50 protein-coding genes and 1 tRNA gene (1 of these 51 running past the window's edge) are annotated in these 57,671 nt (G+C 57.2%); 29 read left to right on the forward strand and 22 right to left on the reverse strand.

Features of this window, described 5'->3' with window-relative positions:
* Positions 1-61: 61 nt before the first annotated feature.
* From C7H09_RS04335 to C7H09_RS04350, 4 genes are all read left to right on the forward strand, one after another.
* Positions 62-826 carry an IS6-like element IS6100 family transposase gene (locus C7H09_RS04335; RefSeq protein ID WP_001389365.1) on the forward strand — a complete coding sequence of 255 codons (765 nt, stop codon included), beginning with the start codon at positions 62-64 and terminating at the stop codon, positions 824-826.
* Positions 827-892: 66 nt separating this feature from the next.
* A complete protein-coding gene (locus tag C7H09_RS04340; RefSeq protein WP_033990018.1) occupies positions 893-3,778 on the forward strand; it encodes a Tn3 family transposase in 2,886 nt (961 codons plus the stop codon).
* Positions 3,779-3,957: 179 nt separating this feature from the next.
* The gene (locus C7H09_RS04345; RefSeq protein WP_003055107.1) at positions 3,958-4,518 is read left to right on the forward strand and encodes a recombinase family protein; all 561 of its coding nucleotides are present in this window, start codon (positions 3,958-3,960) and stop codon (positions 4,516-4,518) included.
* A 2-nt stretch (positions 4,519-4,520) separates the two neighbouring features.
* Complete coding sequence (locus C7H09_RS04350) at positions 4,521-7,490, forward strand: Tn3 family transposase (protein WP_026383935.1); 2,970 nt, start codon at positions 4,521-4,523, stop codon at positions 7,488-7,490.
* Here the strand turns inward: C7H09_RS04350 and C7H09_RS04355 are convergent.
* Positions 7,487-8,569, reverse strand: a complete 1,083-nt coding sequence (locus tag C7H09_RS04355) for a molybdopterin-dependent oxidoreductase (protein WP_206074266.1) — start codon at positions 8,567-8,569, stop codon at positions 7,487-7,489. The two genes, C7H09_RS04350 and C7H09_RS04355, sit on opposite strands and share 4 nt — an antisense overlap.
* 213 nt (positions 8,570-8,782) lie before the next feature.
* Positions 8,783-10,435 carry an electron transfer flavoprotein-ubiquinone oxidoreductase gene (locus tag C7H09_RS04360; RefSeq protein ID WP_106761398.1) on the reverse strand — a complete coding sequence of 551 codons (1,653 nt, stop codon included), beginning with the start codon at positions 10,433-10,435 and terminating at the stop codon, positions 8,783-8,785.
* A 417-nt stretch (positions 10,436-10,852) separates the two neighbouring features.
* Between C7H09_RS04360 and C7H09_RS04365 the strand changes: the two genes are divergently transcribed.
* Positions 10,853-11,602 (forward strand): electron transfer flavoprotein subunit beta/FixA family protein, encoded by a 750-nt coding sequence (locus tag C7H09_RS04365; RefSeq protein ID WP_106761399.1) that lies wholly within the window; start codon positions 10,853-10,855, stop codon positions 11,600-11,602.
* Positions 11,603-12,544, forward strand: coding sequence for an electron transfer flavoprotein subunit alpha/FixB family protein (locus tag C7H09_RS04370; RefSeq protein ID WP_106761400.1), 942 nt, complete (start codon positions 11,603-11,605; stop codon positions 12,542-12,544). It begins immediately after the preceding gene.
* 80 nt (positions 12,545-12,624) lie between these two features.
* On the opposite strand, the gene C7H09_RS04375 is transcribed toward C7H09_RS04370, so the two are convergent.
* The gene (locus tag C7H09_RS04375; protein ID WP_106761401.1) at positions 12,625-12,951 is read right to left on the reverse strand and encodes a hypothetical protein; all 327 of its coding nucleotides are present in this window, start codon (positions 12,949-12,951) and stop codon (positions 12,625-12,627) included.
* Between the two features lie 156 nt (positions 12,952-13,107).
* Between C7H09_RS04375 and C7H09_RS04380 the strand changes: the two genes are divergently transcribed.
* A complete protein-coding gene (locus C7H09_RS04380) occupies positions 13,108-14,349 on the forward strand; it encodes a saccharopine dehydrogenase family protein (protein WP_106761402.1) in 1,242 nt (413 codons plus the stop codon).
* Here the strand turns inward: C7H09_RS04380 and cydC are convergent.
* The 4 genes from cydC to C7H09_RS04400 are packed head-to-tail and all read right to left on the reverse strand — an operon-like array spanning position 14,346 to position 20,063.
* Positions 14,346-15,959: a thiol reductant ABC exporter subunit CydC gene (cydC, locus tag C7H09_RS04385; protein ID WP_106761403.1), complete on the reverse strand. Its 1,614-nt coding sequence runs from the start codon at positions 15,957-15,959 to the stop codon at positions 14,346-14,348. The two genes, C7H09_RS04380 and cydC, sit on opposite strands and share 4 nt — an antisense overlap.
* Positions 15,952-17,625 (reverse strand): thiol reductant ABC exporter subunit CydD, encoded by a 1,674-nt coding sequence (cydD, locus tag C7H09_RS04390; RefSeq protein ID WP_106761404.1) that lies wholly within the window; start codon positions 17,623-17,625, stop codon positions 15,952-15,954. Before cydD ends, cydC begins: the two co-directional genes overlap by 8 nt.
* Positions 17,626-18,627, reverse strand: a complete 1,002-nt coding sequence (gene cydB / locus C7H09_RS04395) for a cytochrome d ubiquinol oxidase subunit II (protein WP_106761405.1) — start codon at positions 18,625-18,627, stop codon at positions 17,626-17,628.
* Positions 18,628-18,629: 2 nt separating this feature from the next.
* Positions 18,630-20,063 (reverse strand): cytochrome ubiquinol oxidase subunit I, encoded by a 1,434-nt coding sequence (locus C7H09_RS04400; protein ID WP_106761406.1) that lies wholly within the window; start codon positions 20,061-20,063, stop codon positions 18,630-18,632.
* A gap of 218 nt (positions 20,064-20,281) precedes the next feature.
* Here C7H09_RS04400 and C7H09_RS04405 point away from each other — a divergent pair, with 218 nt between their 5' ends.
* Together C7H09_RS04405 and C7H09_RS04410 are read left to right on the forward strand one after the other, a co-directional pair.
* A complete protein-coding gene (locus C7H09_RS04405; RefSeq protein ID WP_106761407.1) occupies positions 20,282-20,935 on the forward strand; it encodes a class I SAM-dependent methyltransferase in 654 nt (217 codons plus the stop codon).
* 63 nt (positions 20,936-20,998) lie between these two features.
* Positions 20,999-21,085 (forward strand) — tRNA-Leu (locus tag C7H09_RS04410).
* 38 nt (positions 21,086-21,123) lie between these two features.
* On the opposite strand, the gene C7H09_RS19845 is transcribed toward C7H09_RS04410, so the two are convergent.
* On the reverse strand, positions 21,124-21,273 hold the full coding sequence (locus tag C7H09_RS19845; protein ID WP_165794780.1) for a hypothetical protein: 150 nt from the start codon (positions 21,271-21,273) through the stop codon (positions 21,124-21,126).
* Between the two features lie 152 nt (positions 21,274-21,425).
* Here C7H09_RS19845 and C7H09_RS04415 point away from each other — a divergent pair, with 152 nt between their 5' ends.
* Positions 21,426-22,217: an enoyl-CoA hydratase gene (locus C7H09_RS04415; RefSeq protein WP_106761408.1), complete on the forward strand. Its 792-nt coding sequence runs from the start codon at positions 21,426-21,428 to the stop codon at positions 22,215-22,217.
* Positions 22,218-22,256: 39 nt separating this feature from the next.
* Here C7H09_RS04415 and C7H09_RS04420 read toward each other — a convergent pair whose 3' ends face one another.
* Genes C7H09_RS04420 through C7H09_RS04430 form a run of 3 tightly spaced genes read right to left on the reverse strand, consistent with a single transcriptional unit; the run spans position 22,257 to position 24,450 of the window.
* Positions 22,257-22,748 (reverse strand): DUF192 domain-containing protein, encoded by a 492-nt coding sequence (locus C7H09_RS04420; RefSeq protein WP_106761409.1) that lies wholly within the window; start codon positions 22,746-22,748, stop codon positions 22,257-22,259.
* Positions 22,745-23,506, reverse strand: a complete 762-nt coding sequence (locus C7H09_RS04425; RefSeq protein WP_106761410.1) for an ABC transporter permease — start codon at positions 23,504-23,506, stop codon at positions 22,745-22,747. Before C7H09_RS04425 ends, C7H09_RS04420 begins: the two co-directional genes overlap by 4 nt.
* Entirely contained in the window at positions 23,503-24,450 is a 948-nt protein-coding gene (locus C7H09_RS04430; RefSeq protein WP_106761411.1) for an ABC transporter ATP-binding protein, read from the reverse strand. Before C7H09_RS04430 ends, C7H09_RS04425 begins: the two co-directional genes overlap by 4 nt.
* A gap of 130 nt (positions 24,451-24,580) precedes the next feature.
* Here C7H09_RS04430 and C7H09_RS04435 point away from each other — a divergent pair, with 130 nt between their 5' ends.
* Together C7H09_RS04435 and C7H09_RS04440 are read left to right on the forward strand one after the other, a co-directional pair.
* Positions 24,581-25,027 carry a hypothetical protein gene (locus C7H09_RS04435; protein WP_106761412.1) on the forward strand — a complete coding sequence of 149 codons (447 nt, stop codon included), beginning with the start codon at positions 24,581-24,583 and terminating at the stop codon, positions 25,025-25,027.
* A gap of 41 nt (positions 25,028-25,068) precedes the next feature.
* Positions 25,069-25,368: a hypothetical protein gene (locus C7H09_RS04440; protein ID WP_106761413.1), complete on the forward strand. Its 300-nt coding sequence runs from the start codon at positions 25,069-25,071 to the stop codon at positions 25,366-25,368.
* Positions 25,369-25,382: 14 nt separating this feature from the next.
* On the opposite strand, the gene C7H09_RS04445 is transcribed toward C7H09_RS04440, so the two are convergent.
* The 4 genes from C7H09_RS04445 to C7H09_RS04460 form a co-directional block, all read right to left on the reverse strand.
* Positions 25,383-25,964: a hypothetical protein gene (locus C7H09_RS04445; protein WP_106761414.1), complete on the reverse strand. Its 582-nt coding sequence runs from the start codon at positions 25,962-25,964 to the stop codon at positions 25,383-25,385.
* Between the two features lie 104 nt (positions 25,965-26,068).
* On the reverse strand, positions 26,069-27,535 hold the full coding sequence (locus C7H09_RS04450; protein ID WP_106761415.1) for a PhnE/PtxC family ABC transporter permease: 1,467 nt from the start codon (positions 27,533-27,535) through the stop codon (positions 26,069-26,071).
* A gap of 14 nt (positions 27,536-27,549) precedes the next feature.
* Positions 27,550-28,200, reverse strand: a complete 651-nt coding sequence (locus C7H09_RS04455; RefSeq protein WP_106761416.1) for an ATP-binding cassette domain-containing protein — start codon at positions 28,198-28,200, stop codon at positions 27,550-27,552.
* Positions 28,200-29,078: a putative selenate ABC transporter substrate-binding protein gene (locus tag C7H09_RS04460; RefSeq protein ID WP_106761417.1), complete on the reverse strand. Its 879-nt coding sequence runs from the start codon at positions 29,076-29,078 to the stop codon at positions 28,200-28,202. The genes C7H09_RS04455 and C7H09_RS04460 overlap by 1 nt, the downstream gene beginning before the upstream one ends.
* Before the next feature lie 171 nt (positions 29,079-29,249).
* On the opposite strand from C7H09_RS04460, the gene senB reads away from it, so the two are divergent.
* Positions 29,250-30,218, forward strand: a complete 969-nt coding sequence (gene senB, locus C7H09_RS04465) for a selenoneine biosynthesis selenosugar synthase SenB (RefSeq protein WP_106761479.1) — start codon at positions 29,250-29,252, stop codon at positions 30,216-30,218.
* Positions 30,219-30,245: 27 nt separating this feature from the next.
* Here the strand turns inward: senB and C7H09_RS04470 are convergent, their stop codons facing one another.
* The 3 genes from C7H09_RS04470 to C7H09_RS04480 form a co-directional block, all read right to left on the reverse strand.
* On the reverse strand, positions 30,246-30,818 hold the full coding sequence (locus C7H09_RS04470; RefSeq protein ID WP_106761418.1) for a helix-hairpin-helix domain-containing protein: 573 nt from the start codon (positions 30,816-30,818) through the stop codon (positions 30,246-30,248).
* 44 nt (positions 30,819-30,862) lie between these two features.
* Positions 30,863-31,267, reverse strand: a complete 405-nt coding sequence (locus C7H09_RS04475) for a hypothetical protein (protein ID WP_106761419.1) — start codon at positions 31,265-31,267, stop codon at positions 30,863-30,865.
* Between the two features lie 141 nt (positions 31,268-31,408).
* The gene (locus tag C7H09_RS04480) at positions 31,409-32,929 is read right to left on the reverse strand and encodes a bifunctional GNAT family N-acetyltransferase/carbon-nitrogen hydrolase family protein (protein WP_106761420.1); all 1,521 of its coding nucleotides are present in this window, start codon (positions 32,927-32,929) and stop codon (positions 31,409-31,411) included.
* A 180-nt stretch (positions 32,930-33,109) separates the two neighbouring features.
* Between C7H09_RS04480 and C7H09_RS04485 the strand changes: the two genes are divergently transcribed.
* Positions 33,110-34,996 (forward strand): methyl-accepting chemotaxis protein, encoded by a 1,887-nt coding sequence (locus C7H09_RS04485; protein ID WP_106761421.1) that lies wholly within the window; start codon positions 33,110-33,112, stop codon positions 34,994-34,996.
* A gap of 21 nt (positions 34,997-35,017) precedes the next feature.
* Here the strand turns inward: C7H09_RS04485 and recQ are convergent, their stop codons facing one another.
* Positions 35,018-36,895 carry a DNA helicase RecQ gene (recQ, locus tag C7H09_RS04490; RefSeq protein WP_106761422.1) on the reverse strand — a complete coding sequence of 626 codons (1,878 nt, stop codon included), beginning with the start codon at positions 36,893-36,895 and terminating at the stop codon, positions 35,018-35,020.
* Positions 36,896-37,064: 169 nt separating this feature from the next.
* Here recQ and C7H09_RS04495 point away from each other — a divergent pair, with 169 nt between their 5' ends.
* Positions 37,065-38,252: a 1-acyl-sn-glycerol-3-phosphate acyltransferase gene (locus C7H09_RS04495; RefSeq protein WP_106761423.1), complete on the forward strand. Its 1,188-nt coding sequence runs from the start codon at positions 37,065-37,067 to the stop codon at positions 38,250-38,252.
* Between the two features lie 13 nt (positions 38,253-38,265).
* Here the strand turns inward: C7H09_RS04495 and C7H09_RS04500 are convergent, their stop codons facing one another.
* Positions 38,266-39,684, reverse strand: coding sequence for a TrkH family potassium uptake protein (locus tag C7H09_RS04500; protein ID WP_106761480.1), 1,419 nt, complete (start codon positions 39,682-39,684; stop codon positions 38,266-38,268).
* Between the two features lie 251 nt (positions 39,685-39,935).
* Here C7H09_RS04500 and C7H09_RS04505 point away from each other — a divergent pair, with 251 nt between their 5' ends.
* A complete protein-coding gene (locus C7H09_RS04505) occupies positions 39,936-40,469 on the forward strand; it encodes a porin family protein (RefSeq protein ID WP_106761424.1) in 534 nt (177 codons plus the stop codon).
* 59 nt (positions 40,470-40,528) lie between these two features.
* Here C7H09_RS04505 and nhaD read toward each other — a convergent pair whose 3' ends face one another.
* Positions 40,529-41,782 (reverse strand): sodium:proton antiporter NhaD, encoded by a 1,254-nt coding sequence (nhaD, locus tag C7H09_RS04510; protein WP_106761425.1) that lies wholly within the window; start codon positions 41,780-41,782, stop codon positions 40,529-40,531.
* A 269-nt stretch (positions 41,783-42,051) separates the two neighbouring features.
* Between nhaD and C7H09_RS04515 the strand changes: the two genes are divergently transcribed.
* From C7H09_RS04515 to C7H09_RS04525, 3 genes are all read left to right on the forward strand, one after another.
* A complete protein-coding gene (locus tag C7H09_RS04515) occupies positions 42,052-42,504 on the forward strand; it encodes a DUF1499 domain-containing protein (RefSeq protein ID WP_106761426.1) in 453 nt (150 codons plus the stop codon).
* 113 nt (positions 42,505-42,617) lie between these two features.
* Positions 42,618-43,886: a tyrosine-type recombinase/integrase gene (locus tag C7H09_RS04520; RefSeq protein ID WP_106761427.1), complete on the forward strand. Its 1,269-nt coding sequence runs from the start codon at positions 42,618-42,620 to the stop codon at positions 43,884-43,886.
* Positions 43,887-44,181: 295 nt separating this feature from the next.
* A complete protein-coding gene (locus tag C7H09_RS04525) occupies positions 44,182-45,453 on the forward strand; it encodes an MFS transporter (RefSeq protein ID WP_106761428.1) in 1,272 nt (423 codons plus the stop codon).
* Positions 45,454-45,587: 134 nt separating this feature from the next.
* Here the strand turns inward: C7H09_RS04525 and C7H09_RS04530 are convergent, their stop codons facing one another.
* Positions 45,588-45,998 (reverse strand): PaaI family thioesterase, encoded by a 411-nt coding sequence (locus C7H09_RS04530; protein WP_106761429.1) that lies wholly within the window; start codon positions 45,996-45,998, stop codon positions 45,588-45,590.
* A 246-nt stretch (positions 45,999-46,244) separates the two neighbouring features.
* Between C7H09_RS04530 and C7H09_RS04535 the strand changes: the two genes are divergently transcribed.
* The 10 genes from C7H09_RS04535 to C7H09_RS04580 all read left to right on the forward strand — a co-directional run.
* Complete coding sequence (locus tag C7H09_RS04535) at positions 46,245-47,429, forward strand: thiamine pyrophosphate-dependent dehydrogenase E1 component subunit alpha (RefSeq protein ID WP_106761430.1); 1,185 nt, start codon at positions 46,245-46,247, stop codon at positions 47,427-47,429.
* Position 47,430: 1 nt separating this feature from the next.
* A complete protein-coding gene (locus C7H09_RS04540) occupies positions 47,431-48,408 on the forward strand; it encodes an alpha-ketoacid dehydrogenase subunit beta (protein WP_106761431.1) in 978 nt (325 codons plus the stop codon).
* 26 nt (positions 48,409-48,434) lie between these two features.
* Entirely contained in the window at positions 48,435-50,039 is a 1,605-nt protein-coding gene (locus C7H09_RS04545; protein ID WP_106761432.1) for a dihydrolipoyllysine-residue acetyltransferase, read from the forward strand.
* Between the two features lie 9 nt (positions 50,040-50,048).
* Positions 50,049-51,896 (forward strand): protein kinase domain-containing protein, encoded by a 1,848-nt coding sequence (locus C7H09_RS04550; RefSeq protein WP_106761433.1) that lies wholly within the window; start codon positions 50,049-50,051, stop codon positions 51,894-51,896.
* 90 nt (positions 51,897-51,986) lie between these two features.
* Complete coding sequence (locus C7H09_RS04555; protein ID WP_106761434.1) at positions 51,987-53,042, forward strand: NAD(P)-dependent alcohol dehydrogenase; 1,056 nt, start codon at positions 51,987-51,989, stop codon at positions 53,040-53,042.
* Between the two features lie 120 nt (positions 53,043-53,162).
* On the forward strand, positions 53,163-54,131 hold the full coding sequence (locus C7H09_RS04560; protein ID WP_106761435.1) for a beta-ketoacyl-ACP synthase III: 969 nt from the start codon (positions 53,163-53,165) through the stop codon (positions 54,129-54,131).
* Positions 54,132-54,248: 117 nt separating this feature from the next.
* Positions 54,249-55,253: a thiosulfate ABC transporter substrate-binding protein CysP gene (gene cysP, locus C7H09_RS04565; RefSeq protein WP_106761436.1), complete on the forward strand. Its 1,005-nt coding sequence runs from the start codon at positions 54,249-54,251 to the stop codon at positions 55,251-55,253.
* A 9-nt stretch (positions 55,254-55,262) separates the two neighbouring features.
* Positions 55,263-56,135 (forward strand): sulfate/thiosulfate ABC transporter permease CysT, encoded by an 873-nt coding sequence (gene cysT / locus C7H09_RS04570; protein ID WP_106761437.1) that lies wholly within the window; start codon positions 55,263-55,265, stop codon positions 56,133-56,135.
* On the forward strand, positions 56,136-56,993 hold the full coding sequence (cysW, locus tag C7H09_RS04575) for a sulfate ABC transporter permease subunit CysW (protein WP_106761438.1): 858 nt from the start codon (positions 56,136-56,138) through the stop codon (positions 56,991-56,993).
* Position 56,994: 1 nt separating this feature from the next.
* Positions 56,995-57,671, forward strand: the 5' portion of a protein-coding gene (locus C7H09_RS04580; RefSeq protein WP_106761439.1) for a sulfate/molybdate ABC transporter ATP-binding protein. It continues 445 nt past the right edge of the window; only the first 677 of its 1,122 coding nucleotides appear in the window; it begins with the start codon at positions 56,995-56,997; the stop codon falls past the right edge of the window.

Raw genomic sequence — 57,671 nt, forward strand, 5'->3', positions numbered from 1 at the left:
GGCTCTGTTGCAAAAATCGTGAAGCTTGAGCATGCTTGGCGGAGATTGGACGGACGGAACGATGACGGATTTCAAGTGGCGCCATTTCCAGGGTGATGTGATCCTGTGGGCGGTGCGCTGGTATTGTCGCTATCCGATCAGCTATCGCGACCTTGAGGAAATGCTGGCGGAACGCGGCATTTCGGTCGACCATACGACGATCTATCGCTGGGTCCAGTGCTACGCCCCGGAGATGGAGAAGCGGCTGCGCTGGTTCTGGCGGCGTGGCTTTGATCCGAGCTGGCGCCTGGATGAAACCTACGTCAAGGTGCGGGGCAAGTGGACCTACCTGTACCGGGCAGTCGACAAGCGGGGCGACACGATCGATTTCTACCTGTCGCCGACCCGCAGCGCCAAGGCAGCGAAGCGGTTCCTGGGCAAGGCCCTGCGAGGCCTGAAGCACTGGGAAAAGCCTGCCACGCTCAATACCGACAAAGCGCCGAGCTATGGTGCAGCGATCACCGAATTGAAGCGCGAAGGAAAGCTGGACCGGGAGACGGCCCACCGGCAGGTGAAGTATCTCAATAACGTGATCGAGGCCGATCACGGAAAGCTCAAGATACTGATCAAGCCGGTGCGCGGTTTCAAATCGATCCCCACGGCCTATGCCACGATCAAGGGATTCGAAGTCATGCGAGCCCTGCGCAAAGGACAGGCTCGCCCCTGGTGCCTGCAGCCCGGCATCAGGGGCGAGGTGCGCCTTGTGGAGAGAGCTTTTGGCATTGGGCCCTCGGCGCTGACGGAGGCCATGGGCATGCTCAACCACCATTTCGCAGCAGCCGCCTGATCGGCGCAGAGCGACAGCCTACCTCTGACTGCCGCCAATCTTTGCAACAGAGCCAAAGGAACATTGATGCCGCGTCGCGTCACTCTAACCGATCGGCAGAAGGACGCGCTGTTGCGCCTGCCGACCTCGCAGGCGGATTTGCTGAAGCATTATACGCTGAGCGATGAAGATCTCGGCCACATCAGGCAACGTCGGCGCGCTCACAACAGGTTCGGCTTCGCCCTGCAATTATGCGTCCTGCGCTATCCCGGCCGGGTGCTGGCTCCGGGCGAACTGATCCCGGCCGAGGTGGTCGAGTTCATCGGAGCGCAACTCGGCCTTGGCGCCGATGATCTCGTTGATTATGCCTCCCGCGAGGAGACGCGGCACGAGCATCTTGCCGAGTTGCGGGCGCTCTATGGGTTCCGCACCTTCTCCGGACGTGGAGCACGCGAGCTGAAGGACTGGCTGTTCCGGGAAGCCGAACTGGCGGTGTCGAACGAGGACATTGCCCGTAGCTTCGTGACCGAGTGCCGACGCACCCGCACGGTTCTTCCCGCGACATCCACGATCGAGCGGCTTTGCGCCACGGCTCTGGTCGATGCTGAGCGGCAAATCGAGACGCGGATTGCCGGTCGCTTGCCCATACCGATCCGGGAACAGTTACTGGCATTGCTTGAGGAAACGGCCGACGATCGGGTGACCCGCTTCGTGTGGCTGCGTCAGTTCGAGCCAGGCTCGAACTCTTCGTCGGCCAACCGGCTGCTCGACAGGTTGGAATATCTGCAACGTGTCGATCTTCCCGAGGATCTGCTGGCCGGTGTTCCTGCCCATAGGGTGACACGTCTGCGCAGGCAGGGCGAGCGGTATTATGCCGATGGTATGCGCGATCTCCCGGAGGACAGGCGGCTTGCAATTCTGGCCGTCTGCGCATCGGAGTGGCAGGCGATGCTTGCCGATGCCATGGTCGAAACCCACGACCGGATCGTGGGCAGGCTCTACCGGGCGTCGGAAAGGATTTGCCAGGCCAAGATCACCAACGAAGCGAACGCGGTGCGCGACACCCTGAAATCCTTCGCTGAAATCGGCGGAGCCTTGGTCGATGCCCAGGATGATGGCCAGCCATTGGGCGACGTTATCGCGAGCGGATCAGGCTGGGACGGCTTCAAAACCCTTGTCGCGATAGCAACCAGACTGACGGCCACCATGGCGGACGATCCGCTCAATCATGTACTCGATGGCTATCACCGTTTCCGCCGGTATGCTCCTCGCATGTTGCGCCTGCTCGATCTTCGGGCTGCCCCTGTCGCGCAGCAGCTTCTGGAAGCGGTGACAGCCCTGCGCACCGGTTTGAACAATGCTCCGCATACCGCCTTTCTGCGGCCGAGCTCGAAATGGCATCGTCATCTTCGTGGTCAGGCGGCCGGCGATACCCGCCTCTGGGAGATCGCGGTGTTGTTCCATCTGCGCGATGCGTTCCGCTCCGGAGATGTCTGGCTGGCGAGGTCCCGGCGCTACGGTGATCTGAAGCACGCACTCGTACCTGCTCAGGCCGTGGCGGAAAGCGGCCGCCTCGCCGTGCCATTGCGGCCGGAGGAATGGCTGGCAGACAGGCAAGCTCGCCTTGATATCAGGTTGCGCGAGCTTGGCCGCGCTACTCGCGCCGGCACGATCCCTGGCGGGTCCATCGAAAACGGGATCCTGCATATCGAGAAGCTCGAAGCTGCCGCGCCGCCCGGCGCCGAAGATATGGTTCTCGATCTCTACAAGGCGATTCCGCCGACACGTATCACCGATCTCTTATTGGAAGTGGATGCCGCGACCGGCTTTTGTGAAGCATTCACCCACCTGCGCACGGGAGCGCCCTGCGCGGACCGGATCGGGCTAATGAACGTCATCCTTGCGGAAGGGATCAATCTCGGCTTGCGCAAGATGGCGGACGCCACCAATACCCACACCTTCTGGGAGTTGATCCGCATTGGACGGTGGCATGTCGAGGGCGAAGCCTACGACCGGGCGCTGGCCATGGTGGTTGAGGCGCAGGCGGCACTACCTATGGCTCAATTCTGGGGCGCGGGTATCTCCGCATCAAGCGATGGACAATTCTTCGCGGCGACCGAGCAAGGCGAGGCCATGAACCTGGTCAATGCGAAATATGGCAATACACCGGGCTTGAAGGCTTATAGCCACGTCTCGGATCAATATGCGCCGTTCGCGACCCAGGTGATTCCCGCGACGGCGAGCGAAGCACCCTATATTCTCGACGGACTGCTTATGAACGATGCCGGCCGCCATATCCGCGAGCAGTTCGCCGACACGGGCGGCTTCACCGATCACGTCTTTGCCGCGTGCGCCATTCTCGGCTATCGGTTCGCCCCTCGTATCCGGGATCTGCCGTCCAAGCGCCTCTACGCGTTCAATCCTTCGTCCGCGCCGGCGCACTTGAGGGCCTTGATCGGCGGAAAGATCAACCAGGCCATGATCGAGCGCAACTGGCCCGACATCCTGCGCATCGCCGCCACCATCGCGGCCGGGAGCGTCGCGCCGAGCCAGATCCTGCGGAAACTCGCCTCCTATCCGCGGCAGAACGAACTCGCGACGGCCCTGCGGGAAGTCGGCCGCGTCGAGCGAACCCTGTTCATGATCGACTGGATTCTGGATGCCGAACTCCAACACCGGACCCAGATCGGTCTCAACAAGGGTGAAGCGCATCATGCGCTGAAACGGGCCATCAGCTTCCATCGCCGGGGAGAAATCCGCGACCGGTCCGCCGAAGGACAGCACTACCGGATCGCCGGCATGAACCTGCTGGCCGCGATCATTATCTTCTGGAACACCATGAAGCTCGGCGAAGTCGTCGCCAGCCAGAAACGAGACGGAAAGCTGCTATCGCCCGATATGCTGGCCCATGTCTCGCCGCTTGGATGGGAACACATCAATCTCACCGGAGAATATCGTTGGCCAAAGCCTTAGCGCAGGATTCCGCCCCCTCCCGCAAACGACCCCCTATAGTGCAGTCGGCTTCTGACGTTCAGTGCAGCCGTCTTCTGAAAACGACAGCAACGTCAGAATAGAGTTAACTTTTGTGTTTCTTGACACCTGCGGCGAAAGGTCATAGATTTCTTCCTGACACTTTCGTATTTGGAGGTATCTTGCAGGGTCAACGCATCGGCTACGTCCGGGTCAGCAGCTTCGACCAGAACCCGGAGCGGCAACTGGAGCATGTCGAAGTCGGCAGGGTGTTCACCGACAAGGCGTCGGGCAAGGACACCCAGCGGCCCGAGCTTGATTCGCTGCTGGCCTTCGTGCGCGAAGGCGACACCGTGGTGGTTCACAGCATGGATCGCTTGGCGCGCAACCTCGATGACTTGCGCCGCCTCGTACAAAAGCTGACCAAGCGCGGCGTGCGCATCGAGTTCGTCAAGGAAAGCCTGACCTTCACCGGCGAGGATTCACCGATGGCGAACCTGATGCTGTCGGTCATGGGGGCATTCGCCGAATTCGAGCGGGCCTTGATCCGTGAGCGGCAGCGCGAAGGCATCGCGCTCGCTAAGCAACGCGGAGCCTACCGAGGCCGAAAGAAGTCTCTGAGCGGTGAACAGATTGCTGAACTGAAACGGCGCGTCACGGCGGGCGAGCAAAAAGCGAAGCTGGCCCGTGAATTTGGTGTCAGCCGGGAGACCCTGTATCAATACTTGAAATTGGATCAATAAATATGCCTCGTCGTTCCATACTGTCCGCCGCCGAGCGGGAAAGCCTGTTGGCGTTGCCGGACACCAAGGACGACCTAATTCGACATTACACGTTCAGCGATACCGATCTCTCCATCATCCGCCAGCGGCGCGGGCCTGCGAATCGCTTGGGCTTTGCCGTGCAGCTCTGCTACCTGCGCTTTCCCGGAATCTTCCTTGGTGTCGATCAGGCGCCGTCTTTGCCCCTACTGAAACTGGTCGCCGACCAGCTCAAGGTCGGCGTCGAAAGCTGGGACGACTACGGGCAGCGGGAGCAGACCCGGCGCGAGCACCTGGTCGAGCTGCAAACGGTGTTTGGCTTCCAGCCGTTCACCATGAGCCACTACCGGCAGGCCGTGCACACGCTGACCGACCTGGCCATGCAAACCGACAAAGGCATCGTGCTGGCTAGCACCTTGGTTGAGCATCTGCGGCGACAGTCGATCATCCTGCCCGCGCTCAACGCCATCGAGCGCGCTAGCGCCGAGGCCATCACTCGCGCCAACCGGCGCATCTATGACGCCTTGGCCGAACCACTGTCGGACACGCATCGCCGCCGCCTCGACGATCTGCTCAGGCGCCGGGACAACGGCAAGACGACCTGGCTGGCCTGGCTGCGCCAGTCGCCGGTTAAACCGAACTCGCGGCACATGCTGGAACACATCGAACGCCTCAAGGCGTGGCAGGCGCTCGATCTGCCTTCCGGTATCGAGCGGTCGGTGCACCAGAACCGCCTGCTCAAGATCGCCCGTGAGGGTGGCCAGATGACGCCCGCCGACTTAGCCAAGTTCGAGCCGCAACGGCGCTACGCCACCCTCGTGGCGCTGGCCATCGAGGGCATGGCCACGGTCACCGACGAAATCATCGACTTGCACGACCGCATCCTGGGCAAGCTGTTCAACGCCGCCAAAAACAAGCATCAGCAGCAGTTTCAGGCATCCGGCAAGGCGATCAACGCCAAGGTGCGGCTGTTCGGGCGCATCGGCCAGGCGCTGATCGAGGCCAAGCAAGCTGGCCGCGATCCGTTCGCCGCCATCGAGGCCGTCATGTCCTGGGATGCCTTCGCCGAAAGCGTCACCGAGGCGCAGAAGCTCGCTCAGCCCGATGACTTCGATTTCCTGCACCGCATCGGCGAAAGTTACGCCACCTTGCGCCGCTACGCGCCGGAATTCCTTGCCGTGCTCAAGCTGCGGGCCGCACCCGCCGCCAAGAACGTGCTCGATGCCATCGAGGTACTGCGTGGCATGAACACCGACAACGCCCGCAAAGTGCCTGCCGATGCCCCGACCGACTTCATCAAGCCGCGCTGGCAGAAGCTGGTGATGACTGACGCGGGTATCGACCGGCGCTACTACGAGCTGTGCGCGCTGTCCGAGCTGAAGAACTCGCTGCGCTCGGGCGACATCTGGGTGCAGGGATCGCGCCAGTTCAAGGACTTCGAGGACTACCTGGTGCCGCCCGCGAAGTTCGCCAGCCTCAAGCAGTCCAGCGCATTGCCGCTGGCCGTGGCCACCGACTGCGACCAGTACCTGCACGACCGCCTGACGCTGCTTGAAGCGCAGCTTGCCACGGTCAACCGCATGGCAGCGGCCAACGACCTGCCGAATGCGATCATCACCGAGTCGGGCCTGAAGATCACGCCGCTGGATGCGGCGGTACCCGACACCGCGCAGGCGCTGATCGACCAGACAGCCATGATCCTGCCACACGTCAAGATCACCGAACTGCTGCTCGAAGTCGATGAGTGGACGGGCTTCACCCGCCACTTCACGCACCTGAAATCGGGCGATCTGGCCAAGGACAAAAATCTGCTGTTGACCACCATCCTGGCCGACGCGATCAACCTGGGCCTGACCAAGATGGCCGAGTCCTGCCCCGGCACGACCTACGCCAAGCTCGCCTGGCTACAAGCCTGGCATACCCGCGACGAAACCTATTCGACAGCGCTGGCCGAGTTGGTGAACGCCCAATTCCGGCATCCCTTCGCCGAACACTGGGGCGACGGCACCACGTCATCGTCGGACGGCCAGAACTTCCGAACCGGGAGCAAGGCCGAGAGTACCGGTCACATCAACCCGAAATATGGCAGCAGCCCTGGGCGAACCTTCTACACCCATATATCCGACCAGTACGCGCCGTTCCACACCAAGGTGGTCAATGTCGGCGTGCGCGACTCGACCTATGTACTTGACGGCCTGCTGTACCACGAGTCCGACCTGCGCATCGAGGAACACTACACCGACACGGCAGGCTTCACCGATCACGTCTTTGCCCTGATGCATCTCCTGGGCTTCCGCTTTGCGCCGCGCATCCGTGACCTGGGCGACACCAAGCTGTTCATCCCCAAGGGGGATACCGCCTATGACGCGCTCAAACCGATGATTAGCAGCGACAGGCTGAACATCAAGGCTATTCGTGCCCACTGGGATGAAATTCTGCGGCTGGCGACCTCGATCAAGCAGGGCACGGTGACAGCCTCGCTGATGCTTCGGAAACTCGGCAGCTATCCGCGCCAGAACGGCTTAGCCATCGCCCTGCGCGAGCTGGGGCGCATCGAACGCACGCTGTTCATCCTGGACTGGTTGCAAAGCGTGGAGCTGCGCCGCCGCGTCCACGCTGGACTGAACAAGGGCGAAGCGCGCAACGCGCTGGCCCGCGCCGTATTCTTCAACCGTCTGGGCGAAATCCGCGACCGCAGCTTCGAGCAGCAGCGCTACCGGGCCAGCGGCCTCAACCTGGTGACGGCGGCCGTCGTGTTGTGGAACACGGTCTATCTGGAGCGCGCAGCACATGCGTTGCGTGGCAACGGGCATGCTGTCGATGACGCGCTATTGCAATACCTGTCGCCGCTCGGCTGGGAACACATCAACCTGACCGGCGATTACCTCTGGCGCAGCAGCGCCAAGATCGGCGCGGGCAAGTTCAGGCCGCTACGACCGTTGCAACCGGCTTAGCGTGCTTTATTTTCCGTTTTCTGAGGCGACCCCTTGTTGTTCAGATCCCAGTGATAGAACACCTCTTCCGAGCCGCCGTCGACCAGATCGCTCTCCCGCAATAGCTTGCCATTGTCGGTGCGCACCAGCATGGGCAGGTCGGTTTGCTCTTTCATGAACTCCGGCCGGTACAATTGTTCTTCGATAATCACGTTCACGAAGGACATGCCCAGGAACGGGTCGGAGCCTTGTTTGATTGGCATCCAGAGATCGGTGTGAATGGAGCTGGGGTTGTAGTCCGGTGCGGTGCTGGCAATGCGGGCGCCGTTGTATTTGGCCTCCCACACGTAGTGGGCATCGGGAATGCGGGTGGCGTTGGGGTTGATCATGCCCAGCAGGATATAGTCTGCATCAAACCAGGCGTCGGAGGTGAAACTTTCCAGGGGGTTGCCGTAGGCTAGGTGGGCGCCGGTGATCAGATCGCCCACGGTAGTAAAGCCATCCAACTGGATGCCGCCCACCAGCGAGGCAAAGCGACTGGGGCCGGATTGGCGCACCATGGTCTGGTTGCCGGAGCCCTGGTGGGTTTTGAGCTTGCCCGGGCCGTATTTTTCAAAGATATCGATGATCTTGTCGGCAATTTCTTCCGTGGCCTGATCCCAGGATATTCGCTGCCACTTGCCTTCACCGCGCTCACCGGCACGCTTCAGGGGATAGCGCAGGCGATCGGCTTCATACATGGCGGTAGAGTGGATGGCGCCTTTCTGGCAGCCCCGGGGGTTGGCATCGGGAACGTTCGGGTTTACCTGAGGGTACTTTGCGATCTGCTCTTCGCGGATAACCAGGCCGTCTTTCACATAGACGTTCCAGCCGCAGTTGCCCATGCAGTTGATGCAGTGAGCCGCATGGCCGATGTGATCCCAGTCCCACTCGTTGCGATAGAGATCTTCCCAGCTTCTGTAGGGGTATTCGGTATTCAGGGTGTTGGCAATGGGCTCCAGCCGGTTCAGTGCCCAGCCATTACCGCTGACCACAGCACCCGTGGCTGTCGCCCCCAGCCCCTTGAGAAAATCCCGGCGCTTGAGTTTCCAAAGCTTCATATCACACCTCCTTCGGCCGAAACAGGTGTCGGCAGGAAGGGCTCCAAACCGACGAATTTAGATAGTTATAGCAGCTGTTTCTGGCGATGTTCGGAGAGCGCTCGACAATTTCCTCATAAAACGTGTGATTATTGATTTAACTCAATATTGCTCATTGTCTGACCAATCAGAACAAAAAACGGCCCGATTGGGCCGTTTTAAGAGAGCTTATATTTACATGTTCGGGTAGTTCGGCCCACCGCCGCCTTCCGGCGTTACCCAGGTAATGTTCTGGGCCGGGTCTTTGATGTCACAGGTCTTACAGTGCACGCAGTTCTGCGCGTTGATCTGGAACTTCTTGCCACTGCCGTCGTCCTTCTCAACCACCTCGTACACGCCCGCCGGGCAATAACGCTGTGCTGGCTCGTCGTACTTCGGCAGGTTATCCCGCAGCGGAATGTCCGGGTCGGTCAGCTTCAGGTGAACCGGCTGATCTTCCTCGTGGTTGGTGTTGGAAATAAACACCGACGACAGGCGATCGAAGGTCAGCTTGTTATCCGGTTTCGGATAGTTGATCGGCTTACACTCGGCAGCGGGCTTCAGTGTTGCGTGGTCCGGCGTGGTATCACGGAAGGTGATCGGCAGGCTGCCGCGCAGAATGTTCTGCTCGAAGAAGGCGATGGCGCCCCCCACGATGTTACCGAACTTGTGCATGGCCGGGCCGAAGTTACGCTCGGCGTAGAGCTCTTTGTACAGCCAGCTGTCTTCAAAGCGTTTCTGGAAGCTGGTGATTTCCTCGCCAGACTTGCCTTCCTTCAGCGCTTCAAACACGGCTTCGGCACCCAGCAGGCCAGACTTCATGGCGGTGTGCGAACCCTTGATCTTGGAGCTGTTAAGGGTGCCTGCGTCGCAACCCAGCAGCAGGCCGCCCGGGAAGCTCATTTTTGGCAGAGCGTTGTAGCCGCCTTTGGCAATGGCGCGGGCACCGTAGGCCACGCGTTTGCCGCCTTCGAGATACTTTTTCACCTCCGGGTGATGCTTCAGGCGTTGGAATTCCTCGAACGGGCTCAGGTGCGGGTTGCTGTAAGACAGGTCGGTAATCAGGCCGACATATACCTGGCCATTTTCCAGGTGATACAGGAAGGAACCGCCGGTGGAACCGGATTCATTCAGCGGCCAGCCGGTGGTGTGTACGACCAGACCGGGCTCGTGTTTGGCCGGGTCGATGTCCCACAGTTCCTTGATACCGATACCGTAGTGCTGAGGGTCTTTGCCTTCATCCAGCTTGAAATCGTTGATCAGGCGCTTGCCCAGGTGACCACGACAGCCCTCGGTGAACAGGGTGTATTTGGCGCGCAGCTCCATACCCGGCATATAGCCGTCTTTTTCGGAACCGTCGCGGGCCACACCCATATCGCCGGTGATAATGCCTTTTACCTGCCCATCTTCAACGATGGTTTCCGAGGCGGCAAAACCGGGGTACACCTCAACGCCGAGCTGCTCGGCCTGTTCGGCCAGCCAGCGGCACAGGTTACCCAGACTGATGATGTAATTGCCGTGGTTGTGCATGTTCTTGGGCACAAAGGCGTTAGGCACCTTGGTGGCTTTTTCCTGGTTTTTCAGCAGGAAAATGTCGTCCCGGGTAACCGGTGTGTTCAACGGCGCGCCTTTCTCTTTCCAGTCCGGGAATAGCTCGTTCAGCGCGGTGGGTTCAAACACCGTACCGGCGAGGATGTGCGCACCGATCTCGGAGCCTTTCTCCACGACACAAACGGTCAGTTCTTCGCCCGCGTCCTGTGCCAGTTGCATGACGCGGCAGGCAGCAGACAGTCCAGCAGGGCCGCCGCCGACGATCAGAACATCAAACTCCATCGATTCGCGTTCCACGTTGGTCTCCTCAAACAGCTTTTAATGAATTATGGTCGCCCGCAGGCTTTTATAAGTAACGCCATCGTACCGCCAAAACAGGGGATAGACGATGGCTCAAAACCGCGAATTACGGCTGTCTATGGCAAAATCATAACGCATTTCAAAAATCAAACAAACGTTTGTTTGAAATTGCCGCTATCCTTTGGCATTGTACGTAAACACCGAAATGTCGTGTGTTTTGAGTCGATTTTTAGTATCGTCTCATTGCCTGGCCGGGTCAACCCGGTCGTATTGGCTGTATAGGCAGTCCTGGCGCGTTGGATGGGGCTATTGACCCCGCAAATTTGAGCCTGCAGTATTATTTCGCTTTAGTTAGCGGGCTCTCCGTCAAGGATTGCGAGTCATTAAACCCATCGTAGAAAGAACGAGGAATCTATGAAGGTTCTGGTCGCTGTAAAACGAGTTATCGATTACAACGTGAAGGTACGCGTTAAGCCGGACAACACCGGTGTGGACCTCGCCAACGTCAAGATGGCAATGAACCCGTTCTGTGAAATCGCAGTCGAGGAAGCCGTTCGTCTGAAAGAGAAGGGCGTTGCCAGCGAAATCGTTGTGGTATCCATTGGCCCCAAGGCTTCCCAGGAGCAGATTCGCACCGCTCTGGCGCTGGGCGCAGACCGTGGCATTCACATCGAGACAGACGAAGAAGTACAGTCTCTCGAAGCTGCCAAGCTGCTGAAAGCGGTTGTTGAGAAGGAAGAGCCCAAGCTGGTTATTCTGGGCAAACAGTCCATCGATTCCGACAACAACCAGACCGGCCAGATGCTGGCGGCGCTGACTGGCATGGGCCAGGGCACCTTCGCTTCTGAAGTGGCGGTTGACGGTGACAAGGTTAACGTAACCCGCGAAGTCGACGGCGGCCTGATGACCGTTGCGCTGAACCTGCCTGCGGTTGTTACTACAGACCTGCGTCTGAACGAGCCTCGCTACGCGTCTCTGCCGAACATCATGAAAGCCAAGAAGAAGCCGCTGGAATCTGTATCTCCGGCTGATCTGGGCGTTGAAGTAGCCGCTCGCCTGTCCACCCTGAAAGTCGAAGCCCCGGCAGCACGCCAGGCGGGTATCAAGGTGGCAGACGTTGCTGAGCTGGTAGACAAACTGAAGAACGAAGCGAAGGTGATCTAAATGAGCATCCTGGTAATTGCTGAACACGACAACAGCAGCCTGAAACAGGCTACTCTGAACGTTGTAGCGGCTGCCAAGGCCATCGGTGGCGACATCGACGTGCTGGTTGCCGGTGAAAACGTAGGCGCCATCGCAGAAGCCGCTGCCAAGGCAGAAGGCGTCAACAAGGTTCTGGTCGCAGACAATGCGGTTTACGGCCACTTTCTGGCGGAAAACCTGTCTGAGCTGGTTGCCGAAGTTGGTAAAGGTTACAGCCATATCCTGACGTCTGCCGGTACTACCGGTAAGGACTTCATGCCGCGGGTTGCGGCGCTGCTGGACGTTGCCCAGGTATCGGACATCATCCGTGTTGAGTCTGAAGACACCTTCGTGCGCCCGATCTATGCCGGTAATGCTATCGCCACGGTTAAAGCCAGCGACAGCATCAAGGTTGTGACGGTGCGCCCGACAGGTTTCGACCCGGTCGCTGCGGAAGGTGGCTCTGCCTCCGTTGAGCAGCTTGACGTGGTAAAAGACGCTGGCTTGTCTGCCTTCGTAAGCGAAGAGAAGGCCGAGTCTGATCGCCCGGATCTGGCTTCGGCCGGTATCGTGATCTCCGGTGGTCGTGGCATGCAGAACGGCGACAACTTCAAAATGCTGGAGCAGGTTGCTGATCAGCTGGGCGCTGCCGTTGGTGCATCCCGTGCGGCGGTAGACGCTGGCTTTGTGCCGAACGACATGCAGGTTGGCCAGACCGGTAAAATCGTTGCTCCCCAGCTGTACATTGCTGTGGGCATCTCCGGTGCCATTCAGCACCTGGCCGGTATGTCTGACTCCAAAGTGATCGTTGCGATCAACAAGGACGAAGAAGCACCGATCTTCCAGGTGGCCGACTATGGCCTGGTTGCGGACTTGTTTGAAGCGGTACCGCAGCTGGAAGAGGAACTGAAGAAGGCTCTGTAACCTTCTGCAAGTTCTGCTAAAGAAGGCGCCTCAGGGCGCCTTCTTTGTTTTTGGTACAAGGGGTTTTTCGGCTTTGCCCGTTAGCGGTACTCAAGATTCATTTCTACTTCAATCTCCCGCTCCTTAAGCTCTTTTGCCAACTCTTTCATTACCTCCTTATAGACCATCTTCCGAATCATTCCCGGTAGTCGGTCTGCCAGCATGCGGCCAGCCCTGGATTCCCGTTTGGCGATCGCCAGAGGGTTCTGTACCTTCAGGGTTAGTACCAGTTCCGGTAACGGGTTGGTGTCGGTGTCCTGATCCCGCTGGATGCGCTCGATCAGCTTGCGTTGTTCGAGCAGTTGCCAACCGAGGAATGTAGAAGTTGCAAGAAGAAGCAAACTGACCAGCGTCAGAAAAAGCGTCATTGGCAAGTCCTCGCTTTGAAAGCCGCAGAGTGTGCCGCAGTTGGCAAGATAAACGATTGGCCGAGCGGACGGCTGGGCAGGTGCCATGAGGAAAGTCGCCCAATTGGCAAACCTGTTACCATCGGCTCATACATTTGTTTGAACAAGGATCAAAAGATGAGTGAAAACAATGCTGCCCGGTATGACCTTGTTGTGTTTGGCGCCACCAGTTTTGTCGGCCAGATACTGGCTGAGTATTTGCTGACCAACTATGGCGTTGACGGTGAAGTAAGCTGGGCCATTGCCGGACGTTCGGACAGCAAGCTCAAAGCCCTGAAAACAAAACTGGGCAGCAAAGCCCAGGCGTTGCCGGTCATTCTGGCGGATGCAGCCGATGAAACCGCACTGCGCAGCCTGTGCGACCAGACTCGCGTGGTAATTTCCACGGTTGGGCCTTACGCGCTGTATGGTGAACCCCTGGTGAAAGTCTGTGCTGAGACTGGCACCGATTACTGCGATCTGACCGGTGAGGTGCAGTGGATTCGCCGGATGATTGAGCGATACCAGGACCAGGCCCAGGCATCGGGTGCCCGGATTGTTCATTGTTGCGGGTTCGATTCCATACCCTCCGATATGGGTGTGTGGTTCCTGCAGCAGCAGGCGCAACAGACTTTTGGTGAACCCTGTCAGGATGTCCGGATGCGGGTGAAGGTGGCCAAGGGTGGCCTGTCGGGTGGCACCGTGGCCTCCATGATCAACATTGCCAAAGAGGTGGGCGCCAGCCCGGCGTTGCGTAAGGAACTGGCCAATCCATTTTCGATCTGCCCAACGGATCACCGATCCCAAAAGCGCCAGCCGAGCATCAAATCCGCGGAGTTCGACCGTACCTTCAACGCCTGGCTGGCGCCTTTTGTGATGGGGGCCATCAATACCCGGGTGGTTCACCGTTCCAATGCACTGCTGGGTGCCAGCTACGGGAAGGAGTTCACCTACGATGAAGCCATCATGACGGGTAAGGGTATCAAAGGCCGACTGACCGCCTATGGCATTGTTGGGGCGCTCGGGGCCTTTTTTACGGCGTCGGCCATCAAGCCAACCCGTTGGGTGGTGGAAAAACTGGTGCCAAAGCCGGGCGAGGGGCCAACCGAAGAGCAGCAAGAGAATGGCTTTTACGACATCCGCTTTGTCGGCCACACCCGGGATGGCAAGAGTATCATCACCAAAGTGACCGGTGACCGGGATCCCGGTTATGGCTCAACCTCCAAAATGCTGGGTGAAGCCGGACTGTGCCTGGCGTTTGACCTGTCGGAGGATGTTAAAGGCGGCTTCTGGACACCTGCCTCGGCACTCAATGGCAAACTGCTTGAGCGCTTGCAGTCAAAAGCCGGGCTGGCGTTTGAGGTGCTGGAAACCCGCTAAAGGTGGAGCACCCGGTCGGAGGCCAGCAAGGCTTCCGGCCCGTGGCCCAGGCACACGACAGTGCGGCCTTCAAGCCAGCGGCTCAGCGCGGGTGACACCCGTTCCCTGGTAGCACTGTCCACGCCGGTAAAGGGTTCGTCAAGAATCACCACCGGCGCTGGCGATAAGAGTACCCGGGCCAGAGCCAGGCGCCGGGCCTCGCCCCCAGACAAGCGGCTACCTGCGCTGCCCAGCCAGGTGTCCAGGCCTTCCGGCCGTTGGGCCAGGCGTTCCGCCAGTTCCACCAGCTCGAGTACGCGCCAGAGTGCGCCATCATCAGCGCCCGGATTTGCCAGTAGCAAGTTGGCTCTTACCGTATCTTCAAAAATCATCGTGCTCTGGGTAAGGTAGGCGACCGCTTCGGAATCTACGTGTCCGGCCATAGGAGGTATCATACCCGCCAGCGTATCCGCCAACGTCGACTTGCCACTGCCGGACACCCCAACGATCCCCACCGTGTTGCCAGCGTCCAACTCCAGTGAAAAATGAGTCAGCAACGGAGCCTGGCCGGGGTGACCCACGGTAATGTCTTGGGCCCGCAAGCCGCCAGTCAACGGTTCAGACCTTAATCGCGATGTGCCCGTAGTTTCCGCTACGGCCCGGCTGTCGGTGCTCAATCGTCTGGCGGCAGCCCGGGTGGCGCCAAGCTTGCCGAAGGCCTCCGGCAGCATAGCGTAGACTTCTGCCAGACCCAGTAGTGCGATAGGCACCAGAACCAGCACGGGGCCGGTCACTACACCCTGTTCAAACAGATAAAAACCAAGCCACAGGCTGAGTACTGCGGCCAGGTTAATCAACAATTGGGCACCGGCCTGATGCCAGCCGGTGCGAGTATCGATGCGGGCCTGAGAGCGCGCCAGTTCGATACTTCGGCGCATCAGGCGGGCGGTGGTTTTGCCGGTGCGGTTGGCGGCGGTGAGTTCGGCAAAGCCTTCCAGATGTTCAACCAACTCGCTACGCAGGTTCTCCTGTCGGTCATTCAGTTGCCCGGACGACTGCCGGGTTCGCTGATAGACCAGCCAGCTGGACAGAACAAAGGCAAATCCGAGCAGGGCCGCGACCACCAACGCGATGGGCCCGGAAAGCAGCAGCCACACCAGACCGGCCAGAACCAGTGTAACCAGTGCTGCCAGCGAGGCGGGCGCAATCAATCTCAGGTACAGGGTGTCCAGTGCATCAACATCGGCAGTCAGGCGGGACAGCCACTGGGCGCCGGTGCGGGCCCGGCGTTCACTGCCGGTTCGCGCCGCAAGTTGGTCGAAATAGGCGACTCGGATATCCGTGAGCAGCTGCAAAACGGTATTATGGTTGTACACCCGTTCCAGATAGCGGAATACCGTGCGGGAGACCGCAAAAAACCGGATGCCTCCGCCCGGAACGTACAGATTGATGCTCGCCTGCACGCCCGCGGCCAGAAGAAGACCCACCAGCGCGGTTTCAGTGAGAAACCAGCCAGACAGGGCCAGCAGGCCAATCCCGGACAACAGGGTGCCCAACAGCAGCAGGGCGCCATTCACCAGACGGCCTCTGCGCCGAAAGATCAGAGCCAGCCAGGGTTTTAGGTCAGGCATCCCGAACCTCCCCGGAATCGACAATCAACACCCGGTCGGCAATGGCCAGCAGGGCCTGGTGATGGGTGGAAAAGATGATTGTTTTACCCGCCGCACTGAGCTTGTGCAGCGCATCCAGTACAAGGATCTCGCTGGTGGCATCCAGCCCTGCGGTGGGTTCATCCAGCAGAATAAGCGGATAATCGGCCAGGAAGATCCGGGCCAGGCTCAAGCGCCGCGCCTGGCCGCCAGACAACCCCTGACCATCCTCGGCAATCAGGCTGTGAATGCCATCCTCCCGGCTGTCCAACAGTTCGCCCAGACCAACCTGCCGCAGCGCGCTTTCTATAGCGATATCAGTGGCATCCGGGGTGGTGAGCCGAAGGTTCTCGGCCCAGCTTCCCTGAACCCAGAAGCCCTTCTGCCCGAGCCAGCCAAATGCATCGGTACCGGGTGGCTGCCCAAGCACATCAATGCTTCCGGCAGTCGGCTGCACGAACCCGGCAAGTAGATGGAGCAGGGTGGACTTGCCGCCGCCAGACGGGCCGGTGAGTGCGGTTACTTCGCCTGCACTCAGGCGCAGATCCAGCCCTTCAAACAAAACCGGTGCATCGTCATACGCAACCGTAACACCGTTGAAGCGGATGTCCCGGGACGAATTGGCCACTGAGGGTTCCGGCCGATCTCCGTTTGGCACCGGTTGCGCCAGGCGGGCAAGGATTTCGGCCCCCGCGCCCAGTGCCGCGGCCCGGTCATGATAATGCTGGGACAGCGTACGTAATGGCTGAAAAAATTCCGGCGCCAGCAACAAAATCAGCAGGCCGCTGAACAGGGTAAGCTCGGTACTGGGCCCGAACTGGATGTAGCCAAGCAGGCCAAAACCGATGTAGATCGCCAACACCGCAATGGCCACAGAGGCAAAAAATTCGAGCACCGCGGACGACAAAAACGCTACTTTCAGGGTTTTCATGGTGATCTGCCGATACTGGTCAGAGCGGACCGCCAGGGTTCGGCTAGCGGCCTGTGTCTGGCCGAATAGCTGCAGAGTGGTAAGCCCACGAACTTTGTCGAGAAACTGGCCAGAGAGCCGACTGACGGTTTCAAAATGCTGCTGGTTGAGCTTTTCAGCACCCATACCCACCAGTGCCATAAACAGTGGAATCAGTGGTGCAGACAGCACCAGAAAAATACCGGCGAGCCAGTCCAGCCAGAACACCAGAATCAGAATGACGAGGGGAATAATCACCGCCAGCAACATCTGGGGCAGGTAGCGTGCGAAGTAGCCGTGCAGGGCCTCTGTATGATCCAGCCATTCCCGGGCCAGGGATGCAGAAGAGGTATCTGCCAGCCTTACCGGCCCCAGCGCCTGCCAGTGCCGGTGCAACTGGCGGCGGGCACCTCGGCGCACCTGCTCACTGCAGCGGGCGGCAAAACGAGTTTGCAGCCCCTGGCCAGCCGCCCGAATCACGAGCACCGCCAGCAGTGTCAGAAATGCCGGTACCAGCTCGGCGACCGGTGTTTTTTCGATCACACCTTCATGCACCACCCAGGCCAGCAGCACCATTTGGGCAATGGTGGCCAGCCCGGCAATCATTCCGGCGGCGACGGTGGCACGAATCCACTTCTGACTGTCGCGGGCCAGGCCCGAGAGCCAGTCTTTGACCTTGGGCCCGGCGGAAGCAGACACTTAGTGATAACCCTCCCCGGCACGCACCTTGCCCCGGAACACCCAGTAGGTCCAGGCCGTGTATACCAGCACAATGGGAATGACAAACAGCAGGCCAAGCAGCAGGAACAGTTGCGAATCGTAGGCCGAGGCTGCCTCCCACAGAGTGTAGTTCGGCGGCACCACGTAGGGCCACTTGCTGGCAATCAATCCGAGGTAGGTGGTGATAAACAGGCCCATGGTGGCAACGAAGGGCATACCTTCAAAGCGGTTACGAACCGAACGCCAGATCTGGAAAGCGCACAGCAGGGTGAGGGCAGGCAGTACCCAGATAACGCTAAGGTTGGTGAACCAGCGCTCCCGCACCATGTCGTCTACAAAGGGCGTCCAGACACTGATAATACCGAAGACCACCAGCACCGCCAGCAGCAGCGGCTGGGTGATTCGATAGGCCCACTGTTGCAGGGCGCCTTCTGTCTTCATGATCAGCCAGGTAGAGCCCAGCAGCGCGTAACCTGCGAGCATCCCCAGGCCAGTGAGCACGGTAAACGGCGTAAACCAATCCAGAGCGCCACCCACATACACGCCATTGGCGGTTTCAAAACCCTGGATGTAGGCACCCACCACGGCACCCTGGGCGAAGGCGGCGATAGTAGAGCCACCGGCAAACGACCAGTTCCAGAGGTAGCGGGAGGTGCGGGCCTTGAAGCGGAATTCGAAGGCCACGCCCCGGAAGATCAAGCCCGCCAGCAGCAGGAAGACCCCGATGTACAGCGCAGGCAGGAAGATGGAATAAACCATGGGGAAGGCCGCCAGTAACCCGGCGCCACCGAGCACCAGCCAGGTCTCGTTGCCATCCCAGACCGGTGCCACCGAGTTCATCATGGTATCCCTATCCGTCTCGCTGCGAGCAAACGGAAACAGAATCCCCACGCCCAGGTCGAACCCGTCCATCAGCACATACATGATGATGCCAAAGCCGATAATGCATGCCCAGATAAAGGCAATATCAAACAGTACCATGATTACAGGCCTCCCTTGTTGGCAGGTTGTGCCGGTGCACTTTTCAGTGGCTCCATTTCAAATGGAACATGGGCCGCAGACAGAGGCCGGGCCGGGCGATCGGACGCATTCTCCTGATGATCCTTGTCTTCAAGCCCGACATAGAGCACCCGCATCAGGTAATAGACGCCAGCACTGAACACCAGCGAATACACCACCACGTATCCAATCAGGGTAAACAGGGCCATGCCGCCGGTCAGCGAGGGCGTAACCGACTCGGCATGGGTCATCATGCCGTACACCAGCCAGGGTGCGCGCCCGACCTCAGTCACGAACCAGCCAGTGAGTACCGCAATAAACGGCGTGATGCTCATAAACCGAAGCCCCTGCAGATACCAGCGGGCTTCATACAGGCGGCCACCGGGGCGCAGCAGCAGCCCGGTAATGGCAAACAGAATCATCAGCACGCCCAGGCCAACCATAATCCGGAACGACCAGAACACCACGGCCACCGGCGGTTGCTCCTCAACCGCAACCTCATTCAGCCCGGGAACTTCCCCATCCCAGTCGTGGGTCAGAATCAGGCTCGCCAGACTCGGAATACCAATCTCAAAGTGGTTGGTCTGGTTTTCCTGGTCAGGAATGGCGAACAGCAACAAAGGCACATTGCGTGAGGTTTCCCAGTTCCCTTCCATGGCGGCTACCTTGGTGGGCTGGTGTTCCAGCGTGCTCAGACCATGGAAATCACCCACCACCGCCTGGGTTGGCGCAATAATCAGCAGCAGCCAAAGGCACATGGACAAGGCCTTGCGGTTGGCTTCCACCTCGCGGCCCCGCAGCAGGTACCAGGCGCTGACCCCCGCGACCACAAAGCCACCGGTCAGGAAGGAAGCCAGCACCATATGCATGAAGCGATAAGGGAACGACGGATTAAAAATGGCTTCTGTCCAGGAGGTTACATAGAAAACACCCTCGCGAAGTTCGACGCCGGCCGGAGTCTGCATCCAGCTGTTCGCAGACAAAATCCAGAACGACGAAATGAAGGTGCCGGTGGCAACCATAATGGCGGCGAACAGATGTACTCCCGCAGGCACCTTGTTGCGCCCAAAAAGCAGAACGCCCAGAAACGCTGCCTCCAGGAAGAAGGCGGTAATTACCTCATAACTGAGCATGGGCCCGAGGAAGTTGGCGGAGGCCTGTGCAAAATTGCTCCAGTTGGTACCAAACTGGAACGACATCACGATGCCGGAGACCACCCCCATCCCGAAAACCACCGCAAACACTTTAGTCCAGAAACCGGAAAGTTTCGTCCAGGCCGGATTGCCGGTTTTGAAGCAAAGGCCCTCGAGAACGGCAATGTAAGAGGCAAGCCCGATGGTGAAAACCGGGAAAATGGCGTGAAATGACACCACGAACGCGAACTGGATTCGCGATAGGATGAGAGGGTCGAGTTCCATAGGAACCTCCGGTAAGCCACACAAGTCATAACAAAGAAGCCGAAGCTCCGCTCAGTCGCTGCCTGCTGATACCTCTGGGCTTTTTAGCCAAAGGTGTCTTATTCTGTTTTGTTATGTTGTTATTACCGGCAGATAGTTACGATACTACTAAAAAAATAGCAGCTTTCGATAGGGCAGTTTGTCGCACCCCTTGATATAAAACAATTATGGTAAGTCTGATGGGTTTTTACGAAGACCGGATTCTCCCACACCTGGTGAACAAAGCCTGCGCCACCGGCCAGGTAATGAAACTGCGCAGCCAACTGGTGCCCAAAGCCCGGGGCCAGGTGCTTGAAGTCGGGATGGGCTCTGGCCTGAACCTGGCGTTTTATCGCTCCGACCGCACAGAGTTCGTCTACGGGCTGGAGCCCTCCGCCGGAATGCGACGAAAAGCCAGCCGCAACCTGGCGAATTCACCGGTGCCCGTAGAATGGCTGGATCTGCCGGGAGAGGAGATTCCGCTGCCCGACAACTCGGTAGACACGGTGTTACTCACCTTTACCCTGTGCACCATTCCCGACTGGCGCAAAGCGCTGGAACAGATGAAGCGGGTATTGAAACCGGATGGCGAACTGCTGTTTCTGGAACATGGCGAATCACCAGACCCAAAAGTGTGTACCTGGCAACACCGCATCACCCCTGGTTGGCGCAAAGTTGCCGGAGGCTGTCACCTGAACCGGCCTATTGCAGACTTGATTCAACAGGCGGGTTTTGAAATCCGTGAACTGAGCACCTTCTACATGCCCAATGCACCCAAGATCGCAGGATTCATCTATCAGGGCAGGGCTGGCATACCGAAGCACGAGGGTGGCCACAAATTCCCCGAGGAATAAAACAGAATTGCGTTACGCCACCTGGCCTTATACAATTCCGCCCTCTTCGCAGTTCCCTCCGATGCCCGGATGGTGAAATTGGTAGACACAAGAGACTTAAAATCTCTCGGCCGTAAGGCCGTGCCGGTTCGATTCCGGCTCCGGGCACCATTTTGTTCGTGATCGACAACACTACCCCGACCGCTCCACTACCGATCCGGACTATCCTGCGCTGGTAATGGCTCTATGCTGTTGATGTCGCCAGTCGGCGCTGCGGGTTCGTCCTTTATGACCACAACAATGCCGCCAACCAGAATGGCAATGGCAACGATGGCTTTCAGCAGTGTTGAGCGGAACATACCTTTTCTCCTTTGTTGCATCCCTTCTATTACAGTGAGGCTGGTCTGGCGTTTTCCAACCATACGCCGAAGGTCGGTTCGACAGCGATGGCGGTGTTGGGAATACTGGCAGATATCGTAATCGTCTATTCAAAAGGTAAAGGGAGTGTTCTATGAATGCGCCATCAGACGCCCTGGTTCGGGTGCACACGGACAACGGCATAGCCACCGTAACACTCAACCATCCGGAACGCAGAAACAGCCTTTCTATGGCCATGCTGGAGGCGTTGTCAGAGGCGCTTTCCGGTGTTGCGGGTGATCATCAAGCACGGGTTGTTGTGCTGGCATCGGCCGGGCATATTTTTTGTGCCGGGCACGACTTGCGGGAGATGCGGGAGCAGTTCGACAGCCAGGATTATCAGTTACGGCTGTTCCAACAATGCAGCAAGGTAATGCAGCAGATTGTGAACCTTCCCAAGCCGGTGATTGCTCGGGTTGCAGGGGTGGCTACGGCGGCAGGCTGTCAGTTGGTGGCGAGCTGCGATCTTGCGGTGGCAGCGCAGGGTACGCGCTTTGCTACACCCGGCGTTAACATAGGGCTGTTCTGTTCCACGCCCATGGTGGCACTGTCGCGGAATGTCAGCCGCAAACACGCCATGGAAATGCTGCTGACAGGCGAGATGATAGATGCCGAACACGCGGTGAATATTGGTTTGATCAACCGGGTGGTTGCCCCGGAAACCCTGGATGAAACCGTGTATGCGCTGGCCAATACCATTGCCGGTAAATCCGCCCATACCCTGAAAATCGGCAAAGAAGCTTTCTACCGGCAGCTGGAAATGCCCCTGGCCGATGCTTACGACTACACGGCGCAGGTGATGGCAGAGAATATGAAAGCCAATGATGCCCGGGAGGGCATTTCCGCGTTTCTGGACAAGCGGGAACCGAGCTGGAAGCACCGCTGAGCCAACGCCCGCCCGGTTTTCCACCGGGCGGGCTGCTGATCAGGGTTCGCAATGGTCTGGTGAATCCCAGTGCAGTTGATCACCCACCTTGATTTTGTGGCTGGCAAAATAGCCAGCGTTCATCTCGACCGCATTGCGATAGCTGGCAGATGACGGATACCCAGGGCAGTCGCTGCGCCGGGCAGAGGCGCAGGGGTGCATCTGCCGGATGCTGACAATCGTGCCCTGTCCATCCAGGTAGGCGATATCGAGCGGCAGTAACGTCTGGAACATCCAGAAGCCCTGTTCGGGGCTTCGCTCATAATCGTAGGTAAACAGCATTCCGGCGTTTTCCGCCATGGCGGTTCGGCCCATCAAGCCTTTTTGCCGGATCTCGGGGGTACTGGCCACTTCCAGCACAACCGGGTGTGTGTGTTCAGCCGCAGCAAAACATCCCTGCACAGTGGGCAAGTGATCCGGTGGTCTGGCGTCGGCGGCGCCGCAGCCGGAAACGATGGCAGCCACGCCAAGAACCAGTGCGCGACCTATCATGAGCGCAACCGGTAGCCGGTCTTGAAAATCCACCAGACGATGGTCAGGCAGGCCGTTAGAAAGACCAGAGTCATGCCCACACTGATGCCCACATGCACATCCGAGACGCCGTAGAACGCCCAGCGGAATCCGCTGATCAGGTACACCACGGGGTTGAACAGGCTGATGGTTTGCCAGATCTCCGGGAGCATGTCGATGGAGTAGAAGGTGCCGCCCAGAAACACCAGCGGGGTAACGATCATCATGGGCACGATCTGTAGCTTCTCGAAGCCATCCGCCCAGATGCCAATGATGAAACCGAACAGGCTGAACGTTACTGCGGTGAGCACCAGAAAGGAAAACATCCAGAACGGGTGGAGAATGGAATAATCCACGAACAGCCTGGCCGTGGCCAGAATGATCAGCCCGAGGATGACGGCTTTGGTGGTGGCCGCGCCTACGTAGCCGAGCACGATTTCGATGTAGGACACGGGGGCGGAAAGCACTTCGTAGATGGTGCCGGAGAACTTCGGCATATAAATACCAAAAGAGGCGTTGGAGATGCTCTGCATCAGCAGGGACAACATCACCAGGCCAGGAATGATATAGGCGCCGTAGCTGATGCTGTCGATGTCGCCCATGCGGGAGCCGATGGCCGACCCGAACACCACAAAGTACAGGCAGGTGGAGATCACGGGCGATAACACGCTTTGCATCAGCGTGCGCCGCATTCTTGCCATCTCAAACTGGTAGATTGCTTTTACACCGTAAAGATTCATTCAGTACTCCGTTCCTGCGGCGATTGCTCGTTCACCAGGCCGACAAAAATATCTTCCAGTGAGCTTTCCCGGGTTTGCAGATCCCGGTACTCGATTTCCAGGTCTCCAAGGGTGCGCAACAGCCGGGCCACACCGGCCTGTTGCTGCTGGGAATCGAAGGTGTACACCAGTTCCCAGCCGTCGTTGGAGAGCTCGATAGGCTCCAGGGTCAGCTCGCCGGGTACCTGATCCAGCTTTTGCTGTAACTGCAGGCGCAGCTCTTTTTTACCCAGCTTGGACATCAGGCGATCTTTTTCTTCCACCAGAATGATCTGGCCCTGGCGGATAACGCCGATGCGATCCGCCATTTCCTCGGCTTCTTCGATGTAGTGGGTGGTTAGAATAATGGTGGTGCCGTTCTCCCGGAGTTTGCGCACCATTTCCCACATATCCCGGCGCAGTTCCACATCGACACCGGCGGTCGGTTCATCCAGAAACAGGATTCGCGGCTCGTGGGATAAGGCTTTGGCAATCATTACCCGGCGCTTCATGCCACCGGAGAGCGACATAATGCGGTTGTTGCGTTTATCCCACAGCGACAGGTCTTTCAAAACCTTTTCGATGTGGGACGGCTTGGGTGGCTTGCCGAACAGGCCCCGGGTGAAGGAGACAGCATCCCACACGGTTTCGAAAGAATCGGTGTTCAGCTCCTGGGGGACCAGGCCGATAGACCCACGGGCTTTGCGGTACTGTTTGCGAATGTCGTAGCCGGCGGCCTTAACTTCGCCGTCTCCCGGGTTAACTATGCCGCAGATGATCGAGATCAAGGTGGTTTTGCCTGCACCGTTAGGCCCGAGCAGGGCAAAGATCTCGCCGGGATAAATTTCCAGGTTCACATCCTTGAGGGCCTGAAAGCCGCCTTCGTAGATCTTGTTCAGGTGCTTTACGGAAATGTCCGGTTGCACGGGCGCGCATCCTGTTCTGATGGTGTTGAGCGTAAAGCCGGGCATTTTCTCATGCTGGCAGTTGTTTAGAAACCTTTGCTATGTCGGGAATTCTCCCCATAATGCCGCTTTTGGCAGGGGAGATGTGGTAATGGTACGAGCCGCAATCGTTACAGGTTTACTGGTGGGCCTGGGCCTGCTGGCTGTCGGGTTCCAATGGTTCAGCAACGGCACCCCGGCTGCCAAGTTACCGGAATGTAATCTGCTTGCGGGTGCCTGTGACTGGCAGGAAGATGCCGGAAACTGGCAGGTCACACTGACGCCCGAAGGTGAGGGCGTTCAGGGCACCGAGTATCGGCTGACAGTGACAGCACCGGCAGCGCCTTCACGTTTTCTGGCAGTACTGCGGGGGGAGTCCATGTATATGGGGGAATACCCTGTGCCGTTGCAGAAACTCGGGCCGGGCTCCTACGGCGCCGTGTTCACCGCACCTTTTTGCACCACCGGGGCAAGCATGGTCTGGCGCATTGATTTGCAAAGCGGCCAGGAAAAGCTTGGTAATGTGCCCCACGCACTGGTTTTTCAGGCCGATAAATAGCTAAAATCCGGCGAACCTTATGAGATCGTTAGGGAAAAGTGATGGAATACGGCGAAAGCGTTCAAAAAGTGCTGTTGCGGAAGATTCAGAAGGCAGAACAGGATTTGCAGCAGTTGAAGCTGGATTACTGCCGGTTCGTCTTCGGGCTGGGGCATCGTGCTTGTGTTCGGGCCAACGGCCGGGTCTGGTGGGTAAGATCCGTGGATGTTACGTCTATGGCGTACGCCGATGATGGTGGTTTCTCACGCCCGGCGATTCACGGCGCGCCGCTAGATGAGCCGGATAATGCCGCCGCGGTTGTCGATCTGGGCACGGACTGGGTGGTTGATAAGACACCCTGAATACGCCCCGGCCATCAGATAAACGCATTCACGGTGATGGCCTCGTACAGGCTGTCACGCTCCGGAACATACTGCTTTTCCTGCCAGAATCCCGCGCCTTCGAGCCCTGCCCGGTAGCACGCCAGTAACACCGGGCAGCGGGTGAGTTCATCAATGGTTGCCAGTGCGTTGCCCTGGGTCAGCAGGGTCTTCCGGCTGATAATTCCCGCCACAATTTCCGCCAGGGGACCTGTGTGCCGATCCCGGTGTTCGCAAAGGGCACAGCCTGCACCGTACAGCCAGGCGGTCGCGTAGTCCTTTACTGCCCGGGGTGCCTCAGCCAGCGTTAGACCCTTCACTTTGCAGTCTTTTTCCTGAAGCCCCGCAAGTATATGAAGTTGGGTGAAAAGCCCGGTGTGATCCCGTGAGTGACTGGCGTTGGCAGCGGCCTGCCCGGAGGTTTCCCGAAACGTATTTACAGGGCTTTCACAGAAAGCACCCGGTGATGCACAGGCAAAGCGGCTTTGGCGGGACAGGGTAATGACCCGCAGAGCCAGAAGCACCAGCAAGCCAAGCAGAACCAGTTGTGTCAGCGCAACCACGCCGGTTACGATCATTTTTTTGCCCTTTTTGACGTTTGTTGATAATGCGGTCAATTGTAACGGATTGTAATCGTGCGCTGCAGCGAGCTATGTCGCAAAAACAACTGAAAGACGGGGCACTAACAAGTGGGCATGGTTTGAAGGGCGAGCTTACGCCGGATGTGGCGCCCGAGAGCATCTATGCCAATGTTGAGCAGGGCGGTAATCAAAATCAGCACCATAGCCCGGTCGAACCGGATATTCTGGATGGCGCTGTCAACATAGAAGCCCAGAGTGTAGATGCCGAGAATGCCAAGAATGGCGGTTTCCCGCATGATGATTTCCCAGCGGTAGAACAGAAAGGCCAAAAAGGAATGGTATACGCGGGGCACCAGTTCCCAGCTGTAGCGTGCGAAGCCTGTGGGTGCGTCTGGCCGCAGTTGCAGGGTGTTGGTTTGCCGGCCGATCAGGTGCCCGATAATGCCGCCATTGTGAAGGGCCAGTGCAACCACGGCAGGAAGCATAGACGGCCCCCACAACTGCAGCAGAATATAAGCCAGTATGTATTCCGGGGTGGATCGTGCAATCACCAGGAATATATGGCCGCTGGTGCGCCGCACCGGGCCGCCGAAGTGATTGGAGATCAGCGGAAAGGCCAGCAGGGAGAGAATACCGGTGGCCACCAGGGCAATCTGGGTAAGCACAACCGTGTTCCAGATGCCCGGCAGCGCCTCGTTAATCATCAAATCGCTCATCCAGCCGGAGAGCTCCGCCAGGCCCTCGCCCTTGCGGATAGGGGAGGGAATAATGTCTTCGGTAAAAAAGCGCTTCACATTGCCCCAGACAATCGGCAGGCCTTCTCCCAGAAAGAAGGGCGCGGCCACCACATAGGCTGGCAATAGCCGGGGGCGCACCCACAGTGGGATGGTGGCAATCAGCACGTAGAACAGAATCAACATGGCCCCTGCGTCGGAATACTGGCCCTGAGAAAACGACGCTTCGAGATAAAAGCCAAGCGTTGGCAAGCCCACAAAACCGAGAATCGCAGACGAGCGCAAACCACACTCCAGGCGGTAGGCCGTGTAGGTGCGCAGTTGTGCCCAGCAGTCCGGAATGCGGGCGTACAAAAAAGCCGCAAAAGCATGGGTGCCCGGCGGCAGCAGGCGCGCCGGTTCCGGGTCCGCCTGTTCAAGAATTTCCGAATACACCTTGGCAAAGATGCCTGCGTAGGGAATGGCAATGGCCAGCACGCCGGTGAGTGGGTGAAAGCCGAAAAACTGCAGGAAAATAAGCGCCCAGAATAGCTCGTGAATGGCGCGAATAAAGGCGCAGAAAATGCGAACGGGCAGAAAGCGGTAGATCAGCGCCAGTAAAAAACCGCATATACTACCCAGGGTTACGCCTACAAAGGCAAAGGCTACAGTCCGCAAAAGGGCGGTAAACAGGCCCTCTGTACTGAAAAAATTGGGAGTGGCAACGCCCAGAAAGAAACGCCCGAGGTCCTGCCAGGGATTCGACGTTGTAATCGCGATATCGGCCACCAGCAGGCCCGCCAGAGCGATGGCGAGAAACAGGAAACTGGTGCGAACGGTCGGGTAGGCGAGCATGGCGTGTGGGCCGCTTAGTAGAGCGTGGCGATGTCGGCCGCAGCGATCTCGCTGGCGGGCGCATCCAGGGCAATCTGGCCGTTCTGGATGCCGATAATCCGCGTACAGTGCGCCAGCGCCAGATCTACATCGTGCATGGCGACAATGCTGGTGCTGAAATGCTTGGTCAGCATGGCCATAACCTGTTGGGCCATAGGTCCGTCGAGGGCGGAAATCGGCTCATCTGCCAGAAGAACCGGTGCCTGCCGGTAAACCGCCCGGGCAATGGCAACGCGCTGGCGTTGTCCGCCGGACAAGGATGCCGCCGGTGCCCATTGTTTCTCGGGTATGGCGAGTTCTTCCAGCAGCAGGCGAACCGCTTCCCGGTCTTTACGGAAAGGCCGTACCAGGGTGACGGCGTTGTACCAGGCAGAATGCCTGTCGAGTTGCCCCATAAACACATTATGGAACACCGGCAGGGCGTTCACGAGCCCCAGGGCCTGTGGTACCAGCGCAGCCTTTGCTTCCAGGCGATCGTACAGCAACCGAATCAAGGTTGATTTACCGGCGCCACTCTTGCCCACCAGCCCGATGTGATCGCCCCGATGCACCTGGAAGGAGAGCGGGCCGATAACCCGCTCTCCGTTGAAACTGGCTGTCAGGCCCTGGAAATCGAACTCGGCCATTAATCGAGAATTCCGATACTTTCAGCCGTTTTGCGGATTGGCTCGTAGTCGTCGTTCGAGGCCGGGATAAAACCAGAGCGGGGGAAGCTCTCCAGTAAAGCCGGGTCATCCAGGTTGAGCAACGCTTGCTTTACCTTTTCCTTGAAGCCATCGCCAAAACGCTCGTTGACGTCGCCACGGATTGTCCATTGATAGTCCGGGTAGGGGGGCGTCTTCCAGACTACCTGAACAGAGTCAGTATCGATGTTGCCGTCTGAAAGTTCCTTCTCCCAAACCTGGAAGTTCAACGCACCCACTTCATAGGTGCCTGCTTCTACCAGGCGCAGGGTGCGGGTGTGGTTGCCGCTGAAGCCAACGCGGGAAAACACGTCTTCCGGTGCGGACTCAAAAGCTTCTCGAATATGGAATTCCGGCATCAGTCGGCCCGATGTTGAGCCCTTGGAGCCAAAGGTGAACGTGCGGTCTTTCAGGTCGTCGGCCATGCTCTGCAGGCTGTCGCCCGGTTCTATGCCGGTGTTGGTATTGGCGATGAAGTAGGTCTGGAATGCCTCATCTTCAACACCCTGGGCAAGAGCTTCGGAGCCTTCCACCAGGCGGCGGGCCTGTACGCCGGACAAGCCACCGAACCAGGCGAGCTGCACCTGATTGTTGCGGAATGCGGATACCGCGGCGGCGTAGGACTTCACAGGAATATAACGAACCTCTGTGCCAAGCTGCTCAGACAGATAATCCGCTACTCCACGGAACCGCTCCACCAGTTTGGTTTCGTCTTCATCCGGGATTGCCGTGAAAACGAAGGTGTCTGCAATGGCAACCGTAGACGCGCTGAGGGACAGTAAGCTGGCTGCCGCCCACTTCCGGAAAGTTTTGTTAGACATTATTCGTCATTCCTTTGTTTATTTGGATCTTTCCGGCACCGGGGCGCCGGTGATAAAGCCTGATAAGCATACCGTTTATCGTGACGAGTCTGAACTGATATACGCCTAAAGCTTTACCTGGAGCCGTACGCAGTGCAGAATTTTTGCCATGACCGAAATCAGAAAGATGCCATGAACCTGACCATTGTGACACCGGCTGGCCCGGACTCGAAAGCGGGCAATCGTGCCACAGCTCTGCGCTGGCAGGGTCTGCTCGAATCCGCTGGGAACTCGGTGCAGGTGTGTACTGAATACAACGGTGAACCAACAGACTGCCTGATCGCGCTTCATGCCTGGCGCAGTGCAGAGTCTGTGGCGCAGTACCGCAAGCAATGGCCGGAGGGCAAATTGATTGTGGTACTTACCGGTACCGATATTTACCGGTTTCAGCATGAGTACCCGGAGCCCACGCTGGCCTCTATGGACAGCGCAAATCTTCTGATAGGGCTGCACGACCGGGTTGCCGCCGACATCGATACGAAGTACCACAGCAAGCTATTGTGTTTGCGTCAATCGGCGCCCAAACCAGAGGTGCGGGCAGGCTCGCGGGCCGAGCCCGGTCAGTTCCACATTTGTGTGATCGGGCATCTCCGGGATGAAAAGGATTCGCTGCGTGCTGCCTGGGCCTGTGATTACTTGCCTGAGGATTCGCAGATTATTGTTTCCTGCGCGGGCAGTGCCCACACCGAGGAGTGGAATCAGAAGGCTCGCGAGGAAAGCCGTGACAACGCCCGCTTTCGTTACCTGGGCCCGCTCGACAAAGAAAGGCTGAACCGATTGGTGGCCGTCTGCAACGTGATGGTTATCAGCTCGGTTATGGAGGGCGGTGCGAACGTGGTGTCGGAGGCTTGCCGTGCGGGCTTGCCGATACTGGCGTCTGATATTCCGGGTAACCGGGGATTGCTGGGGGATAGGTATCCCGGGTATTTCCCGGTGAAAGACGAGAAAGCGCTCGCAGATTTGATGTACCGCACAGAAACAGACCCGGATTTTCTGGCTCGATTAAAGCAAGAGGTTGACCAGTTGGCACCCGGGTTTACCCCTGAACAGGAGCTCAAGAGCCTGGAAGAGGCGCTGGCGCGGGTTTCAGGGCAGGAATGAAGCTGCCCTGAAACAGTCTCGTCTGGCCTATAGAACCTTTTGAGCTTCTGTGGTGAGATCCTTGAAGCCCTTCATGCTCTTGAAGTTTTGCAGTAACTTCAAGTCGGCGTCTGTTGGATTGGCAATCTGCTCAATGGACGTAATGCCTGCATCCTGCATCTTCTTCGCGGTGGCGGGGCCAATGCCTTTTACCCGGGTAAGATCCGATTTATCCAGCGGCTTCTTCGCTTTTGGTGTCGCTTTGGCTGGCTTTGCGGCTTTGTTATCGCTGGTTTTGCTTGATTTGGTCTTAGCCGAGGGCGCAGCCTGTGATGCTTTGCCGGGAGCCACGCCCAACCTCTCCAGCAGAGCCGACTGCAATTCCTGGAACTCGTCCATCCGGCGTTCAAACTCATCGTTAAACCGCTTCATTTCGCGGTCTCTCAGCTCGTCCATGTCTTTCAGGAGCTTGCGTACCGGTTCCTGAATCTGGCTTTGCAAGGTATCAAACTGCCCGAGGGCGTCGTTGATCAGCCCTTCGATTCGGGCGGACGTTTTCTCGAATTCCTTGTTTACCTTTTTTACGATTTTCTCGACACTCGGTTTGGCTTTCTTCGCCATGCGCAGTCTCCTTGCGGGAGTCGATTGAGGGAACGTGAAAGGAATCAGGCCATTTGTCGCAAACTGGAGGAGGATCCACCGCCGGAGCCCCGGCGGGATTTAAGGTTCTGCTTTTTTAAAAGCACTTCCCGAATACGGCGCAGTTGTTCAGCCTCGGGGGATTTTTGTCGAGCAGTAAGCTCTGAAAAATCAATGGAATAGAAGAAGTTGCTGCAATGCTTTCTCTTTTCCGTGACAAGCCCGGAAACACCTTCGGCCCGTATTTCTTCGAAGGGCATATCCATTACAAGGTCGAGAACAACGGTATCGCCCGGTTCGAAGATCTTGTCCGTTTTCATTACGCAGCCAAAGCTGTCGAGCTCATAGAGCTTTGCCACAACGGTTTCTTTACGAAAAAGGCCGTGGCGAATGCGAAAGCGAGCAACAATGTCTGGTAATTCTTCTTGCATGGAGCTTTCTCGGAACGTCATTGAGTCACACGTTTGAATCAAGGTTCAACAATAGACGTATTGACGAAGTTTGGCAATCTTGTCGGCCCCTGCGTCAGTGGTTGACCGCCAGGGGCAGGTTCTGGTTCACTTTTGTAACCGTTAGCGGGTTTTCACCTGATACATATCTACCCGGCGATCCTTGAGGTTGGTTACCGACCCTTCGTTTCGAACCAGTTTTAACTTCTCCAGATCCATATCGGAAAACATGATCATTTCGGTATTTGGCGTGGTTTCGGCCATCACCGCATCGTGCGGGAAGGCAAAGTCCGAGGGCGAGAACACCGAAGACTGTGCGTATTGCACATCCAGGTTCTCCACCTTGGGCAGGTTGCCCACGCTGCCGGTGATCACCACATAGCATTCGTTTTCAATCGCCCGGGCCTGGGCGCAGTGGCGCACGCGCAAGTAGCCGTTCTTGGTGTCTGTCCAGAAGGGCACGCAGACGATGTCGACATCCTTGCTGGCTGCAATCCGGCCCAGTTCGGGAAATTCGATGTCGTAGCAGATCATGATGGCGACTCGGCCCGCATCGGTATCAAACACTTCAAACTGGTTACCGCCTTCGATCACCCAGTCCCGCCGTTCGTGGGGCGTGATGTGAATCTTTCGTTGCTCGTCTACCCGGCCGTCGCGGTGGCACAGGTAAGACACATTGTATACTCGGTCGTTTTCAATCAACGGCATGGAGCCAGTGATGATATTAATGTTGTAACTGACCGCCATGTCCGACATTTCATTGCGGAACTGTTCGGTGAAACCGGCCAGAAATCGAATGGCTCGGGTCTGGTCGATCTGATCGGTCAGCCCCATCAGCGGTGCGTTAAAAAACTCCGGAAAGAGTGCGAAATCGCTCTTGTAGTCAGAGAGTGCGTCGACGAAGTACTCAACCTGTTTCAGTACTTCTTCTACTGAGGCGAATTCCCGCATTTGCCATTGCACCGCCCCCATTCGAACCTGGGTTTTCTTCACGTTGAGCACTGGCGAGGGCGGCAGATAAAGGATGTTGCGCCATTCCAGCAGGGTTGCGTAGCCAAGCGACTTTTCATCTTCCGGCAGGTATTTGTGCATCAGCCGGGTGACCTGAAAGTCGTTGGAGAGCTGGAAGGTTAAAATCGGGTCGTAAATATCTTTTCGATCCACCCGCTGAATGTACTCTTCCGGGGTGTACTGCTCGGAATATTTGAAGTAATTGGGAATGCGGCCACCGGCCAGAATGGCCCGCAGGTTCATGGAGCGGCACAGTTCCTTTCGGGCCTCGTACAGCCGCCGGCCAAGGCGGTAGCCACGGTATTCGGGATGGATAAAGACATCCAGGCCGTATAGCGAATCGCCGTTCGGGTTGTGCCAGATCTTTTCATTTCTGAGAATCAGATCGTCGTAAGCGTGGGGGTTGCTGAAGCGCTCGTATTTCACGCACACGGTGAGGGCAACGGCCACCAGATGCCCGCCTTCCTCGATGCAAATCTGGCCATCGGGGAACTGTTCCACCAGGGCTTTGATGGTTTCCTTGGGCCAGGCGCCGCCAATGTCGTCATAAACCTCATCCATCAGCTCCTGGAGCTGGTCATAGTCGCCCAGGGTGAGGTTACGCAAATTCAAATGAAGGTCTTCATGGGCCATTCAGGAATTCTCCGTCTGTTTCCGTGACTGTCTTTCAGGGCAGTTCTGTACGCTGAAATTCTAGCAGATGCCAGGGGCAGGCCATTAAAGTCTCGGGATTTTCAGCCGAAACAATCAGTAACAGCTATGCTTGTCTTTGATCTCTATCATTGCCAGCCTCATTCAGGAGGACGCCTAATCGTGCGATTTTCATTCGGCCAGAAACTGCTATTAACCGTTGGTGTGCTGATCATCGTGATCATGTCTGTATTTACAATTACAGCAGATCAGCGCCTTCAGCATACAACCGATACTTACGTGTCTGCGATGCTTGACGGCGCCGTAGAGCAAAGTACGGCCAGTATCGCTGACTGGCTTAACACCCGGTTAGACCTTGCAACGGCAACGGCGCAAACGCTGGGCGATATTCGGGGCGACGATATGGCCCGAAACCTTCTGAATGGCATCACCAGCGGCGCTGGCGCGAAAGATGTTTACGTGGGCACCCGTGATGGCCGGATGATCATGCGCACCGAAGAAAGCGAGCGCGGTTTGCCTGCCGGGTTTGATCCCCGCCAGCGGCCCTGGTATCAGCAAGCCATGAAAGAGCGCCAGGCCACCTTTACAGAAACCTACCGCGACGCCCAGAGCGGCGAGACGCTTATTTCTGCCGTTGCACCGGTGCCTGGTGGCCAGTTTGAGGGCGTTGCGGGTATCGACATCACCCTGAACGCTATTCAAGATTTGCTGTCCACCATTACTCTGGGCGATGCGGGGTACGCGGTGCTGATGTCCGGCACCGGCAACATCCTGTATCACCCGGATGCGAACATGATCGGCAAGAAAGCCTCCGACCTGCTGGGCTTCAAACCTTCCCTGGATGGCACGCCGAAACAATTCGAACGAGGCGACGTTACCTGGAGCGTTGCTTTCTCTCCGATTTCCGACGCCCGAAGCGTAGATTGGTACCTCGGCTCGGTCGTGAACTGGGATCAGATCAACGCGCCTGTGGCCGCCGCGCGTACCACCGGTATCGTTATAGCCATTGTTGGCCTGATCATCGCCTTGATTGTACTGCACTTTGCTATTCGGGCGCTGATGGCACCGGTACGCCGTCTGAACCTGGCGATGTCGGATATTGCCTCTGGGGAAGCCGACCTTACCCAGCGCCTGGATGATTCTGCCAGCGACGAGTTCGGTAAGCTGGCGGCGAGTTTCAATCAGTTCGTGGCCAACATTCAGCTGGTGGTTGCCGAGGTGAAGGAGCGTGGTGACGAGCTGAGCGCCAATGTGACGTCGCTGCGGGAAACTTCACGTCACAGCCGTACCAGTGTGGAAAGCCAGCAGAGTGAAATCGACATGATTGCCACCGCCATTAACGAGATGTCGGCGGCGGCTGGCGAGATCGCGCAGAATGCCCAGCAGACGGCAGAAGCTGCCGAGAATGCGGACCAGGAAAGCCGCGGCTCGTTGGAAACCGTCACCGCTTCCCGGGATGCGGTTCAAAAACTGGTACACGAGATTAATTCGGCCGCCGAAGTGATTGATACTCTGGGCAAGGATGTTTCGTCGATCACCACGGTGCTTGAGGTGATTCAGGGCATTGCGGAACAAACCAACCTGCTGGCACTGAATGCTGCGATTGAGGCCGCCCGCGCCGGTGAAGCGGGCCGCGGCTTTGCGGTGGTTGCCGATGAAGTGCGCAATCTTGCCCAGCGCACCCAGTCTTCAACCGAAGAAATCAACAATATGATAGAGCGGCTGCAGAAGGGCGCCAGCGATGCCGTTGATGTGATGAAGGCATCCACGGCGGTGTCGAACGTGAGCATGGAAAAAGCGCAGGATGCGATGGATTCGCTGAACCGTATTGTGGAAGCCATTGTTGCCATCAGCCAGATGACGTCGCAGATTGCCACGGCTTCCGAAGAGCAAACCTCGGTGACCGAGGAGCTGAATGCGTCCATTACCCGCATTGCCGATCAGGGCCAGGAAGCGGCCAGTGTGGCCAGCGAGAACGACGTGTACAGCGGCCACATTGAGACCATCGGTGAAGCTCTTAACGAGAAAGTGACCCGCTTTAAGGTCTAAACCCAGCAAGACTGAGGGGGGTCAGGCGCTGCCGATCTCCCTCAGTGCCTGTAAAAAGTGCTCCCCGTATTTTTCCAGCTTTGCCGCACCTACGCCGCTAACTTCGGCCAGTTCCGCCAGCGTGGTCGGTTTGCGCTCCAGCATGTCGAACAGGGTGGTGTCGTGGAAGATCACGTAGGGCGGCACTCCCTGTTGTTCCGCCAATGCCTTTCGGCAGGCGCGCAGAGCTTCCCAGCCTTCATGGTCGGTAATCTGGTCGCGCACCGCAGCACCGGACTTGCGATTACCAGACGTGCTTTTTGAGCCGCTGGTTTTTGCGGGAACGGGGTCTTTGCGAAGCTCAATGGCTTGCTCGCCTTTCAGTAGCGCCCGACAGTTCTCGGTCAGCTGAAGTGCGCCATATCCCTCCGGGTCGGCTCGTAAATAGCCATTGGCCACCAGTTGCCGGAACACCGATTTCCACTCGGTGACGGACAGTTCCATACCAATGCCGTAGGTACTGATGGCCTGATGTCCGGCCTGGCGGATGCGCTCGTTGTCGGAGCCCCGCAGCACATCGATCACGTAATTGACCCCGAAGCGCTGGCCGGTGCGGTACACGCATGACAACGCTTTTTGTACCGCCACGGTGCCGTCCCAGGTTTCGGGTGGGGTCAAGCAGGTGTCACAATTACCGCAAGGGGCGTCGAGTTGATCGCCGAAGTAGCGCAGTAGCACCTGTCGGCGACAACCAGTCACTTCGCACAGTCCTAGCATGGCATCGAGTTTCTGGCGCTCCACGCGTTTGAACTGATCATTGCCGAGTGAGCCTTCCAGCATTTGCCGGAGCTTGATGACATCCTGCAAGCCGTACACCATCCAGGCAGTGGATGCCTTGCCGTCGCGGCCAGCCCGGCCGGTTTCCTGATAATAGGCTTCCAGGCTTTTTGGCAGATCCAGGTGCGCTACAAAGCGAACGTCGGGTTTGTCGATACCCATACCAAAGGCAATGGTGGCTACCACAATTACGCCGTCTTCCCGAAGAAAACGCTCCTGGTTGCGGGCTCGCTCAGCGGCATCCAGGCCAGCGTGATAGGGCAGTGCCGTGTAGCCCTTACTGCTTAAAAGGCGTGCCGTAGCATCGACCTTGTTCCGGGAAAGGCAATAGACAATGCCGCAATCACCCTGATGTTCCGCATCAATAAAGGCCAGCAATTGCTTGTTTGCATTGGTTTTTGGCGTAATCCGGTACTGAATGTTGGGACGGTCGAACCCGCTCACAAAGTGCCGGGCGTGTGTAAGGGAAAGCCGCTCGGCGATTTCCTTTCGAGTACGTTCATCGGCGGTGGCGGTCAAGGCAATGCGGGGCACGCCCGGGAAGGCCTCTGCCAGCATACTCAGTTGCAGGTAGTCCGAGCGGAAATCGTGCCCCCACTGGGAAACGCAGTGAGCTTCGTCAATGGCAAACAGCGACAAGGATGCGCTGTGCAGTAATTCCAGCGTTCTGGGCTGAATTAGGCGCTCCGGCGCGCAATAAAGCAGATCCAGCTCGCCGGTGGTGAGGGCATATTCTGTGGCTCGGGCCTGCTCGAAATCCATGGAGGAATTCAAAAACGCGGCCCGCACGCCCAGTTCCCGCAGCGCCGCAACCTGATCCTGCATCAGCGCGATCAATGGTGACACTACAATCGCCGTGCCGGGGCGTACCAGTGCTGGCACCTGGTAACACAGCGATTTCCCGCCTCCGGTTGGCATCAGCACCAGGGCGTCGCCGCCGTTCACAACTTCCTGAACAATGTCCCCCTGTAAAGGGCGGAAGCTCTCGTAGCCGAACACATCGTGCAGTACCTGTTCCGGGCTTTTCTGAGCGAGTCCCGGCGGTTCGGTAAGAAGTTGGTCGAAATCGTGATCGGTGTACATTCAGCAGCAAGCCTGTGGCGGGAGTTTAACGCAGGGGCATGATACCAGATCGTGATGAGGGTTGGACCAACCGACTTTTCGGGGGAGAGGCAAACAGCCTACAGAAAGGATACAATAGCGCGCCTTTTTCTATACTTGAATCACTTCTGCGAACAACAACAGGGCTTGCATGCAGGAATTCGACGCAATCCGTCCCTATTCGGATGAAGAGACCGCACCCACAATCCGGCGTCTGGTGAATGACCAGGAGTTTCTGGACATGATCGGTCGCTTCAAAGCACCCAGGCTGGCGCACTGGGCGCCAGCCATCCTCCGGATCTTTACCCGCCGGTGGCTGTCAGGTAATTTCGGCCACTACAGCAAAGTGGACGACCTGCAGGCCGGTGTTTCCCATTACGTGGGCGATCTGGTGGGCAACACCACTTCCCGGGTTACCCACAGTGGCCTTGAGAGCCTGCGCAAAGACCAGGCTCACCTGTTTATTTCCAACCATCGGGACATTGTTTTCGACCCCATGGTGGTCAACTATCTGCTGTTCGAAAATGGCTTCAGCACCACCCGCATCGCCATTGGCGACAACCTGTTGGAAAATCGGGTGTTTGCAGAGATGATGCGTCTGAACAAGAGTTTTGTGGTGCGTCGCAATATGACCAGCCCACGGGAAATGCGAGACGCCTATCTGACGCTGTCAGGTTTTATCAATCACAGCATTCAGACCAATCACAGCATCTGGATTGCCCAGCGTGAAGGGCGGGCGAAAGACGGCATCGACGCCACAGACCCGGCCATCGTGAAAATGTTCTACATGAGCTGCAAGAAATCCGGCCTGGGTTTTGATGAAGCAATGAATCGCCTGAACATTGTGCCGGTATCCATTGCCTACGAGTACGACCCCTGCGATGGCGACAAGGCGCGGGAACTGGAAGTGCGTGAGAGAACCGGCACCTATCAAAAATCCGAGGGCGAAGACACCAGCCAGATCGTAAAAGGGCTGACCGGTTACAAGGGCCACGTGCATGTGCATTTCGGTGCACCGATCCAGGATTCACCGGATAACCCGAAAGCTCTGGCCGCCCGCATTGACCATGAAATGCACGCCAACTACCACCTGCACCCCTCAAATATCGCTGCTTATCAGTTACGGGGGCCGGGCGAGCAAAATCCGGGTGCCGCCGAGGAATTGGCAAAGACCGTGGCCATGGCCAAAACCTGCACGCCAGAGGCACTGACGGCTGCAATTGCGGAAATGGAAAAGCGCCTGGCCGGTTGCGAGAGCGCAGAGCGCCCCTACTTGCTGGATATGTACGCTAATCCGGTAGTTACCTCGCTGGCTGCCAATACCCCGCCTGCAGATTAACGCGGTTTGCAGCTTAGCCCCGCCAGAACCCGGGCGACAGGACAATCACCACACTGAGGATTTCCAGTCGCCCCATCAGCATACCCACAGACAAAATCCATTTGGCGGCATCCGGCAGAGGGCCGAAGTTGCCCGACGGCCCGATGATGTCGCCAAGCCCGGGGCCAACGTTGGTCAGCGAGGTGAGGGCGCCAGACAGGGCGGTTACGAAGTCCAGCTGCAAAGACGCCAGCAGCACCGTGATGATGCCCAGGCAGAGCAGGAAAATGAACGTGTAGGCAATCATCGACGAGATGATTTCGTCGCTGACCGCTTTGCCGTTGTAATTCCGGGTAAACACCGCCCGGGGGTGCAGCAGGCGCATCAACTGTTCTCGCAGAATGATCAATGAGAGCTGAAAGCGGAATATTTTCATCCCGCCTGCGGTCGAGCCGGAACAGCCGCCCACGAACATCAGGAAAAAAAACAGTACGAAGGCCAGAGGCCCCCAGGCGGAATAGTCTTCCGAGGCATAGCCGGTTGTGGTGACCACTGAGGTGACGTTAAACAGAGTAGCGATATAGTTGTGCATGGGGTCAAACGGAATCGGCGATACCCACCAGCGATGCAGGGTGATCATTGCCGGAACAATCAGCAGAATAGACAGGAACAGGCGCACTTGCTGATCCCGGAACAGGACACCCCGTTGCCCATGCATTTCCCGCACAAACAGGAAGAAGGGCAAGCTGCCAATGATCATGAAGAAAGTTGCTTCCATCAGAATCAGGTCATCAAACTTACCCATGGACTGATCGGAGGTGGCAAAACCGCCGGTGGCGATGCTGGTGAGGCCATGGTTAAACGCATCGAATACCGACATCCCCGAAAGCCAGTAAGTGACTACCGCCACGGTTGAAAACACCAGGTATACCAGCAGCAGGCCCCGGCTGAGCGTACGCATTCGGGGCAAGGCCTTTTCTGTCCATTCCGACGATTCGGTAGCAAACAGGCGCATTCCACCTACCCGCAAGAATGGCAGCACCGCAACGAACATGCCGATGATGCCGATACCCCCCAGCCACTGCAGAATCGAACGCCAGAGCAACAAATCCCGATCCATGGTGTCCAGTCCACTGAACACGGTTGCGCCGGTGGTAGTAATCCCCGAAGTGCCCTCGAAGAAGGCATCGGCGGCGGAAATGTTGTTGTCACTGAGGTAAAAAGGAAGGGAAGAGAAGAGGGCGACGACAAACCAGCTGGAGACCGTTAACACAAACATGTATCGGGGCTTGAGATCCCGGGATTTGCGAAACGTAAGTAACAAACCCAAAACACCCAGGCAGCACACGATGGCTGAAGATTCGGCAAAGGCTGTGGCGTTGGGTGCCTCAGCGCCCCCTGCTATTAAAAGTAGCACGGGCAACGTCATGAAAACGCTCAAAATAATGAACATGACGCTGATGATAAAAACAACGGGGGCAAGGTTTCTCAAAGCGCACTCAAGCCAGCAGAAAAAGACCGCGTCAGGATACCCGCGGCCCAGGCAGACCGCAAGGAAAGCGGCCCGGGAATGATCATTGCCAACCTGTGAAACTTGCGTAACAAGCGCCAAACTACGGAACACACCTATAGTGAACCCGGCGAGGCTCGGGCACCTTAAACAGGCTTGGCCTATCCGGCCTTATAAATAGGGAGAGTTGAATAATGACGAGCAAAATACTTCTGGTTGCCGCTGCGACCACTGGCCTACTGTTTGCTGGCTCTGCCACCGCCCAGGATATGTACAAATCGGGCATGGGCGGCCTGTATGCGGGCCTGAACTACACGTTTATGAACATGGATTTTGACCGTGCGGGTGATGCCGATGTAGGAACACTGTCCGGCAAAGTGGGCGTACAGGCCACCGACTATATCGGAGTGGAAGCCCGCGCCGGTTTTGGCGTAGACGACGACCGCCTGTTCGGCCAGGACGTGGCACTGGACAACTTCTTCGGCGGCTATGTCACCTTTAATATGGTGAATGAAAGTGCTGTGACGCCCTACGCGGTGTTGGGTTTTACCCGGGTAGAAGCTGAGTTCGGTCCGGCGAAAGACGATGACTCAGACTTTTCCTACGGTGCTGGCCTGAACGTTAAACTGGCTCAGAATTTGTCTGGCAACCTGGAATACATGCGCTACTACGATGACAGTAATTACACCGTAGATGGCCTTGGCCTGGGGCTTCAGCTTAACTTCTGAGTGGCCCGGCCCCCTATCTGCGGAGCTATGGCTCCGCAGATATCCTCGCTTTCGGCGCCTCAGCTATTAATAAGCGCGCCCATCGCAATTACGCCAGCGTATCCCATGGTATAGGCAGCCAGCAGGTGCAGCACGTACTTCAGATAAGCACCAAAGGTTAGCCCCTCAATCTTGCTCATGGCCACAATACCCGCCGCCGAGCCGATCACCAGCAGGGAACCCCCAACCCCCACGGCATACGTAAGCCCCATCCACTCGCCAGGGCTCATGCTAATCCCGGATTTCAGCAAGGCCGCGGTCAACGGTACGTTGTCGATCACCGCCGAAAATATACCCATCAGATAGTTGGCATACACCGGCGGCAAAACATCGTAAATCGCCACGAAGGATTCCAGCGCGTGAATTTCCTTGAGCATACCGACCAGCAACAAAATGCCCAGGAAGAACAGCAGTGTTTCAAACTCGATCACCCGGATGTATTCGAGGATGGGATCCAGGTCTGAATCCGTGCTGAGGAAACGGGACACCAGAAACATGATGGACAGACCAAACAGGAAGGTGAGTACCGGTGGCACACTGAAGAGCGCATTGCCCGCGATGGTGCCGAGAATGGTCAGCAGGAACAGCCCCGCAATTACCGCATCGACCGTGCGCACGTCGTTCGTGGTGGCCCGCAATGTAACGGTACCGTTAAGCCCGCCCGACAAAAACACCGCCAGAATAAACACCGTGATTGACGCCGGAATGGCCAGCGTCAGCAAGGTGAGGATTTCCACCTTGTCTTCCAGGAAGATCATCAGCGTGGTGACATCGCCCGTAATCAGCGATACACCGCCGGAGTTCACGGCAAACACCACCAGAACAATAAACTGCAGCCGCTTCTTCAACTCCAGGTTCAGAGAAAGGATGAGCGAGCAGGATACCAGGGTGGCGGTGATGTTATCGGCCAGCGAAGAAAACGCGAAACAGAACAGACCCGTCAGAAACAGCAGCCGCCGCTCGGTCACTTGCCGGGGCATGATCAGATAGATCATGTTTTCAATCATGCCTTTCTTGTTGAGATAGGCAACGAATGTCATGGCCGCCACCAGAAACAGCCAGAGGCTGGCAATCTCGGCAATACTCTCGGCAAGGCCGCTGGAAATCAGTTCGGTTTCCTCCGGGCTGTCACTGAACAGAAACAGAAGCACCCAGCTAAGCGTGCCAAAGAACAGGGTGGTTTTGGCTTTGTTTACATGAATGGATTCTTCAAAGATCACACCCAGCAAAGCCAGCACCGCAAGGGCTATCAAAACAACATCAATCATCGGCATGTTGGAATTCCGAACCGCGGTAAAAGACCAGCGCAATCCGCAGGGAATTGCGGGAGGAAAGTCTGGTGGCGGATTTTATACGCAGTTTTGGTGGGCAACAAATACGAGGCCGCTGTGCGATGACATACAGCATTTAACATAATATACATTACACGCAGTCGGAGATGGAGTAGTACCATATACAGTCAGGGCGCGGTCATGGAGAATAACCTGTCTTTCGGGCTTACCTTGCGGCTTATGGTCGCCGTGCAACGGAGTTGGCTAAAACCATGCGCAACATTATTATCGCTTTATCAACGTTATGGCTGGCAGGATGCTCTGCGACTGAGAACGTGCCCCCAACCGGTACCCGGTTCACACTGGATGGCTGTCCGCCGTTTATGAACTGTGTATCGACATCAGCTACCGAAAGCCAGCATGCCATCAATCCTATCCGTTTACGGGAACCACTCAATGAGTCGTCCTGGGCCATCATCAAGGCAGAAGCCCTCACGTTACCCGGCGCGTCACTGAACCACGTGCGTTTCGGCTACGCAAATATCACCTGCTACAGCGACATCTTCGGTTTTCCGGATTATCTCGAAATCCTGGTCGATCCAGAGCAGTTGCAGCTGAATGTGCGGTCACAGTCGCGCCTTGGTTTCGCCGATATGGGCGTTAACCGCGATCGGGTTGAACGGCTTCGGAGCCGACTGGTGGCCCGCGGCATTGCAGCAGAGTGATCGGCTGTGCAGTCACATAATAACGAGAAATCGGGGCTTTACACTATGTCCAATATTTAGGAGTATTGGACATTAAGGGCCGTACAATTCACTCTATTCGCTAACTCATCACTATGACCGCCAAAACCAAATTTCCCGGTTTTCCGCTGTTCGACACCGCCGATCGTATTCACGAGCAGTCTGATTTCGAGCTCTATCCGGATCTCAAGTCCGCCCTGAGTGCCTTGTCACTACCCGCTGAGGAAGTTACAGAGGATTTTCGGATTGCGCACCGCTTTCTGGTGAAATACAGCGATGTTAGCGGCACATTTAACCGGTTTCGTGGTGAAGTCCAGCGCTTTCTCAATTACACCTGGCTGATTGCCAGGCGATCGCTGGCCCAAGCGGACAGTGAACTGGTGAGCAGCTACTTTGCGTTTATGAAAACGCCACCGGTCGCGTGGATTTCACGCGGCATTTATCCGGCTTTCATCAGCGATGGTGATCTCCGCCGCCAGAACCCTCAGTGGCGGCCCATGGCACTTCGGGGAAAAAATACGAAAGCCCCCTACTCTGTTACCCAGGCCAGCCTGAATGCCAGCCGAACGGCGTTGCAAACTTTCTTCAAGTATCTGGTTACGCAGGATTATCTGCTTCGCAATCCGCTGCTGGATGTGCGCAAGCGGGATCGCAGCGCCAAGCCGAATCTGACGCTCGACCGCGATGCAGAAGTCCGGCGCTTAACCGATTGGCAGTGGTCCTACCTACTTGAAACACTGACGAAATTAGCCAGCGAGGACACAAAATTCGAGCGGCAACTGTTTATTATTGTGACCATGAAAAGCCTGTTTCTGCGAGTCAGCGAACTGGCGCCCCGGCCGGTGGATCGTGGCCAGGTGCGCACGCCCAGTTTTGGTGACTTCCGGCGTACCGTGGTTGATGGCGAGCCCTACTGGATCTATTCGGTATTCGGCAAAGGCGACAAAACCCGTCAGGTTACGCTGCCAGATGCTTACCTTAACTACCTGAAGCGGTGGCGTGGCCATCTTGGGCTGTCGTCTCCCCTGCCGGTACCGGGTGAATCCTCGCCGATTCTTCCCTCAAAGAAAGGTGATGCCATTGGCAAGCGGCAAGTTCAACGCCTGTATGAGCAGGCTATGGTCGCCACCGCAGAGAGAATGGAACGTGACGGCTACTTTGATGAAGCCAAGCAAATGTTGGCCATTCGCTCAGAAACTCACTACCTGCGCCACACTGGGGCTAGCCAGGCCATTGAGGCCGGTGCCGACATCCGCCACATCAGCGAGGAACTGGGCCACGCTAACGCTACCTTTACCGAGTCGGTATACGTTAATGCGGAACAGGCACGGCGTCGATCCGAGGGGCGGCGTCGATTGGTTTAAGGTTGCCAGGGCAATTCGCAGCTGAACTTAGGTGGGCTTTCGCAGCTTTTCCTCGGTGTTGCCCTGGCCCATGCGGCAACCCGCTCAGCCAAAAATCAGGTTTGTTTGAAAACTTTTGGCAAGCAACCGGCCATCGGATGTCCATATATCCGCCGTCGATATTAAAACGCATCTAACCACCAAGCTCTGGAACAGCGTGGCCCTGAAACGGTAATCCTTCTAATGTGCATATTCACTCTCTTCCTTCAATTCTCTATTATCATTACCACCCTATTTACATGATGCAAAACTCAGTATGCAAACAACATTTTCCAATCGCGCCCCAGAGGCACTGATCAATCCGGTACTGATTGCCGGTTGCATCATCATTCTGGTGAGTTTTGCTATCCGGGCCTCATTCGGGCTCTTCCAGCTGCCCATTGCTCTGGAATTTGCCTGGCCTCGGGAATCGTTTTCCCTGGCAATCGCGATCCAGAACCTGTTTTGGGGTATTGGCCAGCCAATCTTTGGCGCTCTGGCCGAACGGTTTGGTGATCGAAAGGCCATTCTGGCGGGGGGCGTGATCTACGCGCTGGGTTTGGTGCTTTCCGCGTTTGCCATAACACCTGGCCAGCATCAGTTCCTGGAGATTCTGGTTGGTTTCGGGATTGCAGGCACAGGTTTTGGCGTAATCCTGGCGGTTGTCGGGCGGGCTGCGCCAGAGAAACACCGATCCATGGCGCTGGGGATCGCTACGGCAGCAGGCTCTGCTGGCCAGATTGTCGGCCCGCCCATTGCCCAGATGCTCATTGCGCAAATGCCTTGGCAGTCGGTATTCATCATCTTTGCGGGCGCCGTTCTGGTATCAATGTTTGCACTTCATATGCTGCGAGCGCCTCAAAAAGACCAATCCGATACCAACAATGAACCCATGGGAGCCGTGCTCAAAAGGGCACTGAAAGACCCAACCTTCTGGTTCATCTTTATCGGCTTTTTCTCCTGCGGTTACCAGTTGGCTTTTATTACCGCCCACTTTCCCGCATTTATCACCGAAATGTGTGGCCCGATCGGACCGGATAGCCTGCTCTATATTGTCGGGGTAACGTCTGCGTCCGGGCTGGGTGCAATATCCATCGCCATTATTGGCTGCTTCAACATAGGTGGCACCTTGCTGGCAGGCTGGTTGGGCCAGCGCTATTCTCGCAAATACCTATTGGCATCCGTGTATCTGTTGCGAACCCTGGTGTCCGCCGCTTTCATTATCGCCCCGATTACGCCAGAAACCGTCGTGTTGTTTTCGATTGCCATGGGCTCACTGTGGCTGGCAACGGTGCCGTTAACATCCGGATTGGTGGCCCATATCTACGGTTTGCGTTACATGGGTACGCTTTACGGGCTGGTCTTTTTCTCCCACCAGCTAGGCGGATTCCTGGGGGTCTGGCTGGGTGGTGCCATGTACGATATGTACAACGATTACACCATTGTCTGGTGGGTTGGTGTTGGCGTAGGGGCTATTTCTGCCCTGATACATTTGCCGGTAAAGGAATTGCCGTGGACACAGCGAGCATACGCTGCCAGCGCTGCTTAGGCGCCTGAGCCCGGCAGCGCACTGGTCTAGACGAGAAAGCTCAATCGAATCCCTGATTCCATGATGATGGGAACCGGGGGCTTTCTTACCACTCGGAACGGATCTTCACTAAAGGCGCAGCCTGACTTCTGATTTCACTCTTCCATCGGCGGTATTGAATAGGTACCACTGGCATGAGCAACCGGCTCGTCATCCCCCTCGGAATAGAGAAACACTTCGCCCACGGCCAGTGACCGCCCCAACTTCAACAGGCGGCATTCGGCAATCACAGCTCGATTGGCTTGCGGCTTACGCATGAAATTGATGTTCAGGTTGGTGGTCACGGCCATGGCCACCAGGCCCAGCGAGCCGAGAATGGCCGTGTAAATTGCCGCATCTGCCATGGCCATCAGAACAGGGCCTGACACCGTGCCACCAGGGCGAAGGTGGTTGTCGGAGACCGGCTGGCGCAAAGTGGCCGCTTTGTCTCCCAGAGACTCAATCGTGAAGTCCGAATTTGGAAAATTTTCACGGAAAAAGGCTTCAAGTGTTTCTTTGGAGATCATTTTTTACCTCACTGATGGTCGGTTCGGCGCAGCCCAGTATAGCGATGTCCGGCTGAAAATGGCGGGATTCCGGGCTTCTCAAATCACAAACCTGGATACAGGGCTATGCTGAGGCGGACGTTTACGTTAAGGTAAAGCTCGGGCCGCTGAAATCACACCAGATTTTTGCGTGCTATCGACTATGATAAAGAGGCATGCCCAAAAGGCGTGTTCTGTTCCTCAGGCCACTACCCAAGGAAGAGGATTATGACAACAACAAAACCGAAAGTTGCGTATTCTCCTGTATTTACCGATGGTGGGGAGTTCCAGATTCCCACCTTCAAGCTGTTGAAGCAGGACGGCAAGCTCTACAAGAATGCCAAGGCTCCTGATCTCGACAAAGACAAGGCCCTCCGGATTTACCGAGCCATGGTAACCACCCGCATACTGGACGAGCGTATGCTGGCTGCCCAGCGGCAAGGGCGCTTGAGCTTCTACATGCAGTGTACCGGCGAAGAGGCCGCCGTGGTTGGCAGTGCCGCAGCACTGGATGATAACGACATGATCATGGCCCAGTATCGGGAGCAAGCCGCCCTCGCCTATCGCGGCTTTACCATCGACGAGTTCATGAACCAGTTGTTCGGCAATGAACTCGACTATGGCAAAGGCCGCCAGATGCCGGTGCATTACGGCTCGAAAAAACTCCATTACATGACCATCTCCTCGCCCCTGGCCACCCAGATTCCGCAGGCGACCGGTTATGCTTACGGTCAGAAATTGGCCGGTAAGGGCCACTGCACCATTACCTATTTCGGCGAAGGTGCCGCTTCTGAGGGCGACTTTCATGCCGCGCTGAACATGGCAGCGGTGCATCGGGTGCCGGTTATTTTTCTCTGCCGTAACAATGGTTACGCCATTTCCACGCCAGCCACCGAGCAGTTTGCCGCTGACGGCGTGGCCCCGCGGGCCTACGGTTACAAAATGGATGTTATCCGGGTAGACGGTAACGACATTCTGGCCATGTATGAGGCCACCCGGCAGGCTAGAAAACTGGCGGTAGAACACAACCGGCCTGTTCTGATTGAGGCCATGAGTTACCGCCTGGCGGCTCACTCCTCCTCCGACGATCCCTCTGGCTATCGCAGTAAAGATGAAGAAGCCGTTTGGCGCGAAAAAGATCCGATTCTCCGGATGCGCTTGTGGCTGGAAAGCAAAAAATGGTGGAGCGAAAGCGACGAGAAAAAGCTGCAGGAAAGCATGCGTCGTGAAGTACTCGAAACCATGAAGCGGGCGCAAAAACGTCCCCCACCTCCCCTGGAAACCCTGGTTACCGACGTGTACGACGAAGTGCCCCCGGCCTTGGCCGAGCAGTTCGACAAGCTGAAAGCGCACATCCGGCAATACCCGGATGAGTATCCGAAGAGTGCCGAGCACGCCAAGGGAGGAGCCTGATATGACAAAAATGAACATGCTCCAGGCTATCAATAACGCCCTGGACACCGCCATGGCAGCGGACGAACGAGTACTGTGCTTTGGTGAAGACGTGGGTGTGTTTGGCGGCGTTTTCCGCGCAACCAGCAACCTGCAACAGAAATACGGTAAATCCCGTTGCTTTAACACCCCCCTGGTTGAGCAGGGCATTATCGGGTTCGCCAATGGCCTGGCCGCCCAAGGCTCTGTGCCGGTGGCAGAAATTCAGTTCGCCGATTACATCTTTCCCGCGTTTGACCAGATCGTTAACGAGTCGGCCAAGTACCGCTACCGTTCTGGCAACTTGTTTGATGTCGGTGGGCTCACCATCCGCTCACCCTACGGTGGCGGTATCGCCGGTGGCCTGTACCACTCCCAGTCGCCGGAGGCCTATTTCGCCCACACGCCCGGGCTGAAAGTCGTGGTTCCACGCAATCCCCACCAGGCCAAAGGCCTGCTGCTGGCAGCCATCCACGACCCAAACCCCACATTATTTTTTGAACCCAAGCGGTTATACCGGGCGTCGGTTGGCGAAGTTCCCGACGGCGATTACCGCCTGCCGTTGGGTGAAGCGGAAGTTATTAAGGAAGGCACCGACATTACTGTGCTCGGCTGGGGCGCCCAGATGGAAGTGATTGAGCAGGCAGTGGAGCGTGCGGAAAAAGACGGCATATCCTGTGAAGTCATCGATCTGAGAACCATCCTGCCCTGGGATTACGAGACCGTCGCCAATTCAGTCTTCAAGACCGGCCGGTTGGTTGTCACCCACGAAGCGCCACTGACCGGGGGCTTCGCCGGAGAAATCGCCGCCACCATACAAGAACGGTGCTTTCTGTATCTGGAATCCCCGATTGCACGGGTCACCGGGCTCGACACCCCCTTCCCCCTGGTGCTGGAGAAAGAGCATTTGCCCAACCACTTGAAGATTTACGATGCCATTCGGGCAAGTGTCGAATTCTAAGCGGATATCAGGACAGGAGTGCAACGATGAGTGATTTTATTCTGCCCGATATCGGTGAAGGTATCGTGGAATGTGAACTGGTCAAATGGCTGGTTAGCGAAGGCGAGGTTATCGAGGAAGACCAGCCGGTGGCCGAGGTAATGACCGATAAGGCGCTGGTCGAAATTCCGGCTCCCTATAAGGGGCGTGTCACCCGCCTGTATTATCAGGAAGGCGAAATCGCCAAGGTTCATGCGCCGTTGTTTGAGCTGGTGGAAGACAGCAACGCCGCTGAGGTCTCAAATCACAACGCTGCCCCGGCACAGACGGAATCCGAAGCGAGCGCTGAGCCGGCGGAGCCTCCGCAGGCGAAGGAAATTAACTCGTCCGCGGGTGACAACGCCAGTGAGGACTTTATCCTGCCGGATATCGGAGAAGGCATCGTCGAGTGCGAGGTCGTGGAATGGCGCGTGGCCGAAGGCGACGAAATTGAGGAAGATCAGCCGGTGGTCGACGTCATGACCGACAAGGCCATGGTGGAGATTACCGCCCCCAAGGCTGGCCGTGTAACCAAGCTATATCACGAGCAGCAGGCCATGGCGAAGGTTCACGCGCCGCTCTTTGCGTTTATTCCTCGCGACCGCGAGGATGAGGACGACCGTCCCAGGCCAGCAGCGCCCGTGGTATCCAGGGAAACCGAGCCCGCAAGGGCCGAGCCGGTGTCGACTGGCAGCCGGCACCGGATACCCGCCAGCCCGGCAGTGCGGCGGCTGGTTCGCGAGCATGATCTGAAACTGTCGGACATCGCCGGTTCCGGTAAGGATGGTCGGGTCTTGAAAGCGGATGTGTTGGCCCACCTGGATCAAGCCACCCGGTTGCCCGAAACATCGGCGAAAGACGCCCGCTCCGCTGCCCGCAACGCGGTGCCGCCACAGCCGCAGGAATCTCAAGTACGCATTGAGCCGATCAAGGGGATGAAGGCGGCGATGGCCAAATCCATGGTGAAATCGGCCACCACGATACCGCACTTTATCTACAGCGAAGACATTGACGTTACGGACTTGCTGAAGCTCCGGGAACAGCTGAAGCCAGAAGCAGAAGCTCGCGGCTCGAAACTGACGCTGATGCCGTTTTTCATGAAGGCCATGGCATTGGCCGTGCAGGAATACCCGGTGTTGAACAGCCAGTTGAACGATGATGTGACTGAAATCCACTACCTGCCCCAATGCAATATCGGTATGGCTGTGGATGGCAAAGCCGGATTGATCGTGCCCAACATCAAAGGTGTCGAAAAGCTGACCTTGCTGGGGATCGCCGACGAGGTAGCCCGGTTAACGGAAGCAGCGAGATCCGGGCGGGTCAGCCCGGAGGATCTCAAGGGCGGTACCATTACCATTTCCAACATTGGTGCACTGGGTGGCACTTACGCTGCGCCCATCATCAATGCACCGGAGGTGGCGATTGTCGCGCTGGGCCGAACCCAGAAGTTGCCCCGCTTCGATGCCAGCGGCCAAGTGGTAGAGCGCGCTATCATGACGGTGAGCTGGGCCGGTGATCACCGCATTATCGATGGCGGTACCATCGCGCGATTCTGCAACCTCTGGAAAGGGTATCTGGAGTCGCCTCAGACCATGCTGCTGAAGATGGGCTAAGCGGTGGGTATGGAGCAGGAACAGCATCTCCAGCAGTTCTACATACCCGAAGAGCAGTCCGTTTACCTGCTCAGCCACGACGATGCCAAAAAGCTCAAGGACTGGGTGGCGCTCTGCGCTGCCCAGCTTCGCCAACTGGGTTATCAGGACATCGAGCTGATCGGCAAAGGTGCCTATGGCTTTGTGTTTGCCGGTCGATTGCCGGGGTATCCGCCCGGAGGCCCGGAGCACGTCTTCAAGTTTACCCGCATTACCCTGCCCCAACACCTGCAGGATCGGCTCGAAGATGAAGCCTACACGCTTGAAAAGGTAAGTCACTCCCGGGTGCCTCGGCTGATCGCTTATCTGCGGGCCAACAACCAGCCCTTTATGGTGATGGAGCGGGCACCGGGGCTGAACCTGGAGGAGATCTCGCTGCGTGAGGGGCGGCTCAAACCGCGGCTGATCGTACGCATTGCCGATCAACTGGCGGACATACTGCGCAATCTGCGTCGCGAGACCGGCCTGGCGGGCCGCCCTATTGTGCACGGTGACATCAAACCTTCAAATCTGGTGTTTGATGAGAATACCGAGAACGTTGCTCTGATTGATTGGGGCTCATCGGTATTTGCCCAACTGGATGCCAACCAGCAGTTTGTCACCGCCAACGTGATGGAACTGATGTCGGACAACCTGCAACAAACCAACGCTCGCCTGGGCGATGTGTATTTTATTGGCGAGGAACAGTTGAACGGCTGCCTGTCGTCACCCCGGTTTGACGAGCAGGGTGCCGCCGGAACGCTGTACGCTCTGGCGTCAGCCCAGTCCTGCCGGTTTGGCAGCCGGGTGATCCCAGCCAGTTCCCTGGGGCTGCCAATGGAATTCGCCCGGATGCTCGACGGCATGCTGTCTCCGGACCTGGATACCCGACGCAAGGCGGGTGACTACTACCTGCGGGAAATGCCGCGTATGGCACGGACGGTGATGATCGACTTACCGCAGCCGCCAGTAGTGCCGCAAGTGCCGGTGTGGGTCCGGAAAACCGGGCGGGAGATCGACACCGTGGTGTACAGTTCGCGCAAATCCTTCCTGCGGGAGGAAGGCGCGCCGGAAACCCTGAACGACGTTAACGATGTGCAGCTGGATCGCTACTACAAAAATTTCATGCAGGGCATGGGCGATACCGAAAAAGCCTTTTTGGCGGCGGTCAGTCGCCTTGGACGCTACCCCGTGGAAGGTGGTCTGGCGGTGCGCTGGGAAACCGACGGCATCTATATTGATACGTCGCTGAACCTGCGGGATCCGGACCTCAAACCGGCCTTTGTGCAGGCGGTCAATAATATGGTGTATCTCGCTCAGGCCATTTACCGTAAAGGCATTTTCAAGAGCTGCCTGTTTAACGCGCGTAACACCCTGCACGTAGAGCGCGACGATGCCAGCCAGCCGTTCCTGATCGACCCGGATTTAGCGTTGCATTATGAAGTGAGCGCCGCCCCGGATGTGGAGGATGAAACCCGCGTACACTCGTATTTTGAAGACGGCCCCGACCCGGAAGAGTTCCTGGTACTGCCCGACACCATCATCTGTGCCCTGGAAGCCCTGAATAGCATCCACCACACCGGCATGATTATTTTCGAGGCCTTGCCTCGCCACCTGAAGATCCACAGCCACTATCGCCTGCTCGACCCGGCTCGTGAGCCCGAGTTCCGGCGGCTGCTCGGCCAGATTCTGTCTGCGGTTGAAGAAATCACCGGCCTGGGCGTATCGGGTTTTATGAAGATGCCCTACAAAGACACCCGATTCTTCCCGCACATCGAATGCTTGCCGGATCGTTACTATCCCCGTAACCCGAGAACCGATCACGCACTCCGAACGTAGGTTACAATCTAATTTGCTTGGGGTGCTTGCGACATTCACAGCACACTAAGTACTCCGAGCCATCCATTACACCGAACAAGGAGCAAACGAATGGCGAACACCAAAGCCTATGCAGCCACCAGCGCCGATTCCGGTCTGGCAGCTTACGCCATCGACCGCCGTGAGTTGCGGGCAGATGACGTAGCCATCGAGATTGATTACTGCGGCGTTTGTCACAGTGATCTCCACACGGTTGAAAACGACTGGGGCGGCTCCAAATACCCGGTTGTTCCCGGGCACGAGATTATTGGCCGGGTTACCGCTGTTGGTTCCGGGGTGACCCACTATAAAGAAGGCGACATGGTGGGGGTTGGGTGCATGGTCGACAGCTGCCGAACTTGTTCTGCCTGTGAGTCTGGTCTGGAGCAGTATTGCCTGGACGGTTCGACCATGACCTACGGCGGTTTCGACCGGCACGACGGCTCCATCACCCATGGCGGCTACTCCGAACGTATTGTGGTCAGTGAGCGATTTGTGGTGCGGATTCCCGAGAATCTCGATCCCGCCAGCGCCGCGCCTATTCTCTGCGCAGGCATTACCACCTACTCGCCGCTCAAGCACTTCAATGTTGGCAAAGGCCACAAAGTGGGTGTTCTGGGTATGGGTGGCCTGGGCCACATGGGCGTGAAAATCGCCAAGGCACTGGGCGCGGAAGTCACCATCTTTACCCGCTCCGAGGCCAAAGTGGCCGAAGCGAAAAAACAGGGTGCCGACCATGTGATCATTTCCACCGATCCGGAGCAAATGAAAGCGGCCAAAGGTTCCTTTGATTACCTGCTGGACACCATCCCTGTGGCCCACGATCTGAACCCCTACCTGAACTGCCTGAGCTACGATGGCACGCACATTCTGGTAGGCCTGCTTACACCGATTGAACCTGCCGTCCAGGCTGGCTTGCTGGTGACAAAACGGCGGGTGATTGCCGGATCACTGATCGGCGGTATGCCGGAAACCCAGGAAGTTCTCGATTTCTGCGCTGAGCACGACATTACGTGCGATGTGGAAATGTTGGACATCCGCCATATCAATGAAGCTTACGAGCGCATGAAGAAAGGCGATGTGAAGTACCGCTTCGTTATCGACATGAAAACCCTGAAAGACAGCTGACCTGCGTCGACTACCCGGGCTATGTCGCCGGGTAGTCTTTGACAATCCGCTAATAACCAATCCACTTGCAAAGCGTTAGCATGGGTCTATCGTTACTCTAATAATCATCGAGACGTATTCATGACCTTTGCACGCATTGCCGGAACCGGTTCCTATCTGCCGGATAATATTGTGACGAATCGCGACCTGGAGCAGCGGGTAGATACCTCTGACCAGTGGATTCGTGAACGCACGGGTATTGAGCAACGGCATATTGCGCCCGCAGGCCAAACCACCGTCGACCTTGCTGAACAAGCCGCCTTGCGCGCCATTGAAGCCGCTGGCATTAAAAGTACCGACATCGATCTGATCGTATTTGCCACCACCACGCCGGATAAAGTGTTCCCCAGCTGTGCCTGTATTCTGCAAGCGCGATTGGGCATTCAGGGCAGCCCGGCCTTTGATATTCAGGCCGTTTGCAGCGGCTTTGTGTACGCCCTGGCCACGGCAGAGAAGTTCATTCGAACCGGTACCAGCAAGAAGGCTCTGGTGATCGGCGCCGAAGTTTTCTCCCGCATACTCAACTGGGAAGACCGCACCACCTGTGTGCTGTTTGGTGATGGCGCTGGCGCTGTTGTGCTTGAGGCCAGTGAAGAAACCGGCGTGTTGTCTACGCACCTGCACGCTGATGGGCGTTACGAAGAACTTCTGCACGTACCCTGTGGCGTGGCCAACGATTTTGATGCAGTGAAGGCTGGCAAGGCCTTTGTGGAGATGAAGGGCAACGAAGTCTTCAAGATGGCGGTGAACACCCTCGGCCGGATTGTGGATGAAACACTGAGTGCCAATCAGATGGAAAAATCCGACATCGACTGGCTGGTGCCGCACCAGGCGAACCTGCGCATCATCAAGGCAACGGCCAAAAAGCTGGATATGGCCATGGATCAGGTGGTGGTTACCGTTAACCGCCATGGCAATACCTCGGCCGCATCGATTCCCCTGGCGCTGGATGAAGCCGTGCGGGATGGCCGGATTCAGCGTAATCAGGTGGTATTGCTGGAGGCCTTCGGTGGTGGCTTTACCTGGGGCTCGGCATTGTTGCGGTATTGATGCAACCGGGCCTTATTCCGATTTGTTGTTTGAATATTTATTTATAATCTTTTTCGTTCTTATAACTTTTTGATAGATTGCTCCTCAGTTTGAAGTCATCACCCTGAGGAGCTCTTCATGAAGCATCTGTTCAAAGGAATCGCACTGGGCGCTGCCCTGCTCTCCACTCAACCGGTTCTGGCCGCAGATCGCGAGCTGCTCAACACCTCCTACGATATTGCCCGGGAACTGTTCGCGGCTTATAACGTAGAGTTCGCGCAGCACTGGCAGGAAAAAACCGGTGAGACGGTTGAAATCAAACAATCCCATGCCGGCTCCTCCAAGCAGGCTCAAGCCATCATTCAGGGCCTCAAAGCCGATGTCGCCACCTTCAACCAGGTAACCGACATCGACATTCTCCACGAGCGTGGAAAGCTGATACCTAAGGACTGGGCCCAGCGCCTGCCCAACAACAGCTCACCTTACTACTCCACCATGGCCTTCCTGGTACGCGAGGGTAATCCGAAGAACATCCAGAACTGGGACGACCTGATTCGCGAAGACGTTCAACTGGTCATGCCGAACCCGAAAACCTCCGGCAACGGTCGCTACACCTATCTGGCGGCGCTGGGTTATGCCCAGGAGCGTTTCGGCGATGATCAGGAAAAAATTGACCAGTTCATGGCCGACTTGCTGGGTCAGGTGCGAGTGTTTGATAGCGGCGGCCGTGGTGCCACCACCACATTTGTCGAACGTGGCATTGGTGACGTATTGCTGACCTTTGAGTCCGAAGTGCTGAACATTGCTGACCGTTTCGAAAACGGTGAATATGTTGCGGTCACGCCCAAAGTGAGCTTCCTGGCCGAGTTCCCGGTGACACTGATCGACGAGTACGCGGAACAGAACAACAACAGCGAACTGGCTAACGAGTACCTGAAACACCTGTACACCGAAGACTCCCAGCGTTTGCTGGCTGGTTTCAACTACCGTGTACACGATGAAACGGTGAAGGCAGAAACGGCGGATCGGTTCCCGGCCCTGACTCTGCTGTCGATCGACCAGATTGCCGGTGGCTGGAAAAACGCCATGAACACCCACTTCAGCAGTGGCGGCAAACTTGATCAACTCCAGCGTCGTCGGTAAGAGCACCTGATGTCGACGTCCGCCCAAGCAGGCGCCGCCCCCGTGCGGCGCTTTGCCAGTCGTAGCAAACGGGTCTTACCGGGATTCGGACTGAGCCTCGGTATTTCCCTGTTTTTCGTCAGCCTGGTTTTGCTGCTGCCCATGACGGGCCTCGTGGTGGAAACCGCCGGTATGACCCTGGATCAGTTCTGGTTCACCATCACCGATCCACGGGTGGTCGAGTCTTATAAAGTGACCCTCTGGACGGCCCTTGCCGCCTCGCTGTTTAACGGGTTCTTTGGTTTGTTGCTGGCCTGGGTGTTGGTGCGCTACGAATTTCCGGGCAAACGGTTGATTGACGCTGTGGTCGACCTACCCTTCGCACTGCCTACGGCGGTCGCCGGTATCACTCTGGCTACCCTGTTCGCTCAGAATGGCTGGTATGGCCAGTGGTTGCTTAAGGCAGGTATCGAAGTGGCCTACACGCCCATCGGCATCGTGGTCGCCATGGCCTTTACCAGCATTCCCTTTGTTGTCAGAACCGTACAGCCGGTTCTTGAAGAGCTTTCACCCGCCGATGAAGAAGCGGCCGTTAGCTTGGGAGCCTCTGACAGCCGGGTGTTTCGTAAAGTGATCTTCCCGTCGTTGTGGCCTGCGCTCGTTACCGGTGTTGCCCTGTCCTTCACCCGCAGCCTGGGTGAATTCGGCGCCATTATCTTTATTGCTGGCAACACTCCTTATATCAGCGAAGTGACCAGTTTGATGATTTTCATCCGCTTGCAGGAATACGATTACGCTGCGGCCAGCGCAATTGCCTCGGTGGTGCTGCTGGTCTCTCTGGTGCTGCTGTTTGCCATCAACCTCTGGCAGGGCCGTTATCTTAAACGGCTGGAGGGTCGCTAGATGGCCACCCATAGTCGTCGTATCGGCGATCAACCCTGGGTTCGGCGCAGCCTGATCGGGCTGGCGTTGATGCTCACCTTGATTCTGCTGGTGATTCCGGTGGTCGTCATCTTCGCCCAGGCCCTGAGTGCCGGGTGGAGTACCCTGGCATCCAACGTGATGGATGAATACACCCTGGATGCCATCGGTCTCACCCTGTTTGTCGCCGCGCTGACAGTGCCCTTGAACCTGGTGTTCGGCACCGCCCTGGCCTGGTCGGTTACCCGCTTCCGGTTTCCCGGTCGCAAACTGTTGATCACCCTGATTGATATTCCCTTTGCCGTCTCCCCAGTGGTGGCTGGCTTGCTGTATCTGCTCCTGTATGGCCGCAATGGATGGCTGGGTGGCTGGTTGAGTAGCTACGACATTCAGTTGATGTTTGCCTGGCCCGGTATTGTGATGGTGACGGTTTTCGTAACCAGCCCCTTTGTGGCCCGGGAGCTGATACCGCTGATGCAGCAACAAGGCAGCGAGGAAGAAGAAGCTGGCGTGGTGCTGGGGGCATCCGGCTGGCGGATATTCCGAAAAATCACCCTGCCGAACATCAAATGGGCGCTGATTTACGGTGTGGTTCTGACCAACGCGCGCGCCGTGGGTGAGTTTGGCGCCGTGTCCGTTGTCTCTGGCAACGTTCGTGGTGAAACCAATACCTTACCGCTGCATGTTGAACTGCTTTATCAGGATTACAATATCGTTGGCGCCTTCGCCAGTGCTGCTTTACTGGCCGCCATCGCCATTCTTACGCTGATCGCCAAAGCCTTTGTTGAGTGGCGACAGGCCCGAACCGAACACGCGACCCCCGCAGAAGGAGGTGTCTGATATGAGCATCACCATCGATCGGATCAACAAACGCTTCGGTAACTTTACGGCGTTGAACGATGTCTCTCTGGAAATTCCCGAAGGCAAACTGACCGCACTGCTGGGCCCGTCCGGTTCCGGCAAGACCACCCTGCTCCGGATTATTGCTGGCCTTGAATCCTCGGATTCCGGGCGGGTGCTGTTTGGAGGCGATGACGTCAGTAACTTGCACGTCCGTGATCGGAACATCGGCTTTGTGTTCCAGCACTACGCCCTGTTCAGGCACCTGACCGTGGCTGAGAATATTGCCTTCGGTCTGGAGTCCCTACCCCGCAAAGAGCGGCCCGGTAAGCAGGAAATCCGCCAGCGTGTAGAAAAATTGCTGGAGATGATTCAGTTACCGCAATTGGCCAACCGGTATCCTTCCCAGCTGTCCGGTGGTCAGAAGCAGCGGGTTGCCCTGGCCCGCGCCCTTGCCACTCAGCCTCGAATCCTGCTGCTGGATGAACCCTTCGGGGCACTGGATGCCAAAGTTCGGAAGGACTTGCGCCGCTGGTTGCGGGCACTGCACGACGAATACCACTTCACCAGCATCTTTGTGACCCACGATCAGGAAGAAGCGCTGGAGCTGTCCGATCAGGTGGTGGTGATGAGCCAGGGCCAAGTCGAACAGGTCAACACACCCACGGCTCTGTATGC

Origin of the sequence: Marinobacter fuscus, from assembly GCF_003007675.1 — a bacterium.
Classification (GTDB): Bacteria; Pseudomonadota; Gammaproteobacteria; order Pseudomonadales; family Oleiphilaceae; genus Marinobacter; species Marinobacter fuscus.

Coding starts and splice junctions, on each gene's coding strand:
- C7H09_RS04335 (WP_001389365.1), top strand. CDS start 62: ATGACGGATTTCAAGTGGCGCCATTTCCAGGGTGATGTGATCCTGTGG.
- C7H09_RS04340 (WP_033990018.1), top strand. CDS start 893: ATGCCGCGTCGCGTCACTCTAACCGATCGGCAGAAGGACGCGCTGTTG.
- C7H09_RS04350 (WP_026383935.1), top strand. CDS start 4,521: ATGCCTCGTCGTTCCATACTGTCCGCCGCCGAGCGGGAAAGCCTGTTG.
- C7H09_RS04355 (WP_206074266.1), bottom strand. CDS start 8,569: ATGAAGCTTTGGAAACTCAAGCGCCGGGATTTTCTCAAGGGGCTGGGG.
- C7H09_RS04365 (WP_106761399.1), top strand. CDS start 10,853: ATGAAGGTTCTGGTCGCTGTAAAACGAGTTATCGATTACAACGTGAAG.
- C7H09_RS04370 (WP_106761400.1), top strand. CDS start 11,603: ATGAGCATCCTGGTAATTGCTGAACACGACAACAGCAGCCTGAAACAG.
- C7H09_RS04375 (WP_106761401.1), bottom strand. CDS start 12,951: ATGACGCTTTTTCTGACGCTGGTCAGTTTGCTTCTTCTTGCAACTTCT.
- C7H09_RS04380 (WP_106761402.1), top strand. CDS start 13,108: ATGAGTGAAAACAATGCTGCCCGGTATGACCTTGTTGTGTTTGGCGCC.
- cydC (WP_106761403.1), bottom strand. CDS start 15,959: ATGCCTGACCTAAAACCCTGGCTGGCTCTGATCTTTCGGCGCAGAGGC.
- cydB (WP_106761405.1), bottom strand. CDS start 18,627: ATGGTACTGTTTGATATTGCCTTTATCTGGGCATGCATTATCGGCTTT.
- C7H09_RS04400 (WP_106761406.1), bottom strand. CDS start 20,063: ATGGAACTCGACCCTCTCATCCTATCGCGAATCCAGTTCGCGTTCGTG.
- C7H09_RS04405 (WP_106761407.1), top strand. CDS start 20,282: ATGGGTTTTTACGAAGACCGGATTCTCCCACACCTGGTGAACAAAGCC.
- C7H09_RS19845 (WP_165794780.1), bottom strand. CDS start 21,273: ATGTTCCGCTCAACACTGCTGAAAGCCATCGTTGCCATTGCCATTCTG.
- C7H09_RS04415 (WP_106761408.1), top strand. CDS start 21,426: ATGAATGCGCCATCAGACGCCCTGGTTCGGGTGCACACGGACAACGGC.
- C7H09_RS04420 (WP_106761409.1), bottom strand. CDS start 22,748: ATGATAGGTCGCGCACTGGTTCTTGGCGTGGCTGCCATCGTTTCCGGC.
- C7H09_RS04425 (WP_106761410.1), bottom strand. CDS start 23,506: ATGAATCTTTACGGTGTAAAAGCAATCTACCAGTTTGAGATGGCAAGA.
- C7H09_RS04435 (WP_106761412.1), top strand. CDS start 24,581: ATGGTACGAGCCGCAATCGTTACAGGTTTACTGGTGGGCCTGGGCCTG.
- C7H09_RS04440 (WP_106761413.1), top strand. CDS start 25,069: ATGGAATACGGCGAAAGCGTTCAAAAAGTGCTGTTGCGGAAGATTCAG.
- C7H09_RS04445 (WP_106761414.1), bottom strand. CDS start 25,964: ATGATCGTAACCGGCGTGGTTGCGCTGACACAACTGGTTCTGCTTGGC.
- C7H09_RS04450 (WP_106761415.1), bottom strand. CDS start 27,535: ATGCTCGCCTACCCGACCGTTCGCACCAGTTTCCTGTTTCTCGCCATC.
- C7H09_RS04455 (WP_106761416.1), bottom strand. CDS start 28,200: ATGGCCGAGTTCGATTTCCAGGGCCTGACAGCCAGTTTCAACGGAGAG.
- C7H09_RS04460 (WP_106761417.1), bottom strand. CDS start 29,078: ATGTCTAACAAAACTTTCCGGAAGTGGGCGGCAGCCAGCTTACTGTCC.
- senB (WP_106761479.1), top strand. CDS start 29,250: ATGAACCTGACCATTGTGACACCGGCTGGCCCGGACTCGAAAGCGGGC.
- C7H09_RS04470 (WP_106761418.1), bottom strand. CDS start 30,818: ATGGCGAAGAAAGCCAAACCGAGTGTCGAGAAAATCGTAAAAAAGGTA.
- C7H09_RS04475 (WP_106761419.1), bottom strand. CDS start 31,267: ATGCAAGAAGAATTACCAGACATTGTTGCTCGCTTTCGCATTCGCCAC.
- C7H09_RS04480 (WP_106761420.1), bottom strand. CDS start 32,929: ATGGCCCATGAAGACCTTCATTTGAATTTGCGTAACCTCACCCTGGGC.
- recQ (WP_106761422.1), bottom strand. CDS start 36,895: ATGTACACCGATCACGATTTCGACCAACTTCTTACCGAACCGCCGGGA.
- C7H09_RS04495 (WP_106761423.1), top strand. CDS start 37,065: ATGCAGGAATTCGACGCAATCCGTCCCTATTCGGATGAAGAGACCGCA.
- C7H09_RS04500 (WP_106761480.1), bottom strand. CDS start 39,684: ATGTTCATTATTTTGAGCGTTTTCATGACGTTGCCCGTGCTACTTTTA.
- C7H09_RS04505 (WP_106761424.1), top strand. CDS start 39,936: ATGACGAGCAAAATACTTCTGGTTGCCGCTGCGACCACTGGCCTACTG.
- nhaD (WP_106761425.1), bottom strand. CDS start 41,782: ATGCCGATGATTGATGTTGTTTTGATAGCCCTTGCGGTGCTGGCTTTG.
- C7H09_RS04515 (WP_106761426.1), top strand. CDS start 42,052: ATGCGCAACATTATTATCGCTTTATCAACGTTATGGCTGGCAGGATGC.
- C7H09_RS04520 (WP_106761427.1), top strand. CDS start 42,618: ATGACCGCCAAAACCAAATTTCCCGGTTTTCCGCTGTTCGACACCGCC.
- C7H09_RS04525 (WP_106761428.1), top strand. CDS start 44,182: ATGCAAACAACATTTTCCAATCGCGCCCCAGAGGCACTGATCAATCCG.
- C7H09_RS04530 (WP_106761429.1), bottom strand. CDS start 45,998: ATGATCTCCAAAGAAACACTTGAAGCCTTTTTCCGTGAAAATTTTCCA.
- C7H09_RS04535 (WP_106761430.1), top strand. CDS start 46,245: ATGACAACAACAAAACCGAAAGTTGCGTATTCTCCTGTATTTACCGAT.
- C7H09_RS04540 (WP_106761431.1), top strand. CDS start 47,431: ATGACAAAAATGAACATGCTCCAGGCTATCAATAACGCCCTGGACACC.
- C7H09_RS04545 (WP_106761432.1), top strand. CDS start 48,435: ATGAGTGATTTTATTCTGCCCGATATCGGTGAAGGTATCGTGGAATGT.
- C7H09_RS04550 (WP_106761433.1), top strand. CDS start 50,049: ATGGAGCAGGAACAGCATCTCCAGCAGTTCTACATACCCGAAGAGCAG.
- C7H09_RS04555 (WP_106761434.1), top strand. CDS start 51,987: ATGGCGAACACCAAAGCCTATGCAGCCACCAGCGCCGATTCCGGTCTG.
- C7H09_RS04560 (WP_106761435.1), top strand. CDS start 53,163: ATGACCTTTGCACGCATTGCCGGAACCGGTTCCTATCTGCCGGATAAT.
- cysP (WP_106761436.1), top strand. CDS start 54,249: ATGAAGCATCTGTTCAAAGGAATCGCACTGGGCGCTGCCCTGCTCTCC.
- cysT (WP_106761437.1), top strand. CDS start 55,263: ATGTCGACGTCCGCCCAAGCAGGCGCCGCCCCCGTGCGGCGCTTTGCC.
- cysW (WP_106761438.1), top strand. CDS start 56,136: ATGGCCACCCATAGTCGTCGTATCGGCGATCAACCCTGGGTTCGGCGC.